This is a genomic window from Mycolicibacterium xanthum (assembly GCF_019710635.1).
GTDB lineage: Bacteria > Actinomycetota > Actinomycetes > Mycobacteriales > Mycobacteriaceae > Mycobacterium > Mycobacterium xanthum.
Window position 1 is genome coordinate 1 of sequence record NZ_JAIFZS010000027.1, and the last position, 57,671, is coordinate 57,671.

53 protein-coding genes and 1 pseudogene (1 of these 54 running past the window's edge) are annotated in these 57,671 nt (G+C 69.9%); 15 read left to right on the forward strand and 39 right to left on the reverse strand.

Going from position 1 to position 57,671, the window contains the following annotated elements:
* The 6 genes from lgt to JDV09_RS12160 form a co-directional block, all read right to left on the reverse strand.
* A partial coding sequence (gene lgt / locus JDV09_RS12135) for a prolipoprotein diacylglyceryl transferase (RefSeq protein ID WP_221369386.1) occupies window positions 1-2,140 on the reverse strand: 2,140 nt, incomplete at its 3' end.
* On the reverse strand, window positions 2,137-2,925 hold the full coding sequence (gene trpA, locus JDV09_RS12140; RefSeq protein ID WP_221369387.1) for a tryptophan synthase subunit alpha: 789 nt from the start codon (window positions 2,923-2,925) through the stop codon (window positions 2,137-2,139). The genes trpA and lgt, both read right to left, overlap by 4 nt.
* A complete protein-coding gene (gene trpB / locus JDV09_RS12145; protein WP_221369388.1) occupies window positions 2,922-4,184 on the reverse strand; it encodes a tryptophan synthase subunit beta in 1,263 nt (420 codons plus the stop codon). The genes trpA and trpB overlap by 4 nt, the downstream gene beginning before the upstream one ends.
* Window positions 4,185-5,003, reverse strand: coding sequence for an indole-3-glycerol phosphate synthase TrpC (gene trpC / locus JDV09_RS12150; protein WP_221369389.1), 819 nt, complete (start codon window positions 5,001-5,003; stop codon window positions 4,185-4,187).
* A gap of 72 nt (window positions 5,004-5,075) precedes the next feature.
* Window positions 5,076-5,669 carry a TIGR02234 family membrane protein gene (locus JDV09_RS12155; protein ID WP_221369390.1) on the reverse strand — a complete coding sequence of 198 codons (594 nt, stop codon included), beginning with the start codon at window positions 5,667-5,669 and terminating at the stop codon, window positions 5,076-5,078.
* On the reverse strand, window positions 5,666-7,189 hold the full coding sequence (locus tag JDV09_RS12160; protein ID WP_221369391.1) for an anthranilate synthase component I: 1,524 nt from the start codon (window positions 7,187-7,189) through the stop codon (window positions 5,666-5,668). Before JDV09_RS12160 ends, JDV09_RS12155 begins: the two co-directional genes overlap by 4 nt.
* A gap of 32 nt (window positions 7,190-7,221) precedes the next feature.
* Between JDV09_RS12160 and JDV09_RS12165 the strand changes: the two genes are divergently transcribed.
* On the forward strand, window positions 7,222-7,695 hold the full coding sequence (locus tag JDV09_RS12165) for a peroxiredoxin (protein WP_255605241.1): 474 nt from the start codon (window positions 7,222-7,224) through the stop codon (window positions 7,693-7,695).
* Between the two features lie 35 nt (window positions 7,696-7,730).
* On the opposite strand, the gene JDV09_RS12170 is transcribed toward JDV09_RS12165, so the two are convergent.
* The 9 genes from JDV09_RS12170 to hisD form a co-directional block, all read right to left on the reverse strand.
* Window positions 7,731-8,666, reverse strand: coding sequence for an alpha/beta hydrolase (locus tag JDV09_RS12170; RefSeq protein WP_221369485.1), 936 nt, complete (start codon window positions 8,664-8,666; stop codon window positions 7,731-7,733).
* Between the two features lie 69 nt (window positions 8,667-8,735).
* Window positions 8,736-9,083: a phosphoribosyl-AMP cyclohydrolase gene (hisI, locus tag JDV09_RS12175; protein WP_221369392.1), complete on the reverse strand. Its 348-nt coding sequence runs from the start codon at window positions 9,081-9,083 to the stop codon at window positions 8,736-8,738.
* Window positions 9,080-9,865, reverse strand: coding sequence for an imidazole glycerol phosphate synthase subunit HisF (hisF, locus tag JDV09_RS12180; RefSeq protein ID WP_221369393.1), 786 nt, complete (start codon window positions 9,863-9,865; stop codon window positions 9,080-9,082). Before hisF ends, hisI begins: the two co-directional genes overlap by 4 nt.
* On the reverse strand, window positions 9,862-10,680 hold the full coding sequence (locus JDV09_RS12185) for an inositol monophosphatase family protein (protein ID WP_221369394.1): 819 nt from the start codon (window positions 10,678-10,680) through the stop codon (window positions 9,862-9,864). Before JDV09_RS12185 ends, hisF begins: the two co-directional genes overlap by 4 nt.
* Window positions 10,677-11,426, reverse strand: a complete 750-nt coding sequence (gene priA, locus JDV09_RS12190; RefSeq protein WP_372452904.1) for a bifunctional 1-(5-phosphoribosyl)-5-((5-phosphoribosylamino)methylideneamino)imidazole-4-carboxamide isomerase/phosphoribosylanthranilate isomerase PriA — start codon at window positions 11,424-11,426, stop codon at window positions 10,677-10,679. Before priA ends, JDV09_RS12185 begins: the two co-directional genes overlap by 4 nt.
* A 5-nt stretch (window positions 11,427-11,431) precedes the next feature.
* Entirely contained in the window at window positions 11,432-12,052 is a 621-nt protein-coding gene (hisH, locus tag JDV09_RS12195) for an imidazole glycerol phosphate synthase subunit HisH (RefSeq protein WP_221369395.1), read from the reverse strand.
* A complete protein-coding gene (hisB, locus tag JDV09_RS12200; RefSeq protein WP_221369487.1) occupies window positions 12,049-12,675 on the reverse strand; it encodes an imidazoleglycerol-phosphate dehydratase HisB in 627 nt (208 codons plus the stop codon). The genes hisH and hisB overlap by 4 nt, the downstream gene beginning before the upstream one ends.
* An 8-nt stretch (window positions 12,676-12,683) precedes the next feature.
* Complete coding sequence (locus JDV09_RS12205) at window positions 12,684-13,811, reverse strand: histidinol-phosphate transaminase (RefSeq protein WP_308124100.1); 1,128 nt, start codon at window positions 13,809-13,811, stop codon at window positions 12,684-12,686.
* Window positions 13,808-15,151, reverse strand: a complete 1,344-nt coding sequence (hisD, locus tag JDV09_RS12210) for a histidinol dehydrogenase (RefSeq protein ID WP_221369396.1) — start codon at window positions 15,149-15,151, stop codon at window positions 13,808-13,810. Before hisD ends, JDV09_RS12205 begins: the two co-directional genes overlap by 4 nt.
* 90 nt (window positions 15,152-15,241) lie before the next feature.
* On the opposite strand from hisD, the gene JDV09_RS12215 reads away from it, so the two are divergent.
* Window positions 15,242-15,613 (forward strand): nitroreductase family deazaflavin-dependent oxidoreductase, encoded by a 372-nt coding sequence (locus JDV09_RS12215; RefSeq protein ID WP_221369489.1) that lies wholly within the window; start codon window positions 15,242-15,244, stop codon window positions 15,611-15,613.
* A 3-nt stretch (window positions 15,614-15,616) separates the two neighbouring features.
* Here the strand turns inward: JDV09_RS12215 and JDV09_RS12220 are convergent, their stop codons facing one another.
* Genes JDV09_RS12220 through nadA form a run of 4 tightly spaced genes read right to left on the reverse strand, consistent with a single transcriptional unit; the run spans window position 15,617 to window position 19,562 of the window.
* Window positions 15,617-16,090, reverse strand: coding sequence for a hypothetical protein (locus JDV09_RS12220; protein ID WP_308124101.1), 474 nt, complete (start codon window positions 16,088-16,090; stop codon window positions 15,617-15,619).
* 3 nt (window positions 16,091-16,093) lie between these two features.
* Window positions 16,094-16,951, reverse strand: coding sequence for a carboxylating nicotinate-nucleotide diphosphorylase (nadC, locus tag JDV09_RS12225; RefSeq protein WP_221369397.1), 858 nt, complete (start codon window positions 16,949-16,951; stop codon window positions 16,094-16,096).
* A complete protein-coding gene (locus JDV09_RS12230) occupies window positions 16,951-18,522 on the reverse strand; it encodes an L-aspartate oxidase (RefSeq protein WP_221369398.1) in 1,572 nt (523 codons plus the stop codon). The genes nadC and JDV09_RS12230 overlap by 1 nt, the downstream gene beginning before the upstream one ends.
* Window positions 18,519-19,562: a quinolinate synthase NadA gene (gene nadA / locus JDV09_RS12235; protein WP_221369399.1), complete on the reverse strand. Its 1,044-nt coding sequence runs from the start codon at window positions 19,560-19,562 to the stop codon at window positions 18,519-18,521. Before nadA ends, JDV09_RS12230 begins: the two co-directional genes overlap by 4 nt.
* Window positions 19,563-19,635: 73 nt before the next feature.
* Between nadA and JDV09_RS12240 the strand changes: the two genes are divergently transcribed.
* Window positions 19,636-20,313, forward strand: a complete 678-nt coding sequence (locus JDV09_RS12240) for an NUDIX hydrolase (RefSeq protein WP_308124111.1) — start codon at window positions 19,636-19,638, stop codon at window positions 20,311-20,313.
* 42 nt (window positions 20,314-20,355) lie between these two features.
* Window positions 20,356-21,708 (forward strand): lipase family protein, encoded by a 1,353-nt coding sequence (locus JDV09_RS12245; protein ID WP_221369401.1) that lies wholly within the window; start codon window positions 20,356-20,358, stop codon window positions 21,706-21,708.
* Here the strand turns inward: JDV09_RS12245 and JDV09_RS12250 are convergent.
* The 3 genes from JDV09_RS12250 to bioB form a co-directional block, all read right to left on the reverse strand.
* Complete coding sequence (locus tag JDV09_RS12250; RefSeq protein WP_255605257.1) at window positions 21,644-22,312, reverse strand: DUF2567 domain-containing protein; 669 nt, start codon at window positions 22,310-22,312, stop codon at window positions 21,644-21,646. The two genes, JDV09_RS12245 and JDV09_RS12250, sit on opposite strands and share 65 nt — an antisense overlap.
* Window positions 22,313-22,392: 80 nt before the next feature.
* The gene (bsaP, locus tag JDV09_RS12255) at window positions 22,393-22,620 is read right to left on the reverse strand and encodes a biotin synthase auxiliary protein BsaP (RefSeq protein WP_221369403.1); all 228 of its coding nucleotides are present in this window, start codon (window positions 22,618-22,620) and stop codon (window positions 22,393-22,395) included.
* Window positions 22,620-23,615, reverse strand: a complete 996-nt coding sequence (gene bioB / locus JDV09_RS12260; RefSeq protein WP_221369404.1) for a biotin synthase BioB — start codon at window positions 23,613-23,615, stop codon at window positions 22,620-22,622. The genes bsaP and bioB overlap by 1 nt, the downstream gene beginning before the upstream one ends.
* Window positions 23,616-23,742: 127 nt before the next feature.
* On the opposite strand from bioB, the gene JDV09_RS12265 reads away from it, so the two are divergent.
* On the forward strand, window positions 23,743-24,315 hold the full coding sequence (locus JDV09_RS12265) for a TetR family transcriptional regulator (protein WP_221369405.1): 573 nt from the start codon (window positions 23,743-23,745) through the stop codon (window positions 24,313-24,315).
* Between the two features lie 17 nt (window positions 24,316-24,332).
* Here the strand turns inward: JDV09_RS12265 and JDV09_RS12270 are convergent, their stop codons facing one another.
* Genes JDV09_RS12270 through JDV09_RS12285 form a run of 4 tightly spaced genes read right to left on the reverse strand, consistent with a single transcriptional unit; the run spans window position 24,333 to window position 28,028 of the window.
* On the reverse strand, window positions 24,333-24,854 hold the full coding sequence (locus JDV09_RS12270) for a 2'-5' RNA ligase family protein (RefSeq protein WP_221369406.1): 522 nt from the start codon (window positions 24,852-24,854) through the stop codon (window positions 24,333-24,335).
* Window positions 24,854-25,534 (reverse strand): dethiobiotin synthase, encoded by a 681-nt coding sequence (gene bioD, locus JDV09_RS12275; protein WP_221369407.1) that lies wholly within the window; start codon window positions 25,532-25,534, stop codon window positions 24,854-24,856. Before bioD ends, JDV09_RS12270 begins: the two co-directional genes overlap by 1 nt.
* Complete coding sequence (locus JDV09_RS12280) at window positions 25,531-26,685, reverse strand: 8-amino-7-oxononanoate synthase (RefSeq protein ID WP_221369408.1); 1,155 nt, start codon at window positions 26,683-26,685, stop codon at window positions 25,531-25,533. Before JDV09_RS12280 ends, bioD begins: the two co-directional genes overlap by 4 nt.
* Window positions 26,686-26,726: 41 nt before the next feature.
* The gene (locus JDV09_RS12285; RefSeq protein ID WP_221369409.1) at window positions 26,727-28,028 is read right to left on the reverse strand and encodes an adenosylmethionine--8-amino-7-oxononanoate transaminase; all 1,302 of its coding nucleotides are present in this window, start codon (window positions 28,026-28,028) and stop codon (window positions 26,727-26,729) included.
* A gap of 23 nt (window positions 28,029-28,051) precedes the next feature.
* On the opposite strand from JDV09_RS12285, the gene sucT reads away from it, so the two are divergent.
* Genes sucT through JDV09_RS12310 form a run of 5 tightly spaced genes read left to right on the forward strand, consistent with a single transcriptional unit; the run spans window position 28,052 to window position 36,800 of the window.
* A complete protein-coding gene (gene sucT / locus JDV09_RS12290) occupies window positions 28,052-30,250 on the forward strand; it encodes an acetyltransferase SucT (RefSeq protein ID WP_221369410.1) in 2,199 nt (732 codons plus the stop codon).
* Entirely contained in the window at window positions 30,250-32,394 is a 2,145-nt protein-coding gene (gene glgX, locus JDV09_RS12295; protein ID WP_221369411.1) for a glycogen debranching protein GlgX, read from the forward strand. The genes sucT and glgX overlap by 1 nt, the downstream gene beginning before the upstream one ends.
* Window positions 32,395-32,397: 3 nt before the next feature.
* A complete protein-coding gene (treY, locus tag JDV09_RS12300) occupies window positions 32,398-34,698 on the forward strand; it encodes a malto-oligosyltrehalose synthase (protein WP_221369412.1) in 2,301 nt (766 codons plus the stop codon).
* Complete coding sequence (gene treZ / locus JDV09_RS12305; RefSeq protein WP_221369413.1) at window positions 34,691-36,475, forward strand: malto-oligosyltrehalose trehalohydrolase; 1,785 nt, start codon at window positions 34,691-34,693, stop codon at window positions 36,473-36,475. The genes treY and treZ overlap by 8 nt, the downstream gene beginning before the upstream one ends.
* A gap of 49 nt (window positions 36,476-36,524) precedes the next feature.
* A complete protein-coding gene (locus JDV09_RS12310) occupies window positions 36,525-36,800 on the forward strand; it encodes a hypothetical protein (RefSeq protein WP_221369414.1) in 276 nt (91 codons plus the stop codon).
* Here JDV09_RS12310 and ilvA read toward each other — a convergent pair.
* Both ilvA and JDV09_RS12320 read right to left on the reverse strand, forming a co-directional pair.
* A complete protein-coding gene (gene ilvA, locus JDV09_RS12315) occupies window positions 36,788-38,077 on the reverse strand; it encodes a threonine ammonia-lyase IlvA (RefSeq protein ID WP_221369415.1) in 1,290 nt (429 codons plus the stop codon). The two genes, JDV09_RS12310 and ilvA, sit on opposite strands and share 13 nt — an antisense overlap.
* A 42-nt stretch (window positions 38,078-38,119) precedes the next feature.
* Entirely contained in the window at window positions 38,120-38,557 is a 438-nt protein-coding gene (locus JDV09_RS12320; protein ID WP_221369416.1) for a nitroreductase family deazaflavin-dependent oxidoreductase, read from the reverse strand.
* An 80-nt stretch (window positions 38,558-38,637) separates the two neighbouring features.
* On the opposite strand from JDV09_RS12320, the gene JDV09_RS12325 reads away from it, so the two are divergent.
* The gene (locus JDV09_RS12325; protein WP_221369417.1) at window positions 38,638-38,862 is read left to right on the forward strand and encodes a hypothetical protein; all 225 of its coding nucleotides are present in this window, start codon (window positions 38,638-38,640) and stop codon (window positions 38,860-38,862) included.
* Between the two features lie 14 nt (window positions 38,863-38,876).
* Window positions 38,877-39,176, forward strand: a complete 300-nt coding sequence (locus JDV09_RS12330) for a hypothetical protein (RefSeq protein ID WP_221369418.1) — start codon at window positions 38,877-38,879, stop codon at window positions 39,174-39,176.
* Between the two features lie 64 nt (window positions 39,177-39,240).
* Here JDV09_RS12330 and JDV09_RS12335 read toward each other — a convergent pair whose 3' ends face one another.
* The 5 genes from JDV09_RS12335 to lspA all read right to left on the reverse strand — a co-directional run bounded on the left by JDV09_RS12335 (window position 39,241) and on the right by lspA (window position 46,855).
* Window positions 39,241-40,443, reverse strand: coding sequence for an MFS transporter (locus tag JDV09_RS12335; RefSeq protein WP_221369419.1), 1,203 nt, complete (start codon window positions 40,441-40,443; stop codon window positions 39,241-39,243).
* A complete protein-coding gene (gene dnaE, locus JDV09_RS12340; protein WP_221369420.1) occupies window positions 40,436-43,990 on the reverse strand; it encodes a DNA polymerase III subunit alpha in 3,555 nt (1,184 codons plus the stop codon). Before dnaE ends, JDV09_RS12335 begins: the two co-directional genes overlap by 8 nt.
* A gap of 323 nt (window positions 43,991-44,313) precedes the next feature.
* Window positions 44,314-45,204, reverse strand: coding sequence for an EamA family transporter RarD (rarD, locus tag JDV09_RS12345; RefSeq protein WP_221369421.1), 891 nt, complete (start codon window positions 45,202-45,204; stop codon window positions 44,314-44,316).
* Complete coding sequence (locus JDV09_RS12350) at window positions 45,201-46,130, reverse strand: RluA family pseudouridine synthase (protein ID WP_221369422.1); 930 nt, start codon at window positions 46,128-46,130, stop codon at window positions 45,201-45,203. Before JDV09_RS12350 ends, rarD begins: the two co-directional genes overlap by 4 nt.
* Entirely contained in the window at window positions 46,127-46,855 is a 729-nt protein-coding gene (lspA, locus tag JDV09_RS12355) for a signal peptidase II (RefSeq protein ID WP_308124102.1), read from the reverse strand. Before lspA ends, JDV09_RS12350 begins: the two co-directional genes overlap by 4 nt.
* A gap of 42 nt (window positions 46,856-46,897) precedes the next feature.
* On the opposite strand from lspA, the gene JDV09_RS12360 reads away from it, so the two are divergent.
* Entirely contained in the window at window positions 46,898-47,830 is a 933-nt protein-coding gene (locus tag JDV09_RS12360; RefSeq protein ID WP_221369423.1) for an asparaginase, read from the forward strand.
* Window positions 47,831-47,841: 11 nt separating this feature from the next.
* On the opposite strand, the gene JDV09_RS12365 is transcribed toward JDV09_RS12360, so the two are convergent.
* Window positions 47,842-49,182 carry a DNA polymerase IV gene (locus JDV09_RS12365; protein ID WP_372452906.1) on the reverse strand — a complete coding sequence of 447 codons (1,341 nt, stop codon included), beginning with the start codon at window positions 49,180-49,182 and terminating at the stop codon, window positions 47,842-47,844.
* A gap of 59 nt (window positions 49,183-49,241) precedes the next feature.
* On the opposite strand from JDV09_RS12365, the gene JDV09_RS12370 reads away from it, so the two are divergent.
* A complete protein-coding gene (locus JDV09_RS12370) occupies window positions 49,242-49,448 on the forward strand; it encodes an RNA-binding S4 domain-containing protein (protein WP_221369425.1) in 207 nt (68 codons plus the stop codon).
* A gap of 82 nt (window positions 49,449-49,530) precedes the next feature.
* Here JDV09_RS12370 and ileS read toward each other — a convergent pair whose 3' ends face one another.
* Together ileS and JDV09_RS12380 are read right to left on the reverse strand one after the other, a co-directional pair.
* The gene (gene ileS, locus JDV09_RS12375) at window positions 49,531-52,665 is read right to left on the reverse strand and encodes an isoleucine--tRNA ligase (RefSeq protein ID WP_221369426.1); all 3,135 of its coding nucleotides are present in this window, start codon (window positions 52,663-52,665) and stop codon (window positions 49,531-49,533) included.
* 261 nt (window positions 52,666-52,926) lie between these two features.
* Entirely contained in the window at window positions 52,927-53,538 is a 612-nt protein-coding gene (locus JDV09_RS12380) for a hypothetical protein (RefSeq protein ID WP_221369427.1), read from the reverse strand.
* A gap of 134 nt (window positions 53,539-53,672) precedes the next feature.
* On the opposite strand from JDV09_RS12380, the pseudogene JDV09_RS26785 reads away from it, so the two are divergent.
* Window positions 53,673-53,934, forward strand: a pseudogene (locus tag JDV09_RS26785) (helix-turn-helix domain-containing protein); the annotation flags it as partial.
* Between the two features lie 207 nt (window positions 53,935-54,141).
* On the opposite strand, the gene lipL reads toward JDV09_RS26785, so the two are convergent.
* The 3 genes in view from lipL to scpA are tightly spaced (at most 54 nt apart) and all read right to left on the reverse strand, a layout consistent with a single transcriptional unit that may run on beyond the window.
* Window positions 54,142-55,437, reverse strand: a complete 1,296-nt coding sequence (lipL, locus tag JDV09_RS12390) for an esterase/beta-lactamase LipL (RefSeq protein ID WP_221369429.1) — start codon at window positions 55,435-55,437, stop codon at window positions 54,142-54,144.
* Window positions 55,438-55,491: 54 nt separating this feature from the next.
* Window positions 55,492-56,505, reverse strand: coding sequence for a methylmalonyl Co-A mutase-associated GTPase MeaB (gene meaB, locus JDV09_RS12395; RefSeq protein ID WP_221369430.1), 1,014 nt, complete (start codon window positions 56,503-56,505; stop codon window positions 55,492-55,494).
* On the reverse strand, window positions 56,506-57,671 hold the final stretch of the coding sequence (scpA, locus tag JDV09_RS12400) for a methylmalonyl-CoA mutase (RefSeq protein WP_255605242.1). The gene runs 1,183 nt beyond the window's last position; only the last 1,166 of its 2,349 coding nucleotides appear in the window; its start codon lies beyond the right edge, outside the window; it ends in the stop codon at window positions 56,506-56,508.

Here is a 57,671-nt window from a genome sequence, read left to right on the forward strand (position 1 = left end):
GCTCGACCTCACTCGACTCTTCGGCCTCACCCCCGGATTCGGCGGGCTCAACGTCGACGTCCTCGCCGACGGCCTCGGTCTCGGCCACCGACTCCTCACCGACGACCTCGGTCTCGGCCACCAACTCCTCACCGGCAGCCTCAACACCGGACTCAGCAGACTCGCCGTGGACGTCGCGCGCCCCGGCCTCATCCACCTCGGCCTCGACGCCCTCAACCAGCGCCTCAGCCTCAGCTTCGCCCTCGACAGCCACCTCATGCACCACCGGGGCATCCGCGACAGCCTCAGCCACCTCGTCACCCTCAACCGAACCCACACCAGCCTCAGGCTCAGCAGACTCGATCACCTCAGCCCCGGATTCAGCGGGCCCAACCTCGACGCCCTCGCCGACGACCTCGGTCTCGGCTGCCGACTCCTCACCGGCAGCCTCAACACCGGACTCAGCAGACTCGCCGTGGACGTCGCCCGCCCCGGCCTCATCCACCTCAGACTCGGCCTCGACGCCCTCAACCAGCGCCTCAGCCTCAGCTTCGCCCGCGACCGCCCCCGCATGCACCACCGGGGCCTCCGCGACAGCCGCAGCCACCTCGTCACCCTCCACCGAACCCACACCAGCCGCAGGCTCAGCAGACTCGCCGAGGACGTCGCCCGCCCCGGCCTCATCCGCCTCAGACTCGGCCTCGACGCCCTCAACCAGCGCCTCGGCCTCAGCTTCGCCCGCGACCGCCCCCGCATGCACCACCGGGGCCTCCGCGACAGCCGCAGCCACCTCGTCACCCTCCACCGAACCCACACCAGCCTCAGGCTCAGCAGACTCGATCACCTCAGCCTCGGGTTCAGCGGGCTCAACCTCGACGCCCTCGCCGACGACCTCGGTCTCGGCTACCGACTCCTCACCGGCAGCCTCAACACCGGACTCATCAGGCGCGGCGAGGATGTCGCCCGTGTCAGCCTCTTCTGGCTTGGACTCCCCGCCCTCATCGCCGTCGGCCCCGGACTCAGCCTCGACATCGTCAACCAACCCCTCGGCCTCAGGCTCAGCCACCTCGGCACCGGCTACCTCAGACTCGGGCTCAGCCTCGGCTTCACCTGCCGCGTCGACCTCGTCCTCGGGGCCGATGTCGGCGGTCAATGCCTCGGCCTGACCAGGCGGCGGCGCGTTCGGTTGGTCATCCGCCGCGGTAGCCTTGGCTGCGGCGACGACGCCGACGCCCGATCCGACCGCGACCTCTTTGACGAAGTCCTCGACCTCGGTCTCTTCGTGTGCCTGGGTGGCCTGCTTGCCTTGCAGACTGGCTGGATCTTCCCGCCCCTTGGGCGCCACCATGATGTAGACGATCGCGCCGATGAAGACGAACGTCGAGGTGAAGGTGTTGATGCGGATTCCCGCGATCATCTGCGCTTCATCGCTGCGCATCAGCTCGATCCAGAACCTACCCAGGCAATAGCCGGCGACATACATCGCGAAGAGCCGACCATGCCCGATCCGGAACCGGCGATCGATGACGATCAGCGCCACGAAAACCAGCAGGTTCCACAGCAACTCGTACAGGAACGTCGGATGGACCACCCGCTCCAGCTGGCCCGTTGACACGCCGTTGAGTGCATCGATCTGGCCGCTGGCGTTCCGACGTTCGTAGATTTCCAGCCCCCACGGCAGCGTGGTGGCCCGACCGTAGAGCTCCTGGTTGAAGTAGTTGCCGATCCTGCCGATCGCCTGGGCCAGAATGATTCCCGGTGCGATCGCGTCGCCGAACGCCGGCAGCGGTATGCCGAGGCGCCGGCACCCGATCCACGCTCCGACACCGCCCAGCGCGACCGCACCCCAGATTCCGAGACCGCCGTCCCAGATTCTCAAGGCGCCCATGAAACCCGCGCCGCCCTCGCCGAAGTACTTCTTCCAGTCCGTCATCACGTGGTAAAGGCGCCCACCCAGCAGGCCGAAAAGCACGGCCCACAGGGCGACGTCGTAGATGACCCCGGGCTGCCCGCCCCGCGCTATCCAGCGACGGTCACCGATCAGCAGCGCGGCGATGATCCCGGTGATGATGAACAGCGCGTAGGCACGAATCGGCAGGAAGCCAAGGTGCCAAACGCCCTGCGACGGACTCGGGATATACGCGAGAACCGTGGTCGTCACGCAGTGATCCTCTGCCGCACGCCGTCGGCGAGTTCTTCGGTCAGCGACCGCAACGCCGGGATTCCGTCCTTCAGAGCCGAGACCAACGCGGAACCGACGATGACGCCGTCGGCGTAAGTGCCGATCTCGGCCGCCTGATCACGCGACCGCACACCCAGACCCACACCCACCGGGATGTCGGAGACCTCTTTGACCCTGCGGACCAGTTCGGGCGCCGCATTGGACACCGCATCGCGCGCGCCGGTCACCCCCATCGTCGACGCGGCGTAGACGAACCCGCGCGAGGCGCGCACGGTCATCGCCAGCCGCTCCGGCGTCGACGACGGCGCGACCAGGAAGATCCGGTCCAGGTCATGCGCCTCGGACGCGGCGAACCAGTCATCGGCCTCATCCGGGATCAGGTCCGGGGTGATCATCCCGAGCCCGCCCGCGGAGGCCAGGTCCCGGGCGAAGGTGTCGACACCCTTGCGCAACACCGGGTTCCAATACGTCATCACGACGGCGCGGCCGCCGGCGTTGCTGATCGCCTCGACAGCGGTCAACGCGTCGCGCACCCGCACCCCGCCACGCAGCGCCACCTCGGTGGCGGCGGCGATCGTGGGCCCGTCCATTCCCGGGTCGGAGTAGGCGATGCCGACCTCGATGACATCGCAGCCACCCTCGACGAGCGCCGTCATCGCCGAGATCGAGGTCTGGACATCGGGAAAGCCGGTGGGAAGATACCCGATCAGCGCCGAGCGTCCCTCGTCGCGGCACGATTCGAAGAGACCTGCCAGCCTGCTCATTTCGCGTCACCATCCAGCAGGCCGAACCACTTCGCGGCCGTCTCCACGTCCTTGTCGCCGCGTCCCGACACATTCACCACGATGATCGATCCGGGGCCGAGTTCGGGCCCCAGCTGCACCGCGCCGGCCACTGCGTGCGCCGACTCGATCGCCGGAATGATCCCCTCCGTGCGGCTGAGCAACGAGAACGCATCCATGGCCTCGGTGTCGGTGATCGGTTCGTAGCGCGCCCGCCCGATGTCCTTGAGCAATGCATGCTCCGGACCGACGCCGGGATAGTCCAAACCGGCTGAGATGGAATGCGATTCGATGGTCTGTCCGTCGTCGTCCTGCAGCAGGTATGAGAAGGACCCCTGGAACGCGCCGGGTGATCCACCGGTGAAGGTCGCGGCATGCCTGCCGGTCTCGACTCCGTCGCCGGCGGCCTCGTAGCCCACCAGGCGCACACCCGGGTCGTCGATGAAGGCATGGAAGATACCGATGGCGTTGGAGCCCCCGCCGACGCACGCGACGACCGCGTCGGGAAGCCGGCCGGCCTGATCGAGGATCTGCGCGCGGGCCTCCAACCCGATCACCCGCTGGAAGTCGCGCACCATCATCGGGAACGGGTGCGGGCCCGCCGCGGTGCCGAAGCAGTAGTAGGTGTCGTCGGCATTGGTGACCCAGTCCCGGAACGTCTCGTTGATGGCGTCCTTCAGCGTCTTGGAGCCGGACTCGACCGGGACGACGGTCGCTCCGAGCAGCCGCATCCGGGCCACGTTGAGCGCCTGGCGCGCGGTGTCCACCGCGCCCATGTAGATCACACACTCCAGCCCGAGCAGCGCGCACGCGGTCGCCGTCGCCACGCCGTGCTGGCCCGCGCCGGTCTCCGCGATGACCCTGGTCTTGCCCATCTGACGCGCCAGCAGGGCCTGGCCGAGCACGTTGTTGATCTTGTGAGATCCGGTGTGGTTGAGGTCTTCTCGCTTCAGGAAGATCCGCGCACCACCGGCGTGCTCGCTGAGCCGCTCCGCCTCGTACAGCGGCGACGGCCGCCCGGTGTAGTGCCGCTGCAGCCGGTCCAGTTCGTCGAGGTAGGCCTGGTCTCCGCGGGCCTTCTCATAGGCGGCGGTGACCTCCTCGATGACGGCCATCAGCGCCTCGGGCACCAGCCTGCCGCCGTACGCGCCGAAGTGGCCGCGGACGTCCGGGTCGTGCGTGGTGGGCTCGGCGACCGCAGCGCTGGCGCGCGGCAGATCGGGCCCGGCGATTCCAGCCACTTAACGAGCGGGTTTCGGGCACGACGGATGCGTGCCGGCGGTGACGAGGTCGGCGACGGCGCTGCGCGGGTCACCGCTGGTGACCAGACCTTCACCGACGAGCACCGCGTCGGCACCCGCACCGGCGTACGCCAGCAGGTCGGCGGTGCCCCGCACCCCGGACTCGGCGACCCGGATGACATTGCTGGGCAGACCCGGCGCGATTCGCCCGAAGCAGTCCCGATCGACCTCGAGCGTCTTGAGGTCGCGCGCGTTGACGCCGATGACCGAGGCGCCGGCCTGCAGGGCACGGTCCGCCTCCTCCTCGGTGTGCACCTCGACCAGTGCGGTCATGCCCAGTGACTCGGTGCGCTCCAGCAGCGACACCAGGACCGGCTGTTCGAGCGCGGCGACGATCAGCAGCAGCATGTCCGCGCCGTGCGCGCGAGCCTCGTGGATCTGGTAGGGGCGGACGATGAAATCCTTGCGCAGCACGGGAATCGAGACCGCGGCGCGGACGGCATCCAGGTCGTCCAGGGAACCGTTGAACCGCCGCTGCTCGGTCAGCACGCTGATGACCCGCGCGCCACCGTCCTGATAGGCCTGCGACAGCTCGGCGGGGTCGGCGATCTGCGCAAGCTCACCGCGCGACGGTGAGGCCCGTTTCACCTCGGCGATGACGCCGATCCCCGGTGCCCGCAGCGCGGCCATCACGTCCAGGGGCGCAGGTGCGCGCTGGGCCCGCTCCTTCACCTCGGCCAGACTGACGACGGCCTCACGTGCGGCAACGTCGGCACGGACTCCCTCGAGAATGGAGTCGAGCACGGTCGCCGAACCCATAGGTGTCGTTTCCCTTTCGCTGAAGGCCGTTTGGTACTTAACGAAGGGTAGTCGCCACCGCGCCACGATCGCTCACCGCCCCTGGTTGTCCGGATCGGCTGGGTCCCGGGTGGGATCGGCCCCCTCGTCGAGCGCGTCCCAGATCATCCGCTCCGACATCGTCGCCGCAGGCTGGTCGGGGCTTGGGGCCGGACGACGGCGGTAGCGCGCGGTCTCGTGGTGCGGGCGCGCGGCCGATCGCATGAGCAGCACGGACCCGGCCAGCGACAGCACGCCGGCGACCAGGGTCAGGATCGCCCCGCCGTAGTGCCGTTCGGTACCCAGCAGATCCGCCACGGGAACGTCGGCCAGCCGGGCGGCGCGCACCGCCACGTCGACGACCACCCACAGGCTGATCGCCAGATAGCCCATCGCCGCGCTCGCCGCCGCGACCAGCACCGCCAGGACGCGCAGCGCCCAGCCGCGTACCGCCAGGGCGGCCGCCGCGGCCGCCAGCACCACCAGGGCCAGCGGGATCAGCGCCGTCGACCAGGCCGAACCGCTCAGCTCCGAGGTCTTCGGGTGCCCGAGCCCGTCGAACGAGCCGACCTGCACCCAGGTCATCCGCGACGCCGCCCACAGCGCCGCCGCCGCGAGTACCAACAGCAGCTGCGCGACCCTGGTCACGGTTCGCTCAGCGTCTCGGCTGCCGCGATGGCGCCCAGCACGGCGCGGGCCTTGTTGGTGGCCTCGTTGTACTCGTACGGGCCGTTGGAATCGGCGACGACACCCCCACCGGCCTGCACATAGGCGGTGCCGTTGCGCATCAACGCGGTGCGGATGGCGATGGCGAAGTCGGCGTTGCCGGCGAAGTCCAGGTAGCCGAGCACCCCGCCGTAGAGGCCGCGGCGGGTCTTCTCCACCTCCTCGATCAGCTCCATCGCCCGCACCTTCGGCGCCCCCGACAACGTCCCGGCCGGGAAGCACGCCGTCACCGCGTCCAGCGCGGTCTTGCCGTCGGCGAGCATGCCGGTCACCGTCGACACCAGGTGCATGACGTGGCTGTAGCGCTCGATGTGGCTGTAGTCCTCGACCCGGACGGTGCCGGGCCGGCAGACCCGGCCCAGATCGTTGCGGCCGAGGTCGACGAGCATCAGGTGCTCGGCGCGTTCCTTCTCGTCGGAGAGCAGCTCCTTCTCCAGGAGCAGGTCCTCCTCCTCGGTGTCGCCCCGCCAGCGGGTCCCGGCGATCGGGTGGGTGGTGGCGCGGCCGTCGGAGACGGTGACCAGCGCCTCCGGGCTGGACCCGACGATGGAGAAGTCCAGCCCGCCGTTCTCGTCGGGCACGTTGAGCAGGTACATGTACGGGCTCGGGTTGGACACCCGCAGCATCCGGTAGACGTCAAGCGGGTCTGCCGGGGTCGTCATCTCGAACCGCTGCGACGGCACGACCTGGAAGGCCTCCCCCGCCTCGATGTCGCCGACCAGCTTGTCGACGATCGCGGTGTACTCCTCCACGCTGCGTTGCGCACGGTAGGTCGGCGCGGGCCTGCCGAACGTCGCGACCGTGGATTTCAGCGGCTCGGCCAGCGCGGTGGTCATCACGTCGAGACGGGCGACCGCGTCGTCATAGGCCCAGTCGACCCGCTCCTCGGTGCCGTTCCAGTTCACCGCGTTGGCGATCAGCGTGATGGTGCCCTCGTGGTGGTCGACCGCGGCGATGTCGGTGGCCAGCAGCATCATCATCTCGGGCAGGCCGAGATCGTCGACGGCCGACTCGGGCAGCCGCTCCAGCCGGCGCACCATGTCGTAGGCGAAATAGCCCACCAGCCCGGAGGACAACGGCGGCAGCCCCGGCAGCGGCGCGGTCTCCAACAGCGCCAGGGTGGCGCGCAGCGCCTGCAACGGGTCACCGCCGGCGGGCGCGTCCTGCGGAATGGCACCGAGCCACACCGCATGGCCGTCGCGGACGGTCAGCGCGGACGGCGCGCCGGCGCCGATGAACGACCAGCGTGACCACGACCGACCGTTCTCAGCGGATTCCAGCAGAAACGTTCCCGGCCGGTTCGCGGCGAGCTTGCGGTACGCCGACAGCGGCGTCTCGCTGTCCGCGAGCACCTTGCGGGTCACCGGCACCACCCGGTGCTCGGCGGCCAGCGCCCGGAAGTCCTCACGCGACGTCGTCGCGAGGTTGGCGGTGGATTGCACCCCGTCATCCTCCCAGACGTACCGTGGTGCTCATGAACAGCATCAAGCAGGGCGACCGGGTGGCCGAGTTCGAGCTCCCGGACCATACCGGGGCGCCCCGGACGCTGACCGGGCTGCTCGCCGACGGGCCGATCGTGCTGTTCTTCTATCCGGCGGCGATGACCCCCGGCTGCACCAAGGAGGCCTGCCACTTCCGGGACCTGGCGGCCGAGTTCGCGGCCGTCGGCGCGAGCCGAGTGGGCATCAGCGCCGACCCGGTCGACAAGCAGACGCAGTTCGCTGACCAGCAGAGGTTCGACTACCCGCTGCTGTCGGACGCGGACGGTGTGGTGGCCGCCCGGTTCGGGGTCAAGCGGGGCCTGCTGGGCAAGTTCATGCCGGTGAAGCGCGTGACGTTCGTCATCGACACCGACCGCACCGTGCTCGCGGTCATCGCCAGCGAGCTCAACATGGACACCCACGCCGACAAGGCGCTCGAGGTGCTGCGCCGGCGCCGGTCGGCGTAGGCCTCCAGGAGGTCAGCCGGAGTCACCGACCGGTTCTACGACGCCTGCAAGTAGGTCCGCAGGTGATCAAGCATGCTCGCTCGGAACCTTTGCATCGACGGGGCTTTCGGGGCGAGGCCGTCTGCTGCGTGGTACATGCCCGGCACCGTCACCAGTTCGCACGGCACCCCTGCCGCCCGCAGCCGCCCGGCATAGGCCACATCTTCGTCGTACAGCAGATCCAGATCACCCACTCCGATCCAGGCGGGTGCGAGACCCTCGAGTTGTTCTCGCCGCGCGGGCACGGCGTATTCCGGCGCGTCGGACATCCGCGGCTCCCGACCGAGATAGGACGTCCAGCCAAACCGGCTCGATGCCGGGGTCCACATGAACCGGCCGCGGCCGGCGTGGTCGGCGCGCAACACGGTGCGATCGTCGAGCATCGGATACACGAGGACCTGCGCCCGCAGGCTGATCCCTTCGTCGTGACTTCGTTGCGCCACCGCGGCCGACAGTCCGCCACCCGCACTTGCGCCACCGACCGCGACACGGCCCGGGTCTATACCGAGTTCGTCAGCGTGATCTCGCATCCACCGCAGCGTCGCCATGCAGTCGTCCAAGGCCGCCGGATACGGGTGTTCTGGGGCCAGGCGGTAGTCCGGGGAGACCACCACGGCACCGATCTCGCATGCGATGGGACCGGTCAGGAACCCTTCGAACTGGGGGGAGCCGAGGACATATCCACCGCCGTGGATCCAGAGCACCGCGGGGCGCGGGGATCCGCCATCGTGCGTGGTCGTCACGACCACCCGAAGCCCCCCATCGCCGACGAAGCGTTCGGCCGTCTCGACCTCGCAGCCCGAGGGGGTCGTCAGCCTGGCGACGAACCGATTCACACGCAGAATGCGCGCGTTGCCCGGAGGGGTTACGAACGGCAGGACGGCGCGGCGCAACTCGGGGCTCACGGCCGCGAGGTCTTCGCGCGCGGACATGTAGCGACGGATCGCAATTCCTGCCGTCGCCAGACCCGCGAGGGCCGCCAGTCTCCTCACTCGGGCAGCTTAAGCCTCATCGCCCAGCAGCAGGTCGGCATCGAAGCAGGTGTGATCGCCGGTGTGGCAGGCGCCGCCGACCTGATCGACCTCGAGCAGCACGGTGTCGCCGTCGCAGTCCAGCCGCACCGAGTGCACATGCTGGGTGTGCCCCGACGTCGCACCCTTGACCCACTGCTCACCGCGGGAGCGCGAGAAGTACGTCGCCTCACGGGTTTCCAACGTGCGCGCCAACGCGTCGTCGTCCATCCACGCGACCATCAGCACCTGACCGGTGCCGCGCTCCTGCACCACCGCGGCGAACAGGCCGTCGGCGTTGCGCTTCAGACGTGCCCCGATCGCCGGATCCAGCGTCATCGCACCGTGATCCCCTCGGCCTTCATCGCCGCCTTCACCTGCCCGATGGTCAGCTCCCGGAAGTGGAACACGCTGGCCGCGAGCACCGCATCCGCCCCGGCCGCCACCGCAGGCGCGAAATGCTCCACCGCGCCCGCGCCGCCGCTGGCGATCACCGGCACCGACACCGCACCCCGCACCGCACGCAGCATCGGCAGGTCGAAACCGGCCTTGGTGCCATCGGCGTCCATCGAGTTCAGCAGGATCTCCCCGACCCCGAGCTCGGCGCCCTGCACCGCCCAGTCGACGGCGTCGATGCCGGTGCCCCGGCGACCGCCATGGGTGGTGACCTCCCAGCCCGACGGGGTCGGCGCGGAACCCGCCGGAACGGTGCGGGCGTCGACGGACAACACGATGCACTGCGACCCGAACTGACGCGAAAGCTCCGAGAGCAGGTCGGGCCGCGCGATCGCCGCGGTGTTGACCGACACCTTGTCCGCGCCGGCGCGCAACAGCGCGTCCACGTCGCCCACCGAACGCACACCGCCGCCGACGGTCAACGGGATGAACACCTGCTCGGCGGTGCGCCGGACCACGTCGAGCATGGTGGCGCGGCCCGACGAGGACGCCGTCACGTCCAGGAACGTCAGCTCGTCGGCGCCCTCGGCGTCGTAGGCGGCCGCCAGTTCGACGGGATCGCCCGCGTCGCGGAGGTTCTCGAAGTTGACGCCCTTGACCACCCGGCCGGCGTCGACGTCCAGGCACGGGATGACGCGGGTCGCCACGTCGCTGGCGGATTTCACAGGTAGTCCTCCGGTTCGCCGGCCGCCGATACCAGCTCCAGCATCTGCTCGTGCGCCCCGGGGGCCGCGGCCAGTGCCGAGGGCGAGCTGACGGTCCACGGCTCGCCCGCGAGGTCGGTGACGATGCCGCCGGCGGCCCGCACCAGCGCCACCCCGGCCGCGTGGTCCCAGATGTGGTGGCCGAAACTGACTGCCGCACCGAGGATTCCGGACGAGACGAAGGCCAGGTCGATGCCCGTCGAGCCGTGCATCCGCACCCGGGAACAGCGCCTGCTGAGGTTGGCCAGCACCTGTGCGCGGTACCGGCCGGGATAGTGTCCGCGCGAGTCGATGTTGAAGGTCCCGATCCCGACCACCGATTCGGCCAGCACGGTCGGCCCCAGCGCAGCCAGCGCGTCGCCGTTGCACCGCACCGGCCCCCCGGCCATCGCGGTGTAGCGCTGCCCGATGAACGGCAGCCAGGTCAGCCCCAGCACCGGCTCACCCCGCCACAGCAGCGCCAGCAGCATCGCGGCCATCGGCGAACCCGCGGCATAGTTGAACGTGCCGTCGATCGGGTCGAGCACCCACACCAGTTCGGCGTCCAGCGATTCGCCGCCGAATTCCTCCCCGTGCACCCCGATCCCGGTCAGCCGGGTCAGCTCGGCCACCACGCGGCGCTCGATCGCCAGATCCACCTCGGTGGCGAAGTCGTTGCCCTTCTTGGCGACCGCCGACTCGGCCCGATGCCCGGCGATGAACTGGCTCGACGCGGCATCGAGCACCCCGGCCGCGGTGTCGAGCAGCGCGGCCAGCTGATCCGGGTCGACGGTCACGAGCTGACGGCGGCGAGTGCCTGGGGCAGCGTGAATCGCCCTGCGTAGAGCGCTTTTCCGACGATGGCGCCCTCGACGCCGCGGTCGGTGAGGGTGGCGATCGCCCGCAGGTCGTCCAGGCTGGACACCCCACCGGAGGCGATCACCGGCGCATCGGTTCGCCCGCACACACCGTCGAGCAGCTCGAGATTGGGGCCGTTGAGGGTGCCGTCCTTGGTCACGTCGGTGACGACGAAACGCGAACAACCCTCGCGGTCAAGACGTTCCAGCACCGTCCAGAGATCGCCGCCGTCGGTCTCCCAGCCACGCCCCCGCAGCCGGTGCAACCCGTCCACGATCTTGACGTCCAACCCGACCGCGACCTTCTCGCCATGCTCGGCCACCACCCTGGCGCACCACTGCGGGTTCTCCAGCGCCGCAGTACCCAGGTTCACCCGGGCGCATCCGGTGGCCAGCGCCGCGGCCAGCGAGTCGTCGTCGCGGATCCCGCCGGAGAGCTCCACCGCGACGTCGAGCTTGCCGACCACCTCGGCCAGCAGCTCCCGGTTGGAGCCACGACCGAACGCCGCGTCGAGATCCACCAGGTGGATCCACTCGGCGCCGTCGCGCTGCCAGGTCATCGCCGCGTCCAGCGCCGACCCGTACTCGGTCTCGCTGCCGGCCTGCCCCTGGACCAGGCGCACCGCACGGCCCTCGATGACGTCGACGGCGGGCAGCAGGATCAATTTCGCAGCGGTCGCATCCACGGCGCTCAACTTAGCGCCCCGATCCAGTTGGACAGCAATTCGGCACCGGCGTCACCGCTCTTCTCGGGGTGGAACTGGGTGGCCGACAGCGCACCGTCCTCGACGGCCGCCAGGAACGGAACATGGTGACTCGCCCAGGTCAGCAGCGCGTCGGGGTTGCCCTCCCACTGCTGGGCGGCATACGAGTGCACGAAATAGAAGCGGGTGTCGGGGCCCAGCCCGCGGAACAGCACGCTGTCGGCCGGCGCATCCACCACGTTCCACCCCATGTGCGGGATGACGGGCGCGTCCAGCCGCACCACCGAGCCCGGCCACTGACCGCAGCCGGTGCTCTCGACGCCGAACTCGACGCCGCGGGCGAACAGGATCTGCATGCCCACGCACACCCCCAGCACCGGACGGCCGGCATCGATCCGGTCGGCGATGATCTTCTCCCCGCCGATCTTGCGCAGACCCGTCATGCACGCCTCGAACGCGCCGACGCCGGGCACCACCAGCCCGTCGGCGGCCATCGCCGCCGCCGGGTCGGCGGTCACCTCGACCTCGGCGCCGACCCGCTCCAGCGCGCGCTGCGCCGAGCGAAGGTTGCCCGAACCGTAGTCCAGGACCACGAGCTTGCGTGTCACAGCGTGCCTTTGGTGGACGGCACGCCACTGACGCGGGGGTCGTACTCCACCGCCTGACGCAACGCCCGGGCGACCGCCTTGTACTGCGCCTCGGTGATGTGGTGCGGATCGCGGCCGTAGAGCGTGCGCACGTGCAGCGCGATGCGGGCGTTGAACGCCAGCGACTCGAAGACGTGCCGGTTGACCACCGTGTGGTACGGCGCCCCGGACCCGGCGATGGTGAACTCCACCAGGTAGTCGGGCTCCCCGGTGTGCACGAAGTAGGGACGGCCCGACACGTCGACGGCGGCGTGCGCCAGCGTCTCGTCCATCGGGATGAACGCGTCGCCGAAGCGCCGGATGCCCTTCTTGTCGCCCAGCGCCTGCCCGAGCGCCTGGCCCAGCACGATCGACGTGTCCTCGATGGTGTGGTGGCCCTCGATCTCGATGTCGCCGGTCGCCTTGACGGTGAGGTCGAAGCTGGCGTGGCTGCCCAGCGAGGTCAGCATGTGGTCGAAGAACGGGACGCCGGTGTCGACGCTGACCTGGCCGGTGCCGTCGAGGTCGAGTTCGACGACGATGTCCGATTCCCTGGTGGTGCGCGCGACGGTGGCGCGGCGCGGGGAACGCACGGAGGTGTCGATCAGATCGGTCACGATGCTCCTATCCGGGCGCTGGCGGCAAGCAGCGCGTCGTTCTCGTCGGCCAGTCCGATGGTGGCCCGCAGAAATCCGGGGATCCCGACGTCGCGGATCAGCACGCCGTCGTCGAGGTAGCGCTGCCACGTGGCGGGGGCGTCGGCGAACTCGCCGAACAGCACGAAGTTGGCGTCACTGGGGATCACCCGGAACCCCATGCCGGTCAAGGCCTCCGACACCCGTTCCCGCTCGGCGATCAGCGTGGCGACGCTGCCCAGGGTGTCGTCGGCGTGCCGCAGCGCGGCCCGGGCGGCGGCCTGGGTCACCGAGGACAGGTGGTAGGGCAGTCGCACCAGCAGCATCGCGTCGATCATCGCGGGGGCCGCGATCAGGTAGCCGAGCCGGCCGCCGGCGAAGGCGAACGCCTTGCTCATGGTCCTGGTGACGACCAGCTTGGCCGGGTACTCGTCGAGCAGCCCGATCGCGCTGGGCTGTGACGAGAACTCGCCGTAGGCCTCGTCGACGATCATCAGGCCACCCGTCATGGCGTCCAGCAGCTGCCGCAGGTCGTCGAGCGAAACGCTCTGGCCCGACGGGTTGTTCGGGCTGGCGACGAACACGATGTCGGGGGTGTGCTCCCTGATCGCGCGGGCGGCGACGGCTGCGTCGAGGCTGAAGTCGTCGGCGCGGTTGGCGACCAGCCAGGCGGTCTGGGTGCCGTCGGAGATGATCGGATGCATCGAGTAGGACGGCACGAAGCCGATCGCGGTGCGGCCCGGACCGCCGAACGCCTGCAGCAGCTGCTGCAGGATCTCGTTGGAACCGTTGGCCGCCCAGACGTTCTCGACGCCGACCGGGATCCCGGTCTGGGCGCTCAGATAGGCGGCGAGGTCGGTGCGCAGGTCCACCGCGTCCCGGTCGGGGTAGCGGTGCAGCTCTCCGGCGATCGCCCGCACCGAGCCGGCGACGTCGTCGATCAGCGCCTGGGTCGGCGGATGCGGATTCTCGTTGGTGTTCAACCGCACCGGCACCGCCAGTTGCGGTGCGCCGTAAGGGGATTTGCCCCGCAGGTCGTCGCGCAGCGGCAGGTCGTCCAGCGTCACCGCGGAGCCGGGGATGACGCCGGAAACGGGTGTGGTCACCTCTCGAACCTCCGGCGCACCGCTTCCCCGTGGCTGGGCAGGTTCTCGGCCTGCGCCAGCGTGATCACGTAGCCCGAGACGTCCTTCAGGGCGGCCTCGGTGTAGTCCACGACATGGATGCCGCGCAGGAACGTCTGCACCGACAACCCACTGGAGTGCCGCGCGCAACCCGCGGTGGGCAGCACGTGGTTGGAGCCCGCGCAGTAGTCGCCGAGGCTGACCGGCGCCCACGGGCCCACGAAGATCGCACCTGCGGCGCGGATCCGGCCGGCCACCCCGGCGGCGTCGGCGGTCTGGATCTCCAGGTGCTCCGCGGCGTAGGCGTTGACCGTCCGCACACCGGCATCGAGGTCGTCGACCAGCACGATCGCCGACTGCGGCCCGCTCAGCGCGGCCGTCACCCGGTTCCGGTGCACGGTCGTCTCCAGCTGCCGGGCCAGCTCGCGGTCGGTCGCGTCGGCGAGCTCCGCGCTGTCGGTGACCAGCACGCTGGCCGCCATCTCGTCGTGCTCGGCCTGGCTGATCAAATCGGCCACGACGTGCACCGGGTCGGCGGTGTGGTCGGCCAGGATCGCGATCTCGGTCGGTCCGGCCTCGGCGTCGATGCCGACCTGGGACCGGCAGATCCGCTTGGCGGCGGTGACGTAGATGTTGCCGGGCCCGGTGATCATGTCCACCGGGGACAGCTCCGCGCCGTCGGTGTCCAGGCCGCCGTGGGCCAGCAGCGCCACGGCCTGCGCCCCACCGACCGCCCACACCTCTGTGACGCCCAGCAGTGCGGCGGCGGCCAGGATCGTCGGATGCGGCAGCCCGTCGTGGTCGGCCTGCGGCGGGCTGGCGATCACCAACGAATCGACGCCCGCGGTCTGGGCGGGCACCACGTTCATCACGACGCTGGACGGGTAGACGGCGTTGCCGCCGGGGACGTAGAGCCCGACCCGATCCACCGGGACCCAGCGTTCGGTGACCGTGGCCCCGGGCGCCAGGGTGGTCGTGGTGTCGCTGCGGTGCTGGTCGGCGTGCACCGCGCGGGCCCGTTCGATCGCCACCTCGAGCGCGGTCCGCACGTCGGCGTCCAGGGCGTCCAGAGCCGCACCGATCTGCTCCGAGGGGACCCTGACCCGGTCAGGGCGGATGCCGTCGAACGAGGCGCCGTACTCGAGGGCGGCCTCGGCGCCACGCTGCGCGACGGCCTCGACGATGGGACGCACCTTCGGTACGACGGTGTCGACGTCGACGCCACCGCGTGGCAGCGCGGCCCGCAGAGCCGCCGCCGACAGCGTTGCGCCGCGCAGGTCGATGCGCCGCAGGAGCCCTGGCGATACATTCACGATGACCATTGTCCCAGAGCAGCACAAATCGGTATCGGAGGCGTCGTGGCCGGTCGACCCAGCAGAAGCAACCACCCCAACAACGCGCCCGGCGTGCCGATGATCTTCCCCGCCTGGTTCGAGCGACTGCAGATCAAGTACATCAATCCGCTGGTGCGCCCGCTGTCGAAGCGGATGCCGGGGCTCGGCGTGATCACCCACCGCGGACGCACCTCGGGCAAGGACTACGAGACCATCGTCACGCCGTACCGCAAGGGGTCGGTGCTGGCGATCGGATTGGCCCACGGCAAGACCAACTGGGTGAAGAACGTGCTGGCCGCGGGCGAGGCCGACATCCGCATCGGCGGTTCCACCTTCCACCTGGTGCAGCCGCGGGTGCTGCCGGCGGGCACCGTGGACCCGTCGCTGCCGAAGACGGCCCGGATCATCGCCAAGCGGTCGGGGGTCTTCGTGGCCGACATCGCCGGGTGACGCTCAGCCGCACATCCCGCTGATCTGCGCACTCAGGTCTTCGGCGTTTCGCAGCCGGGCCGATTGCGCCGGATCGGTGTTGGGCGCCCCGGCGGTGGCCGCCGCGCCGATGTCCATCAGCTGGTCGGCGAACCGGCGGATCTGGCCGGCCAGGTCCTCGGGCGTGGCCGCGCCCAGCCGGGCCAGCAGGTACTGCCCCCCGTCGTAGAGCGCCACCCGGGCGTTGGCGGCAGCGGCCAGCGAACCGGTGATGTCGTCGGCCCCGCCGGGGGGCTCGAGGTTGGTGTTGGTCGCCACCCCGGTGCGCACCGTGAAGAAGGCAGCGCAGATGGCGGACTTGGCGTCCACCCGCTCGGTCTCGGTGTATTCGGGGCTGTCGTCGGGCCGATGCAGCACCGCGAACAGCGCCACCGCCAGGGCTGCCAGGGCCACCGCGAGGGCGAGGCAGGACACCGCACGCCCGGACGACTTCGCCACGGTCTACAGATCCAAGCCCAGGTCGAGGACCCGCACCGAGTGCGTCAGCGCGCCGACCGCGAGGTAGTCCACCCCGGTTCCCGCATAGTCGGCGGCGGTGGGCAGCGACAGCCCGCCCGAGGACTCCAGCTTGGTGCCGGGCGAACGGGAATCGCGGCGCTGAACCGCGATCTGGGTCTGCCAGACCGGAAAGTTGTCCAGCAGGACCAGCTCCACGTCCTCGGCGAGCACCTCGTCGAGCTGCTCCAGCGAGTCGACCTCCACCTCGCACGGTAGCTCCGGGGCGGCGGCGCGCACTTCCCGCAGCGCGGCCAGCACCGAGCCGGCCGCCGCGACGTGGTTGTCCTTGATCAGCGCGGCGTCGCCCAGGCCCATCCGGTGGTTCACCCCGCCGCCGACCCGCACCGCGTACTTCTGCAGGGCCCGCAGGCCGGGCAGCGTCTTGCGGGTGTCGCGGATCTGCGCCGACGTACCCGACACCGCCTCGACCCAGGCCGCGGTGGCGGTCGCGATCCCGGACAGGTGGCAGACCAGGTTCAGCATGGTGCGCTCGGCGGTGAGCAGCCCGCGGGTGGGACCCTCGACGGTCAGCGCGACGCCACCGGCGTCCAGCCGGGTGCCGTCCGGCACCCGGGACTCGACGCGGTAGCCGCCCGGGCCGAGCACCTCGTCGAGGACCATCAGCGCCAGGTCGGAGCCCGCGATCACCCCGGCCTCCCGGGTGACCATCGCCGCGGAGGTGGTCGCGTCGGCGGGAACGGTGGCCAGCGTGGTGACGTCGGGGCCGTAACGCAGATCCTCGTCGAGCGCGCGGCTGATCACCGCGCGAGCCTCGGCCAGCTCGGTGTCGGTCAGTGCCATCAGCTGCCCGCCACCTCGGGGACCAGCGTGCGGCTGAAGGCCTGCGCCGGGTCGGTGGCGGGGAAGTCGGCGCGGTGATGACAACCGCGGGATTCGGTGCGCGCCTGGGCGGCCGCGGCGACGGCCTTCGCCACGGCGGTCAGCGCGGCATCCTCGAAGTCTCGATGCGACTTGATCGTCCGGGCGGGCGCCGCATCCAGCACGTCGACGAGTTCGGCGAGGCCGGTGCCGGTGCGCACGACCGAGGCATGCCGGGTCATCGCGCGCTGCAGCTCGGCACGCGACGCAACGGGACGCTGTGGGGCGGAAGGGGTCACGACACGGCCCGGCCGGCTGGTCTGGGCATGCTCGGCGGCGGCCGCACCGGCCCGCCCGCCGACGACCAGCCCCTCCAGCAGGCTGTTGGAGGCCAGCCGGTTGGCACCGTGCATTCCGGTGCGGGCGACCTCGCCCGCGGCGAACAGGCCGTCGATCGCGGTACGACCGTGCACGTCGGTGACCACACCGCCGCAGCTGTAGTGGGCGCCGGGCACCACCGGGATGGGCTGGCGGGTGGGGTCGATGCCGGCGTCATGGCAGGCCGCGGTGACGGTCGGGAAACGGGCGGGCAGATCGGCGATCCCGCGGGCGTCGAGAAACACGCAGGGGTCACCGGTCTCGGCGAGTCGGGCCTCGATCGCGGCGGCGACGACGTCGCGCGGCGCCAGGTCTCCCATCGGATGCACCCCGGCGGTCACCGGGTTTCCCCGTGCGTCGACGAGTTTCGCGCCTTCGCCGCGCAGTGCCTCGGTGATCAGCGGCCGCCGCCCGGTGCTGCCCTGGTCGAACAGCATCGTCGGGTGGAACTGGATGAACTCCAGGTCGCTGACCGGCAGCCCGGCCCACATCGCCAGCGCCACCCCGTCGCCCGTCGACCCGTCGGGGTTGGTGGTGGCCTGGTAGAGGTGGCCGAGCCCGCCGGTGGCGAGGATGACCGAGGATGCATGGAGGACCCCGAGTCCGTCCCCGCTGAGCACCAGCACGCCGCTGACCGCACCGGCGTCGTCGAGCACCAGTTCCAGGGCGACGTGGTCGCGCCGGATGTCCAGGGTGGCCGCGGCGTGGTTGAGCGTCCGCTGCACCTCGGCGCCGGTGGCGTCCCCACCCGAGTGGATGATCCGGCGCCGGGAGTGCCCACCCTCGCGGGTCAGCGACCAGTGACCGGGTGTGCTCTCGTCGAAATGCGCTCCTTCGCCGACCAATTCGGTGACGGCACGGTAGCCGTCGGCCACGATCGAGCGCACCGCCACCGGATCGCACAGCCCGGCACCGGCCGCGACGGTGTCGGCGACGTGCGCGTCGACCGAGTCACCGTCGTCGTGGAACGCATCGGGCAGCACCACGGCGATACCACCTTGCGCGTAGAACGTGGCGGTCGATCCTTCGCCCTGCGGGGCCTTGCTGAGCAGCACGACGCTGCGCCCGCGCCGGTGCGCCGCCAGCGCCGCTGCCAGACCGGCTACCCCGGTTCCCACGACGACGACGTCGGCGCGCTGGCGCCAGATGCCGGCACCCCCGCAGGACGGGTTCATTCGCCGCCGCCGGGCTGTCCGATCTCGATCATGCGCTGCACGCTGGCCCGCGCCCGCTTCGCGATCTCCGGGTCGACGTCGACCTCGTCGGCGCCTTCGACCAGGCAGCGCAGCAGGGCCGCCGGGGTGATCATCTTCATGAAGCGGCACGACGCGCGGTCGTTCACCGCCTGGAAGTCGACCCCGGGTGCCGCGCGGCGCAACTGGTGCAGCATGCCGACCTCGGTGGCGACGAGCACCTGGCGGGCGCCGGTCTCGCGCGCCGCGTCGAGCATTCCGCCGGTGGACAGGATCTTGACCTGGTCCTCCGGGAACGCGCCCTCGCCGGCCAGATAGAGCGCCGAGGTCGCGCAGCCGCACTCGGGGTGCACGAACAGCTCCGCGTCGGGATGGGTGCGTGCCTGGTCGGCGAGCTCGTCACCGTTGATTCCGGCGTGCACGTGGCATTCGCCGGCCCACACGTGCAGGTTCTTGCGGCCCGTGATCCGCCGCACGTGGGCGCCGAGGAACTGATCGGGGCAGAACAACACCTCGCGGTCCTCGGGAATCGACGCCACCACCTCGACCGCGTTGGCCGACGTACAGCAGATGTCGGTCTCGGCCTTCACCGCGGCGGTGGTGTTGACGTAGGACACCACGACCGCCCCGGGATGCTCGGCCTTCCAGGCCCGCAGTTCGTCGGCGGTGATGGAGTCGGCCAGCGAGCAGCCGGCCCGCTGATCGGGAATCAGCACGGTCTTGGCCGGTGACAGGATCTTGGCCGTCTCGGCCATGAAGTGCACCCCGCAGAAGACGATCGTCTCCTCGGGAGCTTCGGCGGCGATCCGCGACAGCGCCAGCGAGTCGCCGACGTGATCGGCGACGTCCTGGATCGCGGGCAGCTGATAGTTGTGCGCCAGCAGCGTCGCGCCACGCAGGTCGGCGAGGCGGCGCACCTCCGCGGCCCACTCCTCGTCCCCGTCGACGCCGGAGTAGCCGCCGGGACCGTCGACGATCCGTGCGGTCAGATCGTTAGCGGGCATCCGGTCGAGAACCGTCATTTCCGCCTCCTTCACTCCTCGAGGTTTTCGACTTATAATCGAAAACATGGCCCATATTAGCACTGACCACGAGGTGCTGGCCGCGGTGTTCCAGGTTCGCGACCGACAGCCCGCGGACACCAGCGGGAAACCCGCACTTCACGTGCTGTTGTGGCAGCGTGCACTCGATCCCGAGCGAGGTCGGTGGTCACTTCCCGGCGGAGGCCTCGGCGCCGACGAGGATCTGACGAGCTCGGTGCGCCGCCAACTCGCCGAGAAGGTGGATCTACGTGAGCTTGCCCACCTCGAGCAGCTTGCTGTGTTCTCCGACCCTTTGCGGGTTCCGGGCCCGCGCACCATCGCCTCGACGTTCCTCGGCCTGGTGCCCTCCCCCGCCACGCCGGAGTTGCCGGCGGACACCCGCTGGCATCCGGTCAGCGATCTGCCCCCGATGGCCTTCGACCACGGCCCGATGGTCGAACACGCCAGGAACCGCCTGGTCGCCAAGCTCTCCTACACCAACATCGGGTTCGCCTTGGCCCCAAGTGAATTCGCACTCTCGGCGCTTCGCGACATCTACAGCGCCGCGCTCGGCCACCAGGTGGACGCCACCAACCTGCAACGGGTGCTCGAGCGCAGGCACGTCATCACCCGCACCGGTACCACCGCCCGCTCGGGGCGCAGCGGCGGCCGCCCCGCCGCGCTGTACCGGTTCACCGACTCCCGTTACCGGGTCACCGACGAGTTCGCCGCATTGCGCCCACCCGGGTGAGTCGACTGGATTCTTAATGCACTCTTAAGTAACAATGCCGGCATGGACATGGGCAACGCCGCACGGTCATCCGCCGCAGCGTGGATCGGCCAGCCCCACCATGAGCCGCTGCGGCGCAAGGTCCGCCCGGCGGTACCCGCCAAGGACCCGTTCTACGTTCCCCCGGCCGGCTTCGAGCACGCCAGACCCGGCACCGTGCTGCGGTCCCGAGACGTCGAGCTGGCCTTCCTCGGCCTGATCCCGCAGACGTTCACCGCGACCCAGCTGCTCTACCGCACCACCGACCTCAACGGCGAGCCGCAGACCACGGTGACGACCGTGGTGGTGCCGATCGAGCGGACCACCGACGGGCCGACCCCGATCGTGTCGTATCAGTGCGCCATCGATGCGGTGGCCGGCCGGTGCTTCCCGTCCTATGCGCTGCGTCGCGGCGCCCGCGCACTGGGTGCGCTGGCACAATTCGAGTTCCTGCTGATCGCCGCGGCGCTGGCCGAGGGCTGGGCGGTCTCGGTGCCCGACCACGAGGGCACGGCGGGCATCTGGGGCGCGCCCTACGAACCGGGCTACCACGTGCTCGACGGCATCCGGGCCGCGACCAACCACCGCCCGTTGGACCTGCCCGCGGGATCCCCGGTCGGGTTGTGGGGCTACTCCGGCGGCGGGCTGGCCTCTGCGTGGGCCGCCGAGGTGCAGGGCGACTACGCCCCGGAGCTCAACATGGTCGGCGCGGTGCTCGGCTCCCCGGTCGGTGACCTCGGCCACACCTTCCGCCGCCTCAACGGCAGCATCTATGCGGGCCTGCCCGCGCTGGTCGTCGCGGCCCTGACCCACATCTATCCCGACCTGGACCGCGTGATCAACGACCACGCCACCGAAGAGGGCAAGGCCATGTTGGCGCGGATCGAGAAGATGACCACCGCGCATGCCCTGCTGTCTCTGGTGGGCAGGGACATGGCCACGCTGATCGACCGGCCACTCGAAGAGATCCTGCTGACCGACGAGGTCCAGAACGTCTTCGACAGCATCAAGCTAGGCACCAATGCGCCCAAGACGCCGGTGCTCATCGTGCAGGCCGTGCACGACCGGATCATCTCGGTCGAGGACATCGACGATCTGACCGAGACCTACACCAACGGCGGCGCCAGCGTCACCTACCACCGCGACATGTTCAGCGAGCACATGCTGCTGCACCCGATGTCGGCCCCGATGACGCTGCGCTGGCTGCGCGACCGGTTCGCCGGGCGGCCGCTGCGCGCCCACATCGCGCGCACCAAATGGCCGACGCTGCTGAACCCGTCGACCTACCGCGGCATGCTGACGCTGGGTCTGATCACGGCACGGGTGGTGACGGGGCGGCGGGTGGACCGTCATCCGCTGTCGCGATTCGACCAGTAGCGGCCACGACGGGGTACCGCATCGGCGGCCAGGCGCCGAGGTCCTCCCGTGGCGAGGACAGGGCCAGCAGCAGGTAAACCATCGCCGCGGCCGCGGCCGGGCCCAGGATGGTCAGCGCGATCTGCAACGGTGTGGGTCCGAAGAACACCGACGGCGCCTCCACCACGTAGTGCACCCGATGGTCCCCGGACACCGGTGCGGCGGCGATGTCGATCACGCCGTAGCGCACCCGGGCCACCAGTGCCCCGACACCGACTGCGGCACCCGAAGCGGCCAGCGAGCCCACCGCGAGGGCGGCAGCCATCACCGGCCCGCGATGGGCCTGCCACTGCCACACCAGAACGGCGGCGATCACCGCCATCGCCGTGACCATGCCGACCATCAGAGCGGCCGCGGTGAACCAGTGCTCCGACTCGTCGCCCAGGTAGGCCTTGATCCGATCGCCGGCCTTGGTGAGCGCGACGACCCCGTGGATCGGCGGGGCCAACCAGGCCCACAGCGCCCCGAGCAGCGCACCGGCCAGCGCGAGCCCGATGACGACGGTCAGCGCGGCACGTGACCACGACACCCGGGAGGCGGCCGGGTATTGGCCCGGGACTTTCATCGGGCCCGACGGCTCCTCGCCCGAGGGCTCGTCGCTGCCCGACGGCTCCTTGCCCGAGGGCTCGTCGCTGCCCGAGAGGCTCATCGGAACAGCTCCAGCTCCTTGGAATCCACCAGCCCGTGCCTCGAGCACTTCGCCCACCATCCGTCCGGGCGTACCTGCACGATCATCCGGCGACCGCACTCGGCGCAGAATCTGGGCGGTTCGAGGCCGAGCTGAGCCGCGGTCGGCACGGCGCTACCCGCCGGGTCGCCGGTGTAGACGTTGTAGACCCCTGCGCCGACGGGAGCGGGGAGGTCGCGCACCATCACAGGGTCGCGTTGAGGGCCTTGATCGGCATCTGCAGATCCTCCAGCAGCTCCAGGTCGGCTTCGGCCGGTCGTCCCAACGTGGTCAGGTAGTTGCCGACGATGACGGCGTTGATGCCGCCCAGGATGCCCTTCTTGGCGCCGAGGTCACCGAGGGTGATCTCCCGGCCGCCCGCGAACCGCAGCATCGTGCGCGGCAGCGCCAGCCGGAACGCCGCCACCGCCTTGAGCGCCTCGGCCGCCGGCAGTACCTCCAGATCGCCGAACGGCGTGCCCGGACGCGGATTGAGGAAGTTCAGCGGCACTTCGTGCGGATCCAGCGCGGCGAGGTTGGCGGCGAACTCGGCGCGCTGCTCGAGCGTCTCACCCATGCCGAGGATGCCGCCGCAGCACACCTCCATGCCGGCCTCGCGGACCATCTGCAGGGTGTCCCAGCGTTCTTCCCAGGTGTGGGTGGTGACGACGTTGGTGAAGAACGACCGCGCCGTCTCGAGGTTGTGGTTGTAGCGGTGCACACCCATCGCCGAGAGCCGCTCGACCTGTTCGGCGGTCAGCATGCCCAGCGAGCAGGCGATGTGGATGTCGACCTCGTTGCGGATCGCCTCGATACCCGCGGCCACCTGTGCCAGCAGCCGCTCGTCGGGTCCACGCACCGCGGCCACGATGCAGAACTCGGTTGCGCCGGTCTTGGCGGTCTGCTTGGCGGCCTCCACCAGGCTCGGTACATCGAGCCATGCGCTGCGCACCGGGGAGGCGAAAAGCCCCGACTGGGAGCAGAAATGGCAGTCCTCCGGGCAGCCGCCGGTCTTGAGGCTGATGATGCCCTCGACCTCGACGTCGGGGCCGCACCAGGCCATCCGCACCTCGTGCGCCAGCGCCAGCAGTTCGTCGAGCCGATCATCCGGCAACTGCAGCACCTGCAGGGTCTGGTCCTGGTCGAGGCCCTGGCCCCGCTCCAGCACCTGTTCGCGTGCCACCGCCAGAATGTCGCTCACCCGTGCTCCCCTACAACCGTCACTTGAACGCGACGGTCGAACCGTCACTCGAACGCGACGGCCGAACCGTCACTTGAACACGACGGTCGAACCGTCCCTTGAACACCGTTCAGGTTAGGGTACCGGCGTGCAGCTCCACAAACGCGACGTGGTCGAGGCCGCGACCACACTGCTGGACAGCTACGGCATCGCCGACCTGTCGATGCGCCGGCTGGCCCGTGAGCTCGACGTCTCCGCCGGCGCGTTGTACTGGCACTTCGCCAACAAGCAGCAGCTGCTCGGCGCGGTGGCCGACCGCATCCTCGAACCGGTCCACACCCGCCCCGGCGACTGGCGTGACCGGATCATGGGCCTGTGCGGGCAGCTGCGCGAGGCCCTGCTGTCGCACACCGACGGCGCCGAGCTGGTGTCGGCCAGCCTGGCCGCCGGCCAGTCGGCCGTGATGGTCGACCTGCTCGCCGCGCTGGGCGAGGCCGCGACCGACGCCGGGGTGGCGCCCGACAACGCCGAGGTGACCGCGCGCACCGTGGTCTACTACGTGCTCGGCTTCACCGCCGACGAGCAGTCGCGGCTGCAGTGGGACGCCGCGGGCGCCGATGTCGTGCAGCCGGTGTGGACCGAGAACCCGACCGCCCGGTTCGGCTTCGGGCTGGGGTTGCTCGTCGACGGCATCGCCGCGCACAGCCGCGCCGGGGCCTGACCCGCCGGCCCGGCGCCTCAGCGTGGTGCGGCCCCGATCCGAAACTCGGTTTTCGACCCACCGTCCCAGCGGCGCAACCCGACCACGCTGCCGTCGATGTCCGTCGGCCTCCCGGCGATCCGCACGGCGCGGCCCAACACAGCCGGCTCGATTCGGCGCGCCACCGTGACGTGGCCGGTCCACTGCCCCGGCAGGGCGTTGGCCATCGGTCCGGGATGCAGGTAGGGAAGGCAGATCCGGTGTACCTCGGCGTGAATGTCGAGCAGCTCGGGAGTCGGCACCAGCAGCCGCGCGAGCACCATTTTGCCCCGGCCGAACACCACCGGCGCGCCGATCCGGCACGGCACGGGCAATCTGGTCGCCAACGGTGCAAGCAGCGCCTCTACGTCGGGATCGATGAGTTCGGCCACCGTCAGTGTCGTGTGGGGCCGACTCCGCGGTGCCTGACTGGGGATTCCGGCCTCGCGCAGGTCATCCCAGATCCGCCGGATCGATTCCTCCGTGCCGGGATCGAAAACCAGCTCCACCGAGTGGGCCATCAGCCGACGAGGCTTTCGACCCACGACCGATCGAAGGCCAGGGCGCTGATCCGCTCGAAATCGGTGGCGCCCAGTGACCCGATACCCGCGGGCAACGCGGCGCGCACCGGGGCCAGCCGGGCCAGGGCCTCGCGGTTGTCCGTCTCGGCGACACCGGGCCGGGCCGGCCACGCGCCGATCACCAGCCCGGCGCTGGGCACGGCCCGGGCCGCCAGCGCCTCCAGCGTCAGGGCGGTGTGGTTGAGCGTGCCCAGGCCGGGCGCCACCACCGTCAGAACGGCCGCGCCCAGGTCGGCGGCGACGTCCCGCAGGGTCACCCCGCCCGCGCCGATCTCGACCAGCAGACCGCCGGCACCCTCGACCAGGGTCAGCCGTCCGGGCCGGTCCACCCGCGCGACCAGCTCGGCGAACGCCGCACGGCCGGGCAACTCCGCACCGGCCCGCTCGGCGGCGGCGCGCGGCGCCAACGGCTCGGGAAAGCCTGCCAGCCGGTGCAGGTCGGACACCCCGGACAGCCGGGCCACCTCGGCCAGATCGTCGTCGCCGTCGGCCGTCCCGGTCTGCACCGGTTTGCACACCGCGACGTCGATGCCCGCGAGCCGGGCATGGCACGCCAGCGCGGCGGTGGCGACCGTCTTGCCGACGCCGGTATCGGTTCCGGTGACGACGAGGACGCTCACGCCGGTGACAGCACCGCGGTCAGCACCTCGCGGGCCAGCGACATCTCGTCGTCGGACAGCGAGGCGCGGGCGGTCAGCCGCAGCCGGGAGGTGCCGGCGGGGACGGTGGGCGGGCGGAAGCAGCCGACCCGCACCCCACGATCCAGGCACGCCGCGGCCGCGGCCAGCGCGACCTCGGGCTCCCCGAGGATCACCGACACCACCGCCGAGGCCGGAACCTCGGCGACATCACACATCTCGGCCAGCGCGCCGGCCCGGTCGAGCACCCGCTGCGCCCGCCCGGGTTCGTCGATCAGCACCTGCAGCGCGGCGCGTGCGGCGCCGACGGCCGCGGGCGCCAGGCCGGTGTCGAAGATGAACGGGCGGGCCGCGTCGATCAGGTGGGCCCGCACCGCCGCCGGTCCCAGCACCACGCCGCCCTGGCTGCCCAGCGCCTTGGACATCGTCGTCGTCATCACCACGTCGGGCGCACCGGCCAGGCCGACCTCGTGAAGCAGACCCCGGCCGCCGGTGCCGCGCACGCCGAGCCCGTGGGCTTCGTCCACGATCAGCAGCGCGCCATGCCTACCGCACACCTCGTGCAGCTCGCGCAGCGGCGCGAGGTCACCGTCGGCGGAGAACACCGAGTCGGTCACCACCGCGGCGCGTTGCTCGTCGCGGCGCGCCAGCGCCGCCTCCACCGCCGAGACATCGGCGTGCGGGGTGACCACGACGCGGGCCCGTGCCAGCCGGCATGCGTCGACCAGCGACGCGTGGGTCAGCGCATCCGAGACCAGCAGGGAGCCGGGCCCGGACAGCGACACGACCGCGCCCAGGTTCGCCGTGTAGCCCGACGAGAACACCAGCGCCGACTCCGCTCCGACGAACGCGGCGAGCTCGTCCTCGAACGCCTGGTGCAGCTCGGTGTTGCCGGTGACCAGCCTCGAGCCGGTCGAGCCGGCACCCCAGGTGCGCAGGGCCTGCACGCCGCCGTCGATGACGCGGGGGTGCTGGGACAGGCCCAGGTAGTCGTTCGAGGCCAGGTCCAACTCCGCGCCCACCGGCGGGCGGGTGCGCAGCGACCGGCGCAAACCGGCGGCACGCCGTTGCGCTTCGACCTCGTCGAGCCAGGCCAACGGGGCCAGGCGGGACGGCGTACCGACGTGCGTCACGGTGCTCCTCGGCGGTGGTGCGGAACGTTCTTGAACACCGTTCAGGTTAGAGCACGCGCCACCGCGATCATCGCCGAGGTGATCTCGGCCGTCTCCGACCCGGTGCAGATGTAGGGCGGCATGACGTAGATCAGGTTGCGGAACGGCCGCAGCCACACCCCGTGCTCGATAGCCACCGGTGTCGCGATGCCCAGGTCGACCGGGCGGTCCACCTCGAGCACCCCGATCGCGCCGAGCACCCGGACGTCGACGACGTTGGGCAGCGCCGCCGCAGGTGCCAGGCCCGCGGTCAGACCGGCCTCGATGGCACCCACCCGGGCCGACCAGTCGCCGCCGAGCAGCAGCTCCACCGACGCGACGCTGACTGCGCAGGCCAGCGCGTTGGCCATGAACGTCGGGCCGTGCATCAACGCGCCCGGCGGGTTGTCACTGATCGCCGCGGCCACGCGCCGGGTGCACAGGGTCGCGGCCAGCGTCAGGTAGCCCCCGGTCAGCGCCTTGCCGACGCACATGATGTCGGGGCCGACGCCGGCGTGGTCGGCGGCGAACAGGGCTCCGGTGCGGCCGAACCCGGTCGCGATCTCGTCGAAGATCAACAGCACGCCGTGCTCGTTGCACATCCGGCGCAGGTCGACCAGGTAGCGCGGGTCGTGGAACCGCATGCCGCCCGCGCCCTGCACGACCGGTTCGACGATGACCGCGGCGAGCTCGTCGGCGTGCTCGACGAGCCGCTCCTCGAATGCCTCGGCGTAGCCGGGGTCGTAGGCCGACGGCACCGGCGGCGCGAAGACCTGATCGGCCAGCAGGGAGTTCTTCCCGGTCCACAGCTCGTGCATGCCGCCGTCGGGATCGCACACGCTCATCGGGGTGAACGTGTCGCCGTGGTAGCCGCCGCGCCACGTCATCAGCCGGTGCTTGCCCGGTCGGCCGGTGCACCGCCAGTACTGCAGGGCCATCTTGACCGCGACCTCGACCGACACCGATCCCGAATCGCTGAAGAACACGGTCTCCAGCCCGTCCGGGGTCACCTCCACCAGCAGCTGGGCCAGCCGCGCGGCGGGTTCGTGGGTCAACCCGCCGAACATGACGTGGTTCATAGTGGCGAGCTGACGGGTGATCGCCGCGTCCAGCACCGGGTGGCCGTGCCCGTGCACGGCGGTCCACCAGGAGGCCATCGCATCCAGCACCTCGACGTTGCGCCCCTGGTGAACAAGGGTCAGCCGGGCCCCGCGCGCACCCACCGCCACCACCGGCGCGAGCGCCCCGGGGCCGATCGGACTGTACGGATGCCAGATGTGCGCGGCGTCGATGGCGCTGATCTCGGCGGGCGTCAACGCAGACACCTTCGGTAGATTAACCGTCGATCATGTTGACCCTCGCCCCTGCCCGGCCGGCGGCCTCGACCGACCCGGGCCGATCCTCGTCTGCCGCGACGCCTGTCGCCGGCACGCGCATGGGAACCCGCACATCGGGCTTCTACCGGCACGACCTCGACGGCCTCCGGGGCGTCGCGATCGCGCTGGTGGCGGTGTTCCACGTCTGGTTCGGGCGGGTGTCCGGCGGCGTCGACGTCTTCCTGGTGCTGTCCGGGTTCTTCTTCGGCGGGCGGCTGTTGCGCGGCGCGCTCACCCCCGGGGCATCGCTGAAGCCGGTGCCGGAGATCACCCGGCTGATCCGGCGGCTGCTGCCCGCACTGGTCGTGGTGCTGGCCGCCGCGGCGGTACTGACCATCCTGATCCAGCCGGAGACCCGCTGGGAGACCTTCGCCGACCAGAGCCTGGCCAGCCTCGGCTACTACCAGAACTGGGAGTTGGCCAACTCCGCGTCGGACTATCTGCGCGCCGGCGAGGCCGTCAGTCCGCTGCAGCACATCTGGTCGATGTCGGTGCAGGGGCAGTTCTACATCGCCTTCCTGGCGCTGGTCCTGCTGTCGGCGTTCCTGTTCCGGTCGTTCGGCAGGCACATGCGGACGGCGTTCCTGGTGTTGCTCAGCGCGCTGACCATCGCCTCGTTCGTGTACGCGATCATCGCCCACAACGCCGATCAGGCCACCGCCTACTACAACAGCTTCGCGCGGGCATGGGAGCTGTTGGTCGGCGTGCTGGTCGGCGCACTGGTCCCGTATTTCCGCTGCCCGATGTGGCTGCGCACCACCCTCGCGGTGGTGGCGCTGGCCGCCATCCTGTCCTGCGGTGCGCTCATCGACGGGGTCAAGGAGTTCCCCGGTCCCTGGGCGCTGGTACCGGTCGGCGCGGCCCTGCTGTTCATCCTGTCGGCGGCCAACCGGTATGCCGACCCGCATACGCAGGGCCGCATCCCGGCGCCGAACCGCCTGCTGGGCACCAAGGCGTTCATGTCGCTGGGCGCCATGGCGTACTCGCTGTACCTGTGGCACTGGCCGCTGTTGATCTTCTACCTCGTCTACACCGGCAATACCCGCGTCGACTTCCTCGAGGGTTCGGCGATCCTGTTGGTGTCCGGCGCGCTGGCCTGGCTGACCACCCGCTACGTCGAGGACCCGCTGCGTACCCGCAGCGCGGCGACGGCCACCGCGCCGGTCACCTCGGCGCCGCTGCGGGCCCGGCTGCGCAGGCCGACGATCGTGCTCGGCTCCACCGTCGCACTGCTCGGGGTCGCGCTGACCGCGACGTCGTTCACCTGGCGCGAGCACGTGACCGTGCTGCGTGCCAACGGCAAGGAACTGGCCGGGTTGTCCTACAGCGACTACCCGGGCGCGCGGGCGCTGCTCGACCACGCCAGGGTGCCCAAGCTGCCGATGCGCCCGACGGTCTTGGAGGCCGAGGACGACCTGCCGATCTCCACCACCGAGGGTTGCATCAGCGACTTCGACAACGTCAGCGTCATCAACTGCACCTACGGCGACAAGGACGCCGACCGCACCATCGCGCTGGCCGGCGGATCGCACGCCGAGCACTGGATCACCGCGCTGGACCTGCTCGGTCGGATGCACCACTTCAAGGTGGTGACCTACCTGAAGATGGGCTGTCCGCTGACCACCGAGAAGGCACCGTTGATCATGGGATCCACCCGACGTGACCCGGACTGCCATGTCTGGAACCTGAAGGTGATGTCCAAGCTGATCGCCGAGCGGCCCGACTATGTGTTCACCACGTCGACGAGGCCGTGGAACATCAAGGACGGCGATGTGATGCCGGCCACCTACATCGGCATCTGGCAGCAGTTCTACGACAATGACATCCAGGTGCTCGCGATGCGCGACACCCCGTGGATCCTCGACGAGGACCGCGACCCGTTCCGGCCGCGGGACTGCCTCGCCGACGGTGGTGACGCGGTCTCCTGCGGCATGCACCGGTCGGAGGCGCTGTCGGACCGCAACCCCACCCTGGCCTTCGTCAGCCGATTTCCCAACCTCAAGCCCCTGGACATGACCGATGCGATATGCCGTGCGGACGAATGCCGTGCAGTGGAGGGAAATGTGCTGATCTACCACGACTCTCATCACATCTCGGCCACGTACATGCGCACCATGGCCAACGAGCTGGGCCGCCAGATCGCCGCCATCACCGGCTGGTGGACCACCTGATGGCCTCACTCGAACCGCCGTCCATACCCACCGTATGGCCGGGGGCCGCCTACCCCCTCGGCGCGACCTATGACGGTGCGGGGACGAACTTCTCGCTGTTCTCCGAGGTCGCCGAACGCGTCGAGCTGTGCCTGATCGGCAAGGACGGCCGCGAGCACCGCATCGAGCTCGACGAGGTCGACGGCTACGTCTGGCACTGCTACCTGCCCACCGTCACGCCCGGGCAGCGGTACGGCTACCGGGTGCACGGACCGTGGAACCCGTCGGCCGGGCACCGTTGCGACCCGAGCAAGCTGCTGCTCGATCCCTACGGCAAGTCCTTTCACGGCGATTTCGCGTTCACCCAGGCGCTGTTCTCCTACGACCTGCAGGCCGACGACCTGGTCACCGGCGGGGTGCCGCCGCAGATCGACTCGCTCGGCCACACCATGACCAGCGTCGTGATCAACCCGTTCTTCCAGTGGGGCTCCGACCGGGCCCCCAGCACGCCGTATCACGAGACGGTGATCTACGAGGCGCATGTCAAGGGCATGACGCAGTCGCATCCCGGCGTCCCCGAGGAGCTGCGGGGCACCTATGCCGGGCTGGCGCATCCGGTGATCATCGACCACCTCAAGGCGCTCGGCGTCACCGCCATCGAGCTGATGCCGGTGCACCAGTTCCTGCACGACCACCGGCTGCTGGACCTCGGCCTGCGAAATTACTGGGGGTACAACACCTTCGGATTCTTCGCGCCGCAGGCACAGTACGCCGCATCCAAGCATGCCGGCGGCGCGGTCGCCGAGTTCAAGTCGATGGTGCGGGCGTTCCACGAGGCGGGCATCGAGGTCATCCTCGACGTGGTCTACAACCACACCGCCGAGGGCAACCACCTGGGCCCGACGATCAACTTCCGCGGTATCGACAACGCCGCCTACTACCGGCTGCTCGACGGCGACCCACGCTACTACAAGGACTTCACCGGCACCGGCAACAGCCTCAACGCCCGCCACCCGCACACCCTGCAGCTGATCATGGACTCACTGCGCTACTGGGTGATCGAGATGCGCGTCGACGGGTTCCGGTTCGACCTGGCCGCCACGCTGGCCCGCGAGTTCTACGACGTCGACCGGCTGTCCGCGTTCTTCGACCTGGTGCAGCAGGACCCGGTGGTCAGCCAGGTCAAGCTCATCGCCGAACCATGGGACATCGGCGAGGGCGGCTACCAGGTCGGGAACTTCCCAGGTTTGTGGACCGAGTGGAACGGGAAATACCGCGACACTGTGCGTGATTACTGGCGGGGCGAGCCCGCAACCCTGGGTGAGTTCGCGTCCCGGCTGACCGGGTCGTCGGATCTGTACGAGGCGACCGGCCGTCGGCCCAGCGCCAGCATCAACTTCGTCACCTGCCATGACGGCTTCACCCTCAATGACCTGGTGTCCTACAACGAGAAGCACAACGCGGCCAACGGCGAGGACAACCGCGACGGCGAGAGCCACAACCGGTCGTGGAACTGCGGCGTCGAGGGACCCACCGATGTACCGGAGATCCTGGAGTTGCGCGGCAGGCAGATGCGCAACATCCTGGCCACGTTGATGCTCTCGCAGGGCACCCCGATGATCGCGCACGGTGACGAGATCGGACGAACCCAGCGCGGCAACAACAACGTCTACTGCCAGGACTCCGAGTTGTCCTGGATGGACTGGTCGCTGTGCGAGACCAACGCCGACCTGCTCGAATTCACCCGCAAGGTGGTCAAATTCCGCAAGGAACACCCGGTGTTCCGGCGGCGGCGGTTCTTCGAGGGCAAACCGTTGCGCACCAGCGGGCATGTCGGCGACATCGCCTGGCTGAAGGCATCGGGCACCGAGATGACCTCCGAGGACTGGGGCTCGGGATTCAAGTCCGTCGGCGTCTTCCTCAACGGAGAGGCCATCCCGAATTCCAGCGCACGGGGCGAGCGGGTCGTCGACGATTCGTTCCTGCTCTGCTTCAACGCCCACGGCAGGCCGGTGGACTTCGTCATGCCCGAGGGCTACGCCCAGGAGTGGGTCGCCGACCTCGACACCGCCGACCCCACCGGCGCCAACGGGCAGACGATGGCCGCCGGAGACAAGATCTCCGTCGCGCCCCGGTCGCTGCTCGTGCTGCGCAAGACCGCCTGACCGATGGCGGTCCTGTCGACCTACCGGCTCCAGATGCGGGGTCCGGCCAGTGGCGGGGCGTTCACCTTCGCCGATGCCGCCGGGCTCGTCGACTACCTCGCCGACCTCGGGGTATCACACCTGTACCTGTCCCCCATCCTGACCGCCACCGAGGGCTCCAGCCACGGCTACGACGTGACCGACCCCACGACCGTGTCGGCCGAACTCGGCGGTGCCGAGGGTTTCGGGCAGCTCGTCTCCGCCGCGAAGTCGGCGGGGCTCGGCGTGATCGTCGACATCGTGCCCAACCACGTAGGGGTCGACCCGCCGGCGCAGAACCGCTGGTGGTGGGATCTGCTGACGCACGGACGGCAATCGGCGTACGCCTCCTACTTCGACATCGACTGGACACTGGATCCGGACGGCCGAATCGTGTTGCCGGCACTGGGTTCCGACGGTGACGCGGCCGACCTCGTCGTCGACGGCGACTCGTTGCGGCTCGGCGACCTGCGCTTCCCGATCTGTCCCGGCACCGCCGACGACGGCGCTGCGGGCCCGGAGGTCCACGACCGTCAGCATTACCGACTGGTCGGTTGGCGCAACAATGTCTGCGGCTACCGCCGGTTCTTCTCCATCACGTCGCTGGCCGGCCTGCGTCAGGAGGACCGGGCGGTGTTCGACGCCACCCACGCCGAGGTGGGCCGCTGGTTCGCCGAGGACCTGGTGGACGGGATCCGCATCGACCACCCGGACGGATTGTCCGACCCCGCAGGCTATCTGGTTTGGCTGCGGGAACTCGCGGGCCCGGAGGCGTGGATCGTCATCGAGAAGATCCTGGCCGTCGACGAACCGTTGGACCCCAGCCTGCCGGTGGCGGGCACCACCGGCTACGACGCGCTGCGCGAGGCCGGCGGCGTCTTCGTCGACCCGACCGGGGCGGAGGCGCTGACCGCGTTGGTGAAGGCGGCCGGAGTCGACCACTCCGACACCGCGGTCGAGGCCCGTTTACTCAAGGTGGCAGCCGTCACCGGAACCCTCGCCAGCGAATTGGCACGCCTGCGCCGGGCGATCGTGATGGCGGTCGGCGCCGATCACGAGCAGCTCCCAACAGCGGTGTCGGCGCTGCTCAGTCGCATCGGCGTGTACCGCTGCGACTACCTGTCTTTGTCACAGGTGCTGTCGGTCGCGATCGCAGACACCATCGCCGCGGAACCCGAATCGGCGGCCCCGTTGGAGTTGCTGTCCTCGGCGTTGACCCGGTCTGGCGAAGTCGATGCGCGACTGCAGCAGCTGTGTGGCGCGGCCACCGCCAAGGCGATGGAGGACTGCCTGTTCTACCGGGATGCGCGACTGGTGTCGCTCAACGAGGTCGGCGGCGAGCCGGAGCGTTTCGGGGTCAGCGCAGCGGAATTCCATCGTCGAGCCGCGGTGCGGGCCGCGCTGTGGCCTGCCACCATGACGGCCCTGAGCACCCATGACACCAAGCGGGGCGAAGATGTCCGGGCCCGCATCGGGGTGCTGTCCCAGGTGCCGTCGCTGTGGTCGGAGCTGGTGCACGGTTGGCAGCGCAGCACACCGTGTCCGGATGCGACCACCGCGATGTTCCTGCTGCAGAACATCTTCGGCGTGTGGCCCACCGACGGCCCCGTCGACGCCGAACTGCGCGAGCGGCTACATGCCTACGCCGAGAAAGCGACGCGCGAGGCCGGGCTGCACACCGGCTGGAACGACCCGGACACCGAATTCGAGGCCGCGGTGCACACGTGGCTCGACGCGATCCTCGACGGTCCCGTCGCGACGGAGTTGACCGCGCTGCTGGACCGGTTGTCACCCCATGCGCACTCCGATGCCCTGGGACAGAAGCTGATCTCGCTGACCGCACCTGGAATACCGGATGTCTACCAGGGCACCGAACTGTGGGAGGACAGCCTCGTCGACCCGGACAACCGGCGGGCGGTGGACTACAACGAGCGCCGTGCCGCGCTGGCCGACATGACGCACCCGAAGATGCGCGTCGTGTGTGCAGCATTGCGGCTGCGCCGCGACCGACCCGAAACGTTCCTCTCGGGCGGCCACTACCCGGTCTATTCCGCAGGTTCGGCCGCCGAGCACGTCGTGGCGTTCCGGCGTGGCGAGGACGTACTGGTGGCTGTCAGCCGGTGGACCGTGCGGCTGGGCGAAAACGGCTGGGACAACACGGTCGTAGCGATTCCGGACGGTTCGTGGACCGATCTGTTGTCCGGCGTGACCCGGTCCGGCCCCGTCCTCGCGAGCGACCTGTTCGCCGAACTGCCCGTCGCGCTGCTGGTGCGTGCCGATGGCTGATCCCCGACTGCCGGCTCAGCCGGGTGAACACGAATTCGTCGTCTGGGCGCCACGGCCCGAACGCGTCCGACTCGACCTCGATGGCGACCTGTACCCGATGGCCCGTGATGACGACGGGTGGTGGCGCGCCGTGGTCGCCGCCGGCCCGCAGGCCCGCTACGGCTTTGTGCTGGACGACAATCCCAAGGTATTGCCCGACCCGCGTTCTGCCCGCCAACCCGACGGGGTGCACGGGCGGTCCCAGCTGTGGCACCCGCGCGACGGTGCATGGACCGACGACGACTGGCCGGGCCGCTCCATCGAGGGCGCGGTGATCTACGAGCTGCACATCGGGACGTTCACCGCGGACGGCACCTTCGACTCGGCGATCGAAAAACTCGACTATCTGGTCGATCTCGGCGTCGACTTCGTCGAGGTCATGCCGGTCAACGCGTTCGGCGGCACGCACGGCTGGGGCTACGACGGCGTGCTGTGGTACGCGGTGCACGAACCCTACGGCGGGCCGGACGGCCTGGTCCGGCTCGTCGACGCGTGCCACGGCCGGGGACTGGGCGTGCTCGTCGACGCGGTGTTCAACCATCTCGGGCCGTCCGGCAACTACCTGCCGGAGTTCGGCCCGTACCTGTCCGGCGGCTCCAACCCGTGGGGCGAGTCGATCAACATCTCCGGCGCGGGCGCCGACCCGGTGCGGCGCTACATCGTCGACTGCGCACTGCGCTGGATGCGCGAGTTCCACGTCGACGGGTTGCGGTTGGATGCGGTGCACGCACTGGTCGACACCACCGCCCACCATCTGCTCGAGGAGCTCTCGGCAGAGACCGACGACCTAGCCGCCGACGTCGGCCGGCCGCTGTCGCTGATCGCCGAGAGCGACCTCAACGACCCGCGGCTGATCACCCCCCGCGCCGCGGGCGGCCTCGGTCTGACCGCGCAGTGGGACGACGACATCCACCACGCCATCCACTCGGCCGTCTCCGGCGAAAGACAGGGCTATTACCACGATTTCGGCACCCTGCAGACCCTGGCGCAGACCCTGCGGAACGGGTACTTCCACGCCGGCACCTACTCGTCGTTCCGGCAGCGTCGACACGGCCGCCCGCTGGACACCGCCACCATTCCGGCCACCCGGCTGCTGGCCTACACGCTGACCCACGACCAGGTGGGCAACCGCGCCGTCGGCGACCGCCCGTCGCAGAACCTGTCCACCGGCCAGCTCGCCATCAAGGCCGCCCTGGCACTCGGATCGCCCTATACGGCGATGCTGTTCATGGGCGAGGAATGGGCCTCGTCCTCGCCGTTCCAGTTCTTCAGCTCCCACCCCGAGCCCGAGCTCGGCCGGGCCACCGCCGAGGGGCGCAAGCGGGAGTTCGCCGAACACGGCTGGGACGCCGATGAGATCCCCGACCCGCAGGATCCCGAGACCTTCCTGCGCTCCAAGCTGAACTGGGCCGAGGTGACCGAGGGCGACCATGCCCGGCTGCTGGAGTTCTACCGCGCCCTGATCGCACTGCGCCGCAGCGAACCCGACATGGCCGATCCGTGGCTGGACCACCTTCGCATCGACTACGACGAGGACCGGCAGTGGATGGTCATGCACCGTGGCGCGGTGGCCGTGGTGTGCAACCTCGGTGCCGGGCCCGCCGACATCCCGGTGGCCGGTTCGGTGCTGTTGGCCTGGGGCGAGCCGATCCTCGGCGACCGATCCACCCGACTGCCCGGCCACGGCGTCGCCGTGCTCCGCACGCGCGAGAACGGAATCGCGACCGAAGCGCCGTAACATCGCCGGTGCCGGAGGTTCACCGATCACCGGCGCGGTGGTGATCGCGATGGTCGTCACCGCCCGCCTCGTCTACGCCGACACCGGGTGGCAGACGCGCCCAGATGCGGCCATGGCCGCACCGGCGAACCCCGCGACGGCGGCCGACGCCGCGATCGTGACCGGGATCATCTCGAGCGCACTGGTGCTCACCGCGGTCGCCGCCGCCGTGCTGACCGCCGGACAGGGCACGCTGACACTGACCGACTTCGCGGCGCCGGCGGCGATCGCCGTCACCGCGGTGCTGCTGGTGGCGGCGCGGGCGCACCGTGCTCAGGTCAGGTAGCGGTACGTCGGCGACCCCGGCTCGAGCAGCTCGACGTGGCATTCGGAGGCACGCATCCGGGCCAGCAGGCCCTCCAGGTCCGAGGCCGCACCCATCTCGATGCCGACCAGCGCTTCGCCGGTCTCCCGGTTGTTGCGCTTGACGTACTCGAACAGCGTGATGTCGTCGTTGGGCCCGAGCACCTCGTCGAGGAAACGCCGCAGCGCGCCCGGCTCCTGCGGGAAGTCGACCAGAAAATAGTGCTTGAGACCCAGGTGCACCAGCGAGCGCTCCAGCACCTCGCCGTACCGGGAGACGTCGTTGTTGCCACCCGAGATCAGGCACACCACGGTGGAGCCGGGCTCGATGTCGGCGTCGGGTAGCGCGGTGACCGACAGCGCGCCGGCCGGCTCGGCGATGATGCCCTCGTTCTGGTAGAGGTCGAGCATCGCGGTGCACACCGCACCCTCGTCGACCGTCGTAATCGACACCATGTCCCCGGCCGCCGACAGCGCGGCGAACGGCATCGTGCCGACGCGCGCGACCGCCGCGCCGTCGACGAACTGGTCGACGTGCTCGAGGTTGACCGGCTCCCCGCTGGCCAGCGCGGCCACCAGTGCCGCCGCCCCGGCGGGCTCCACGCCGAGGACCGACGTGGTCGCGGTGCGCTCGGCGAGGTAGGTGGTGACGCCGCTGATGCATCCGCCGCCACCGACCGGGACGACCACCAGGTCGGGTTCGGCGCCGAGCTGGTCGAGGATCTCCACCGCGATGGTGCCCTGCCCGGCCATGGTGCGGACGTCGTCGTAGGGGGGCACCAGCGTGGCGCCGGTGCGGGCCACGTCGTCGGCCGCGGCCGCGGCCGCCATGTCGTAGGTCTTGCCCCCGACGATCAGCTCGATGAAGTCACCGCCGTGATAGCGGATCCGGTCGCGCTTCTGCTTCGGCGTCTTGGCGGGCACGTATACCCGGCCGTGCACGGCCATCGACCGGCACGCCAGCGCGAAACCCTGCGCGTGGTTGCCCGCCGACGAGCACACCACCCCGGCGGCCTTCTCTTCGGGGCTGAGCTGCATCAGCAGGTTGTAGGCACCCCGCAGCTTGTAGGAGCGCACCGCCTGCAGATCCTCGCGCTTGAGGTAGACCTGCGCGCCGGTGATCTCCGAGAGCCGATCGCTGAACTGCAGCGGGGTCTGGGAGACCACACCGGAAATTCGCCGAGCGGCCTCGTCGATGTCCGCGGCGCGTAGCGGCGCGGCGGGATCGATGCGGGGGCCATGGCTCAGCTCAGCGGACACCGAACAATGGTGCCACCGCAGGCCCCGGCGGCAAAAACCGGCTCAGCCGACCGGCGTCAGCACGAACACCGGGATCTGGCGGTCGGTCTTGGTCTGGTAGTCGGCGTAGTCGGGCCAGGTGGCCACCGCGCGCTCCCACCAGAGCGCCCTCTCGCCGTCGAACACCTCGCGCGCTTCGTAGTCGCCGGTCGTCGTCCCGTCCTGCAGCTCGACGCGGGGGTGGGCTTTGACGTTGTGGTACCAGACCGGGTTCTTCGGCGCGCCGCCCAGCGAGGCCACCACGGCGTACTCGCCGCCGTGTTCGACCCGCATCAACGGCGTCTTGCGGATCTTGCCGGTCTTGGCGCCGATCGTGGTGAGCAGGATGACCGGTCTGCCCTTGAGCTCGGTGCCCCTGGTGCCGCCGGATTCCATGTACTCTTCGGCGTTTTCGCGGGCCCAATCCAGCGTGCTGGGTTCATAATCTCCGGTGAGAGGCATCTAGCCAGACTAGCGAAATCGCGCACCCAAATTCGGTGTTTCGGCTAGCCGAAATCTTTGCCACGAGCTATCGTCGCTTCATGACCACCGCCGGACGATTCCACGTCACTTCGGTTCCATCCGCGACGGTGTCCATCGCCGGGGTGGCCTGGCCCACCTACAAGGTCATCGCACTGCTGGTCGGCCTGCTGGTCTTCGGCGTGGTCGCCGTCGCCACCATGTCCGCGGGCCCGGCGGTGCTCGCCGGCACCGGGGTCGCAACGCTGGCCTGGATCGCGCTTCGCGTCCTGCCGCACCGGGGCTGATCTCGACATCTTTGATGAAGACCGTCATCAACATCGTCCGCGCGGACACCGACTCGCTGATCGGCGCGACCACGGTGACCCGCCGCATGCATGAGGTCGCCGCCGGACGTGGCGTCTCGCTGGAGGTCTTCGTGTTCGCCGGCGCACAACGGGCGCTGACCGACGAGCGCCGCCCGGACTTCAACGAGGCCGTCGATGCGCTGATCACCGCGGGCATCCCGGTCAGCGCCTGCCTGAACTTCGCCCTCTCCCCCGGCGCCACCGAGGCCCTGGCCAAGCGCGGAATCCAACTCGAGGCCGCCCGGGAGGCCTAGCTGCGCTTCACCGCCGAGCGCGCGACGGTCATCAGCATCTGACCCGGAACCCCGGGGCCGGCACTCAGCGCCCGGTCTGACGCAACACCCACGGCAGCACCGCCAGCGCCGCCGCCTGAATCGCCACGACCACGACGATCACCAGCGCCACCGACCTCGAGTACAGCAGGCCGGTGAGGGCCCCACCGGCGGCAGCGGCGACGCCTATCACCGCCGCGTAGACGCCGTAGGCGGTGGCGCGCCGCGCCGGCTCGACGAGGTCGGCGACGACCGCACGCAGCGTGGATTCCTGGATGCCGACCGCCGCCCCCCAAACCAGCGCACCGGCCAGCACCGGGCCGAGATGGTTGCCGAACGCGAGCACCGGCACCAGCCCCGCCAGCACCGGCAACGCACCCAGCACCCGGGCCCCGACCCGGTCGTACGCCCACCCGGTGATCAGCGCAGCAACCGCGTCGGCGGCCATCGCCGCGGCATAGATGACCGGCACCAACGCCACGGCTACGATCCCGCGCTCCACCTGATGGAAGGACAGCACACCGAATGTGGTGAACCCCGTCATCGTCGCCGCCGAGAAAACCGAGTACACCCAGAACGTCCGCGGCAGCGAGCGGAGCATGGGCTGCGCGACAACCGTCTTGGTGGGCTCGGCGGCGGTGACCTCGTAGCGGGCCGGCTCGGGGACCCGCGCCCGCAGCCAACCGAGCAGGACCAGCACGCCGACCCCCGGCAGCACCAGCATCGCCAACGTGGGGCCGTAGTCGTCGTGGAAGACGACCAGCATCCCCGCCACCGCCAGCGGCCCGGCGATCGCACCGACCTGGTCCATCGCCTCGTGCACGGCGAAACCGCGGCCGCGTCCGGTCACCGCGGTCGCATGGGACAGCAGCGTGTCCTTGGCGGGGCTGCGCACCGCCTTGCCGACGCGCTCGGCGATCACCAGCGTCGCGGCGGCCCACAGCACGCCGACGATCCCGAGGAACGGCACGGTGAACACGGTCAGCGCGTAGCCGGTGATGGTCCAGGCCCAGAACCGGCCGGTGCGATCGGCCAGCGGACCCGAGACCACCCGCAACAGCAGCGCGGCGGCCTCACCGACGCCGGTCACCGCGCCGACCACCACCGCCGATGCGCCCAGCGACGCGAGCAGGGGCCCGGTGATCGACCGGGCGCCTTCGTAGACGACGTCGGCGAGAAGGCTGATGACGCCGAACGTCGTGACGAACCGCCAGGCGCTCAGGCCGACGGGCGGCCGGCGGTCAGCCACCGAGGCAGCCGGGTCCCAGCAGTTCCTTCAGGTCACCCATCAACGCCGACGACGGGGTCACCCGTAGGGACTGATCGAGTTCCAGCGTGGTGATGCGCTCACCGCTGATCAACCGCAAGTGCACCTGGGCGGTGCCGGGATGGCGGGCCAGCACCTGTTTGAGCGCACTGACCTTGTCGACGGTGCACTGCCGGGTCGGCAGGCTCACCGCCACCGGACGGTTGACCTGCGCGCTGGAGAAGTCCGGGACCACCAGTTCGTTGGCGATCAGCGAGATGCGGTCGTCGCGGATCGCCACCTTGGCGCCCACCAGGACGACGGCGTCGTCGGCGATCTCGGCGCCGAACATCGAATACGTCTGCGGGAAGAACAGCACCTCGATGCCGCCGGTGAGGTCTTCGATCTGCGCCGACGCCCACGGCAGCCCGTTCTTGTTGACCCGGCGGTTGACCGAGGCCAGGATGCCTCCTACCCGCACCTGGGTGTCGTTGGCGATGTCCCCGTCCAGGATCGCCGGGATCTGGGTGTCGACCTGCGCGGTCAGCAGATGGGCCACGCCGTTGAGCGGATGACCGGAGACGTAGAGGCCGAGCATCTCACGCTCCAGCGCCAGCTTGTGCTTGTCCTCCCACTCCTCGCCGGGCACCTTGATGGTGAACACGGAGTCCCCGGTGTCGGTCCCCGACCCGTCCGCCCCGCCGAAGAGGTCGAACTGCCCCATCGCCTCGGCCTTCTTGGTGCCGAGCACGGAGTCGACGGCATCGGTGTGCACCAGAAACAGGCCCTTGCGCGGATGCCCGAGCGAGTCGAACGCTCCGGCCTTCACCAACGACTCCGTCACCTTCTTGTTGCACGCGGCGATGTCGATCTTGTTCAGGTAGTCGGAGAAGTCGGTAAACTTGCCCTTCTCGGTGCGGGTGTTGACCAGGGAGGCAACCACATTGGTGCCGACGTTGCGGACCGCGCCGAGTCCGAACCGGATGTCGTCGCCCACCGACGCGAAGTTCTGCACCGACTCGTTCACGTCGGGCGGCAGCACGGTGATCCCCAGCCTGCGGCAGTCCGCCAGGTACACCGCGGCCTTGTCCTTGTCGTCGCCGACCGAGGTGAGCAGCCCGGCCATGTATTCGGCCGGATAGTTCGCCTTCAGGTAGGCGGTCCAGTACGACACCAGCCCGTAGCCGGCGGCGTGGGACTTGTTGAACGCATAGCCCGCAAAGGGAAGGATGGTGTCCCACAACGCCTTGACCGCACCCTCGGAGAACCCGTTGGCGGTCATCCCCTCGTAGAAGCCCTTGTACTCCGCCTCCAGCACCTCGAGCTTCTTCTTGCCCATGGCCTTTCGCAGCGCATCGGCTTTGCCCATCGTGTAGGACGCCACCTTCTGCGCGATGAACATGATCTGCTCTTGGTAGACGATCAGGCCGTAGGTCTCGGACAGGATCTCCCGGAGCGGTTCCTCCAGCTCGGGGTGGATCGGCTTGATCGGCTGGCGGGCGTTCTTGCGGTCGGCGTAGTCGTTGTGGGCGTTCATGCCCATCGGCCCGGGCCGGTACAGCGCCAGCACCGCGACGATGTCGTTGAACTCGGTGGGCTGCATGCGCCGCAACAGATCCCGCATCGGGCCGCCGTCGAGCTGGAACACGCCGAGAGTGTCGCCGCGGCCGAGAAGTTCGTAGGCCTTCGGATCGTCCAGGGTCAACGACTCGAGGTCCAGGTCGATGCCGCGGTTGGCCTTGATGTTCTCGATACAGTCGCCGATGATCGTCAGGTTGCGCAGGCCGAGGAAGTCCATCTTGAGTAGACCGATGGCCTCGCAGGACGGATAGTCCCACCCGGTGATCACCGCACCGTCCTGCGGGCGCCGCCACAGCGGGATCGACTCGATCAGCGGCTCCGAGCTCATGATGACCGCGCATGCGTGCACGCCGGCGTTGCGCACCAGCCCTTCCAGGCCGCGTGCGGTCTCGTAGATGGTCCGCACGTCGGGGTCGGTGTCGATCAGGCCGCGGACCTCCGCGGCCTCCTTGAACCGCTCGTGGTTCGGATCGGTGATACCCGACAGCGGGATGTCCTTGGCCATGATGGGCGGGGGCAGCGCCTTGGTGATCCGGTCGGCGATCGCGAAGCCGGGCTGGCCGTAGTGCACCCGCGCCGAATCCTTCAGCGCGGCCTTCGTCTTGATGGTGCCGAACGTGATGACCTGGGCCACCCGGTCACTGCCCCACTTGTTCGCGGCGTAGCGCAGCATCTCGCCGCGGCGGCGGTCGTCGAAGTCGATGTCGATGTCGGGGGCCGACGGCCGTTCGGGGTTGAGGAAGCGCTCGAACAGCAGCCCATGCGGGATCGGATCGATGTTGGTGATGCCCAGCGCGTAGGCGACCAGCGATCCGGCCGCCGACCCGCGGCCCGGTCCCACCCGGATGTCCACCGAACGGGCGTAGTTGATCAGGTCGGCCACGATCAGGAAGTACGACGGGAAGCCCTTGTCGCAGATGACCTTGATCTCGTAGTCGGCCCGCTCGATGTAGTTCCGGCCGACACCGGACGGGAAGCGCCGACGCAGCCCCGCCATGACCTCGTGCTGCAGCCACGACGCCTGGTCGTGCCCGTCGGGTACCGGGAAGATCGGCATCCGGTCGCGGGGATCCCACACCTCTGCGTAGGACTGCACCCGCTCGGCGATCAGCAGCGTCGAGTCGCATGCGCCGGGCACCTGGTCGTCCCACAGCGCCCGCATCTCGGTCGCCGGCTTCAGGTAGTAGCCGTCGCCGTCGAACTTGAAGCGGTTCGGATCCGAGAGCGTCTTGCCGGTCTGCACGCACAGCAGCGCCTCGTGGTTCTGCGCGGCGTCGCGGGTGACGTAGTGGCAGTCGTTGGTGGCCAGCGGCGGAATCCCGAGCTTGCGGCCGACCTCGATCAGGCCGTCGCGCACCCGGCGCTCGATGGACAGCCCGTGGTCCATCAGCTCGAGGAAGAAGTTGTCGGGCCCGAAGATCTCCCGCCACTTCGCCGCGGCCTCGAGCGCCTCCCGGTCGTGCCCGAGCCGGAGCCGGGTCTGCACCTCGCCCGAGGGGCAGCCTGTGGTGGCGATGATGCCGTCCGCGTGCTCGGCGATCAGCTCGGCATCCATCCGCGACCACTTGCCCAACTGGCCCTCGAACGATGCCAGCGAGGACAGCTTGAACAGGTTCCGCAGCCCGGTGGCGTTCTCGGCCACCATCGTCATGTGGGTGTACGAGCCGCTGCCGGACACGTCGTCGGACTTCTGGCTCGGGTCGCCCCAGAGCACGCGCTTGGTGTCGAACCGCGACGCCGGGGCGATGTAGGCCTCGACGCCGATGATCGGCTTGATCCCGGCGTCGGTGGCGGCGTTGTAGAACTCGCTCGCACCGAACATGTTCCCGTGGTCGGTCATCCCGATCGCGGGCATGTCCAGCCGCTGGGCCTCGGCCAGCATCGGTTTGACCTTGGCGGCACCGTCCAGCATCGAGTACTCGGTGTGGTTGTGCAGGTGCACGAACGAGGGCGGATTCGGACCACTCATAGGGACGCCAGTCTATGGCCGCCCACCGACAGCGCACGGCGTGTCGCGGTGCGTGTCTCCGGTTCTTCGGGTCCCGCGCCGAGCGACGACGCGACGCGCTGTTTCAGCAATCCCGTCTTGCCACTGTGTGTCAATTGCCCGGCAACCCCAGTGAAATCGGTTCCGGCACGGACGAAACCGGCATGTGAGCCATGCGGCGGTGATCCGCCGCGGGTGGCCGCGGGGTCGGCCGCCCCCGGACAACGCGCACCGGCCCACTCCCCCGGTCCATGAGCAAACATGATGGCATTGCCCCCTTCGGGAGCTCGGCGAAGTCGCAAACTTCACCGCGGCAAGGATCCGGACGGGGCGCGGTCGGCCCGCGCGCGTCGCACCGCGTCGACGGTGAACAACGCCAGCGCGGTCCAGATCAATGCGAAGCCCAGCCACCGAGCGGGCGGCATCGGCTCGTGCCCGACCAGCACTCCCCAACTCATCTGCATCGCCGGTGTCATGTAGAACAGCAACCCCAGCGTCACCAGCGCCAACCGCTGCGCAGCGGCGGCGAACAGCAGCAGCGGCATCGCCGTGAGCACTCCGGCCAGGACCATCAGCACCACGTGCCCGCCACCGTGACCGGTGAACGTGCCCTGCCCGTCGAGCTGAACGACGATGACGTAGGCGATGGCGAACGGGGCCGCCAGCCCCGCTTCGACGCCCACACTGACCCGCGGATCGGTCGGTACCGTCTTCTTCACCGCACCGTAGAGCCCGAACGACAACGCCAGGCCGAGACCGATCACCGGAGGCGACCCGACGTTCACCGTCAGGACCACGACCGCGACGACGGCGACGACCAGCGCGCACACCTGCCACCGGTTGAGCCGCTCCCGAAAGACCAGCAGCCCGAGCGCGATCGACACCAGCGGGTTGATGAAATAGCCCAGTGCGGCATCCACGACGTGACCGTTGTTGACCGCGTAGACGTAGATCACCCAGTTGACCGAGATGAGTGCGGCGGCCGCGGTCAGCAGCAACCAGGTTCGCCGGTCGATCGCGCGAAGGTCGCCGAGCCGGCGCACCGCGGCCACCACGACCACCATCAGGACGAAGCTCCAGATGACCCGGTGGGCGAGCACCTCGACCGCACTCGCCGGCTTCAGCAGCGGGAAGAACGCCGGGAACAGCCCCCACATGCCATAGGCGCCGACCCCGAAGAGCAGCCCCTGCCTCACAGCCGGTGGCTGCGCAGGACGTCGAGGGCGTGTTGCAGGTCGGCCGGGTACTCGCTGGCGATCTCCATGCGCCTACCGTCGGCCGGATGGGCGAACACCAGCGAGCTGGCGTGCAGCCACTGCCGCTCCAGCCCCAGCTTCTTGGCCAGCGTCGGGTCGGCGCCATAGGTGAGGTCGCCGCAGCAGGGGTGGTGCAACGCGGCGAAATGCACCCTGATCTGGTGGGTTCGCCCGGTCTCGAGCTCGATCTCGAGCAGGCTGGCCGCCTGGTGGGCTTCCAGCGTGTCGTAATGCGTGACGCTGTGCCTGCCGCCCTCGACCACCGCGAACTTCCAGTCGTGACCCCGGTGCCGCCCGATCGGCGCGTCGATGGTGCCGCTGGATGGATCGGGGTGGCCCTGTACCAGCGCGTGGTAGCGCTTCTCGACGGTGCGCTGCTTGAAGGCGCGCTTGAGGGCGGTGTACGCGCGCTCGGACAGCGCCACCACCATCACCCCGGAGGTGCCCACATCGAGTCGGTGCACGATGCCCTGACGTTCGTGGATCCCCGACGTGCTGATCCGGAACCCCGCCGCTGCCAGACCCCCCAACACCGTGGGACCGTGCCAGCCCACGGTCGCGTGGGCGGCCACGCCGGGTGGCTTGTCGACGGCGACGATGTCCTCGTCGGAGTACAGGATCGTCATGCCTTCGATGTCCACCGGCGTGTTCTCCACCGGGGCCGGCGCATCGGGCAGGCGTACCTCCAGCCAGGCCCCCGCGGTCAGCTTGTCGGACTTGGCCACCCGCACGCCGTCGAGTTCGACCTCGCCGTCCTCGGCCAGTGCGGCCACCACGGTGCGGGACAAGCCGAGCAGCCGCGCCAGCCCGGCGTCCACCCGCATTCCCGCCAGCCCCTCGGGGACCGGCATCGACCGGGTCGTCATTCCTCGCCGGACCGTCGGTCCGGGTCCGAACTGCCGACCGCCTCGCCATTCGCGGGCCCGCCGCCCGGCCCGGTCTCGCCGTCCTCCGGCCGACCCATCCCGGCCGCCCGACCATCGTCCTCGCCGCCGCCCGGCTCGCCTGTCCCGGCCGCCCGACCACCGTCCTCGCCGTCGTCCGGCGTCCGCCTCCCGACGGTGTCGAAGTCGAAGCCGAACAGCGACAACACCACCAGCAGGATCGCCCCGCCGACCACCGAGGGGTCGGCCACGTTGAAGACCGGCCACCACCCGATCGACAGGAAGTCCACGACGTGGCCGCGCAGCGGTCCCGGAGACCGGAAGAACCGGTCGATCAGGTTGCCCATCGCGCCACCGAGGATCATCCCGAGCCCGATCGCCCACCACGGCGACACCAACCGGCGACCCATCCAGATGATGCCGATCACCACACCGGTCGCGATCAGCGTCAGCACCCACGTGTAGCCGGTCGCCATCGAGAACGCCGCCCCCGAGTTGCGCACCAGCGTCCACGTCACGGTGTCCCCGATGATCGACACCGGCTGGCCCGGCGTGAGCAGCGCTACGGCGGCCACCTTGGTGACGATGTCCAGGAGGAGCACCACCCCCGCAACGGCCAGCAGCAGGCGCAACCGGCGGGGCGGCGGCTCCTGCGCGGGCACGTCGCCGGTCGCAGGCTCAACCGGGCTCGACGATTCATCGGTCACGCCACCATCATCGCAGGGCGCCGGTGCGGAAGAATTGCGCCCATGGGTCGCCTCCTCGTCATCGCCACCGGTGGGACGATCTCGACCAGCGCGGACGCGGACGGAGTGAAGCGCCCCACCCGGTCCGGCGCCGACCTCACGGCGGGGCTGGACGTCGAGGTCATCGACGCGATGGCGGTCGACAGCTCCCAGCTGACAGCACGGGACTGGGACCGTATCGCCGACACCGTTCGCAGCGCGTGCGCCGACCCGCCCGACGGGATCGTCATCACCCACGGCACAGACACCATGGAAGAGACCGCGCTGTGGCTGGAGCTGACCCACGACGGCCCGGTGCCGGTGGTACTCACCGGCGCCCAGCTCAGCTCCGATGCACCCGACGCCGACGGACCCGCCAATCTTCGCGACGCGCTCACGGTGGCAGCCGACCCGAGCGCCCGCGGCCTGGGGGTGGTGGTCAGCTTTGCGGGCACCGTGTTCGAGGCGGCCGGCCTGTACAAGACCGCCACCGCGGGGCCGCAGGGCTTCGCCGGGCGCCCGATCGGCACGGTCACGCAGAACCGGTTCGCCCACCAGCGCCGCCTCAAGCCCCGCCCGTACCTCGGCCCGCTGGTTGCCGGCGGGGCACCGCGCGTCGACATCGTCGCGGCCTACCCCGGCGCCGACGGCGTCGCGATGGATGCCTGCGTGGCCGTCGGTGCCCGCGGCATAGTGCTGGAGGCCCTCGGCTCCGGCAACGCCGGGTATGCCGTGATCGAGGCGGTGCGCCGGCACTGCTCCGACGGGATCACCGTCGTGGTGTCGACGCGCGTTCCCGAGGGCCGGGTCAATCCCGGGTACGGACCGGGCCGTGATCTCGTCGACGCGGGCGCCGTGGTGGCGCCCCGGCTGCGGCCGCCCCAGGCGCGGGTCCTGCTGATGGCCGCGCTGGCCGCCGGGACGGCACCGGGGGATGTGTTCGAGCGCTGGGGCTGAGGCCGCGCCGACTACGCGGTGCCCTGGTAGCGCGCCGTCTCCTCGACGAACTCCGGCCAGTCCAGGCTGTCGACCGGGTTGGCCGAGGTCACGGCGGCATCGTCGGCGGCGAAGGTGCGTGCGAAACCCGGGCCGCTGCCGCGGGTCTCGAACCGCACGGTCATCACCCCGTGCCCGGCGCCCTGAATCCAGCCGTGCCCGTGCTCGGTGTGGCGGACGTCGTCGCCGACCCGCCACACCGGGGCGTCGGTCACCCCCTCGGACGCGGTCGGGCGGGTTGTCCCGACATGGGCCGGTTCCTCGGTGGCCGCCAGCTCCAGATCGGGGAACAGCGACTCCTGCTGCACCTCCGACAGGCCCGAGAAGCCCACCCCGACAAGGCGAATCGGTCCGATGTCGACGGGGTCGAGCAGCAGCCGGCGCGCCATCGCGATCAGCGTCGCCGCGTCGGTGGTCGCGTACGGCAAGGTGGCCGACCTGGTCAGGATGCTCATATCGGACTTGCGCAGCTTGACCGTCACGGTGCGGGCCCCGCGGCCGTCCTTGAGCAGCCGGCGATGGGCATGTTCCCCGATCGGCCCGGCCGCCTCGCGAAGCCGGTCCAGCGTGGTCAAGTCCTCCGGAAACGTCGATTCCGCGCTGATCTGTTTGGCCGGCGCGTTCTCGGCGACCGGCCGATCGTCGATGCCGCGCGCCAACCGGTGCAGCGCGGGCCCCACCGTGGCACCGAGGATGTTGGCGACCTCGGTGTCCGACAGCGCGGCGAAGCCACCGATCGTCTCGATGCCCAGACGGTGCAGCTTCTCCTCGGCCACCGGGCCGATCCCCCACAGCTTGCGCACCGGAAGACCGTGCAGCAGCGCAGCCTCCTGGTCACGGGCCACCACCGTGACACCGTCGGGCTTGGCCAGCCCCGAGGCGATCTTGGCGATCTGCTTCCCCGAACCGGCCCCGACCGACGCGACCAGCCCGGTCACGTCGGCCACCTCGGCCCGCAACTGCTCGCAGAACTCGCCGACCTGGGCCGCCGACGCCCCGACCAGCTCGGTGGGCTCACCGAATGCCTCGTCGAACGACAGTTGCTCGAGCACCGGCACCCGGGCTCGCACCGTCTCGAACACCCGCCGGCTGGCCAGCCCGTAGACCACACCGCGCGGGGGCAGCACCACCGCGGGCGCGCCGACCAGGCGCCGGGCCTGATGCATCGGCATCGCCGAGCGGGCGCCGAACACCCGTGCCTCGTAGCTGGCGCCGGCCACCACCCCGCGCCCCCCGAGGCCGCCGACCAAAACCGGACGCCCGCGAAGCGTGGGCCGGGTCAACTGCTCCACGGACGCGAAGAACGCGTCCATGTCCAGATGCAGGACCCAGCGACCCACATGGCGAATCGTAGGCGGCTAGCGTGGCGGGCATGAACGACGTGCCGATCCGCGACGAGTCGATCCGGCTCGGCCAGTTCCTGAAATTGTCCGGTCTGCTCGACACCGGGTCGGACGCCAAGTTGGTGATCGCCGACGGACAGGTCACCGTCAACGGCGACGTCGAGCTGCGCCGCGGCCGTCAGCTGCGGTCCGGGGACATCGTGACGTTCGCCGGGCACGCCGCCCGGGTGGCCTAGCCGCCGATCACCCGATATTGCGCCCGGGGTCGTTGCCGCCGGCACCAGCAAGACCGCAGGAGCAATCTCGACGACCCGCCGATCAGGCCTTGGCGATCGCCACCCGTACGCCGTCGCCGATCATCTCCGCGTCGGAGGGCTCACCGAACTCGAAGCTGGTCGCCAGGATCTCGCCGGCGATCAGATCCCGATGGGTGCGGGCCCACAACTCGTGCGGCGCCGGCACCGACATGACAACCGAAATCCGGTCCGACACATCCAGACCCGTCGACTTACGGAGTTCCTGAAGCTCCCGGATGCGGTCCTTGGCCCAGCCCTCGGCCTCCAGCTCGGGTGTGACCGTTCCGTCCAGCACGACCAGTCCTGCGCCGTCGGGCAGCGCCGCGGTGAACTCCGGATCGGCCGCCACCAACTTGGAGGTGAACTCCTCGGGGAGAAGGACCGCGGGCCCAGCCTCCAGAGTGCCGTCGCTTCTGAGCACGCCCTGGCCCGCCTTGACCGCCTTGATCGCGGCCTGCACATCCTTGCCGATACGCGGTCCGGCGGCTCGCGCGTTGACGGCCAGCTCGAAGCGGCCGTGCGCGGCGATGTCGTCGGTGAGCTCCACCGCCTTGACGTTGAGCTCGTCGGCGATCAGCTCGCGATACGGCGCAAGACGCTGCGGATCATCAACAGCCACAGTGAGTTTCGGCAGCGGTAGCCGCACACGCAGCTTCTTGGCCTTCCGCAGCGAGGACGCCGCCGAGGCCACGTCGCGCACCAGGTCCATGTCGGCGACCAACTGCGGGTCGGCCGGCAGTGACCCGGCTTCCGGCCAGTCGGTCAGGTGCACCGACCGCTGTCCGGTCAGCCCACGCCAGATCACCTCGGTGATCAACGGCAACAGCGGGGCGGCCAGCCTGCTGGTCACCTCGAGCACCGTGTGCAGCGTGTCGATCGCGTCGGGGTCCTCTTCCCAGAACCGCGAACGTGACCGCCGCACATACCAGTTCGTCAGCGCCTCGGTGAACTGGCGCAGCTGGTCACAGGCGCGCGAGATGTCGCATTCGTCCATTGCGGTGGTCAGGTCGTCGCGCAGCGCGGCCAGCTTGGCCAGGATGTAGCGGTCCAGCACATTGGACGAATCGGTGCGCCACCCCCCCTTCTGCGGGGCGTAGAGCGCGAGAAAGCTGTAGGCGTTCCACAGCGGCAGCAGCACCTGGCGGGCGCCCTCGCGGATCCCCTGTTCGGTGACGATGAGGTTGCCGCCGCGCAGGATCGGGGATGCCATCAGGAACCAGCGCATCGCGTCGGAGCCGTCTCGGTCGAACACCTCGGTGACGTCGGGGTAGTTGCGCAGTGACTTGCTCATCTTCTGGCCGTCGTTACCCAGCACGATGCCGTGCGATACGCAGGTTCGAAACGCCGGGCGGTCGAACAGCGCCGTCGCGAGGATGTGCAGCGTGTAGAACCACCCACGGGTCTGCCCGATGTATTCGACGATGAAGTCGCCCGGGAAATGTGCTTCGACCCCCGGTGCCCCTGCGAACCATTCGGCGTTCTCGAACGGGTAGTGCACCTGCCCGTAGGGCATCGACCCGGAGTCGAACCACACGTCGAGCACGTCCTCGATGCGCCGCATGGTGGCCTTGCCGGTCGGGTCGTCGGGATTGGGCCGGGTCAACTCGTCGATGTAGGGCCGGTGCAGGTTGTCCGGCCGGACACCGAAATCCCGCTCCAGCTCGTCGAGGCTGCCGTACACATCGATCCGCGGGAAGGCCGGGTCGTCGGACTTCCACACCGGAATCGGCGTGCCCCAGTAGCGGTTTCGTGAGATCGACCAGTCCCGGGCGCCGGCCAGCCACTTGCCGAACTGGCCGTCCTTGACGTGCTCGGGGTACCAGGTGATCTGCTGGTTGAGCTCGACCATCCGGTCGCGGAACTCGGTGACCTTGATGAACCACGACGACACCGCCCGGTAGATCAGCGGGTTGCGGCAGCGCCAGCAGTGCGGATAGGTGTGCTCGTAGCTGTCGTGGCGCAGCAGCAGTGCACCGTTGGCCGCCGCGACGCCCGCCCCGTTCTTGAGGTCCCGGATGATCTGCGGGTTGGCGTCGAACACGTGCTGGCCCTGATAGTCGGCCACGGTGGCGTCGAAGCGGCCCTTGGAGTCGACCGGGGTGACCGCGGCGATGCCGGCGGCCTGCGCGGTGAGCATGTCGTCCTCGCCGTAGGCCGGCGCCATGTGCACCAGGCCGGTGCCGTCCTCGGTGCTGACGAACTCGCCGGGCAGCACCTGAAACGCGTTGGCCGAGTCCATGAAATACGGGAACGGTGGAACGTAGTGCACGCCGAGCAGGTCGGCACCCGAGTAGGTGCCCAGCACTGTCGGCTCCTCGCCGAGCTCGCGCGCGTAGGCGCCGAGCCGTGCTTCGGCCAGCACGAGACGGCGACCGTCGGCCTCGACCGTCACATAGGTGACCTCGGGGCTCACCGCGACCGCCTGGTTGGACGGCAGTGTCCACGGGGTGGTCGTCCAGATCAGCAGGTAGGCGCCGACGAGCTCTGGGCGCGGCCCACCATCGACCCGGAAGCCGACTGTGAGCGCCGGGTCCTGCCGGTTCTGGTAGACGTCGTCGTCCATCCGCAGTTCGTGGCTCGACAGCGGGGTCTCGTCGTTCCAGCAGTACGGCAACACCCGGTTGCCCTCGTAGGCCAGACCCTTGTCCCACAGCTGCTTGAACGCCCAGATCACCGACTCCATGAAGCCGATGTCGAGGGTCTTGTAGTCGTTGTCGAAGTCCACCCAGCGGGCCTGGCGGGTGACGTAAGTGCGCCACTCGTCGGTGTACTTGAGCACCGACGCGCGGCAGGCGTCGTTGAACTTCTCGATGCCCATCTCTTCGATCTGGGCCTTGTCGGTGATGCCGAGCTGACGCTGCACCTCGAGCTCGGCGGGCAGTCCGTGGGTGTCCCAGCCGAACCGCCGCTCCACCTTGTACCCACGCATCGTGCGGTAGCGGGGCACGATGTCCTTGACGTAGCCGGTCAGCAGGTGCCCGTAGTGCGGTAGCCCGTTCGCGAACGGCGGTCCGTCGTAGAACACGTATTCCGGTGCGCCGTCGCGCTGCGCGACGCTCGCGCGAAAGGTGTCGTCGCGCTCCCAGTAGTCCAGCACATCGATTTCCAGCGCCGGGAAATCGGGTGCGCCGGCGGCCGGCTTCGGATATGCGGTCACGAGTGTCTCCCGGTGCCTCAGGTCGTTCAGGCACGGGGACGAACGCCGCGCAGGTGCGCGAGCGCCGCGGTACCACCCCGCTTGCGCACCCGGTACCGGTGCGCCGCTCTCAGGGCGATGACGGGCCCACCCGTCCGGCTCTACTGGGCCGCGGTGCCGGGCAACGCCCGCCCCGCGACTGTTCTTCCGAAGGCTCCCCGGTGATGGCCGGATCCGTGCCGATGCCCGATAGTCTAGCGGGCCGGTGACCTCATCCGAGAATCACAGCGGGGTGGCGGCGTCCGACGTGATCCCGATCAGCGCCGGGCCGAACTGCTCGGCCATCTCCTCCACCGAGTAGCGGTCCAGCCGGGCCGTGTCGTAGATCCAGTCGCTGTGCAGCGATCCGCCGATCCGCCTCACCCGCACCTGCAGTGCGTGCCCGGTGGCGGGTGCCGCGGCGGCGTCGGCGGCGTCGATGCTGAGCAGGATCTCCGATTTCGCCGACGGCTGGCCGGCGGCCGACCCCAGCGCATTGTGTGCACCCTGCAGCATCTCGGTGGGCCCCATCGGCAGGCCGGCCGCGCAGATCAGCGAGACCGGGTGACACTGCCACCGATGGCCACCGGTGACGTCGACGGCCACCACACCGTCTCCACGGGCGCGGCCGAACGTCCGGCCCAACGCGGCCAGCACAATCTCCTCGGGCGTCACGCCGAGCCATTCCGCGGCGCCGTCGATCTCGTCATTCAATTCGCTCGACAACGGGCTGCTGAAATTCCCGAAGAGAACGCCTTCGCCCTCCGAGGGGCCGTGATCGAACACGTCCAGCGATACCGGTGCAGCGACGACAAACCAGTTTCTGGCCTCGTCAGCCGTGTATGGAGCGACCATGCAGCTAACCGTAGCGCGGTTGTCCCAAGACTGGGAGAACAGTCCCAAGACTGTGACGGCAGTGTCAATTACGACTATGTTAGCTGTTTGCCCGGAGGGCTCGCCGCGTACCGGAACGTGGCTATGGTGTTGATGTGCCACCGACGGATGAAAACGGCAGACAGCTCAAGACGCTGCTCGACTACCTACTCGACGGTGAGATCGACGCCAAGGACCTGTTCGACGCCCTCGGCATTTCCAGCAGCACCTATTACCGGCGCATCGAGGAGCACGACTACCCGAACGCCGAGGCGCTTCGCCGCGTCGCCGACCGGTTCGGGCTGAGCTACCCCGACCTGCAGATCCGGTTCGGGTTGATGAGCCGCCAGGAGGTCTGGCACTACGTCCAGGCAGCCGGGGAGTCCGCCGGATCCGCCCGGGCTTCGACCGTCGGCGACACGACCGTGGCCACGCCGATCGCCCGAGGGCAGCACGCTGGTGTGGTTCTTCGCCTGCGCCTGCGGCGCCGGCTTCGCGCTGACCTCTGCGTACTCCCGGCGCAGCAAGACGACATGGTTCACCCGCGCGAACAGCTGAGCGGGCACCCGTCCGCAGTGCGGACGATCAGACCGCCGCGCGGGTACGGTCGCCGAACTGTGCGCCGTGCTCGCGCACCGGGCGGTAGCCGTTGCGGCGGGCCAGCGCCGCGCCACGGCGGATCAGTGCCGCGGTCGCGACGAACCCGGCCTGGTCGGCGACCACCAGCGGCGTGAGCAAGCGGTTGTGCACATAGCCGAAGGCCAGGCCGGTCTCGGGGTCGGCCCACCCCAGTGACCCGCCGAGGCCGACGTGGCCGAAACCGGGCAGCACGCCGGGGATCGGCAGGCCGTGGTAGCCCAGGTGGAACGACAGCGGCATGACCACGCCGTGGTCCGGCCTCAGGCTCGGGCGCCCGACCAACGCGGCCGCGGTTTCGGCAGACAGGAACTGGGTTCCGTCGATGCGGCCGCCGTTGGCGATCGCGCCGTACATCCGGGCCAGGCCACGGGCCGTCGCGACCCCGTTGGCGGCCGGGATCTCCCCGTCCAGCAGCGGGATGTCGCCCTGGACCATGGCCTTGACCCCGGGAAAGTACATCGCGCCGAACGCCGCCGAGAACGGCAAGCCGGCGAGGTGCGGCGCCATCAGGTTGAACACCGGATTCTGCAGTCGGGTCTGCGGTCCGATGATCTGCGCGCTGTGGGTGGGTGCATGCACCGGGGGGCGGCCCAGGTGCAGCCCGTCGGTGTTCAGCGGCTCGGCGATCTCGGTGCGCATCAACTCGCGCATCCCCACGCCGGTAACCGACCGGGCCAGACCGGACAACAACCAGCCGAAGGTGAACGCGTGATAGGCCGGCCGGCCGTGCAGCCAGCTGATCGGTGCGGCGGCGAGCCTCTCCTCCATGCCCAGGTGATCCATCAGATCGGCCTTGGACACCCCGTTGAGCTGCGAGAGGCCGGCGCGGTGGCGCAGCGCGTCGCGCACGGTGATCGATGCCTTGCCGTTGGCGCCGAACTCGCGCCAGTACTCGGCGACGGGTGCGTCGTAGTCGATCAGCCCCCGGTCGGCGAGCCGGTGGATGACGGTCGCGGCCACCCCTTTGGTGGCGGAGAACACCATGGCGCCGGTGTCGGCGGTCCAGCGTCGTTTGCCCTTGCGGTCCGACCAACCGGTCCAGATGTCGACGACCGGCTCACCGTTGAGGTAGACCGACAATGCGCCGCCGCCGAGGCGTCGCCACGGGAACATCTGGGAGAACGCGCGGACCGCGCAGGAGAAGTTCTCGTCGGCCGCACCGTGAACCCCGCGGGGCAGCGCCCCGCCACCGGTGCCGGATGGGAGCGCTGCGCTGCGCTCCGGGTTGTTGACGCCCGTCACAATGCATTGAATTTACTCCGCGGGGCAGCAAAGAAAGCAGGTGTTACCGATTTGTTAACCGTTCGGCACCGTGGACCAGTCGACGGCCGCGAGGATCTGTTGAGCAGCAAGCGCCGGCGTCAGTTCGCCGTCGCGCACCTGCTGCTCGACACCGGCCCGGATCTCGCGGACGCCGGGACTGGACATCACCCGGTCGAGCACGGCGTCGCGGACCATCGCCCAGGTCCATTCCACTTGCTGGGCGCGTCGGCGAGCGTCGAACTCCCCCGCCTCGGTCAGCACATCGCGATGCTGAAGCACGGTGTCCCACAGTTCCGACAGGCCGGTGCCCTGCAACGCGCTCATCGTCAGAACCGGTGGCCGCCAAAGTGTTTCGCGCGGATAGATGAGCCGGATGGCACCGGCCAGCTCGCGGGCGGCCGCCTTGGCCTCCACCGCGTGCTCACCGTCGGCCTTGTTCACCACGACGATGTCGGCCAGCTCCAGCACGCCCTTCTTGATCCCCTGCAGCTGATCGCCGGTGCGCGCCAGCGTCAGGAACACGAAGGTGTCGACCATGTTGGCGACCGTGACCTCGGACTGCCCGACGCCGACGGTCTCGACGAGGATGACGTCGTATCCGGCGGCCTCCAGCAACACGATGGTCTCGCGGGTGGCCTTCGCGACCCCGCCCAGCGTGCCCGAGGTCGGCGAGGGCCGGACGTAGGCGTCGGGGTGCACGGCAAGCCTGGCCATCCGGGTCTTGTCGCCGAGTATCGAGCCACCGGTACGGGTCGACGACGGGTCCACCGCCAGCACCGCCACCCGGTGGCCGTGCTCGATCAGGTACATGCCGAGCGCCTCGATGGTGGTCGACTTCCCGACGCCGGGAACACCGGTGATCCCGACCCGCGCCGCCGCCTCCGGCTGGGGGTACCGCCCGCTTGCGGGAGAGAGCTCGAGCAGCAGCTCCTGCGCCTTCTGCCGGTGATCAGCCCGGGTCGACTCGACCAGCGTGATCGCCCGGGCCAGCGCCGAACGGTCACCGGCGCGGACCGCGGCCGCCAGCTCACCGACCGTCTGCGACATCTAGCTCAGCTGGTAGCCGAGGCGTTCGGCCAACTTCTCGAGCAGACCGATCGCGGCGTCGGCGATCACGGTGCCGGGCGGGAAGATCGCCGTCGCCCCGGCGGCGTAGAGCTCGTCGAAGTCCCCGGGCGGGATCACCCCACCGACGACGATCATGATGTCGGGCCGGCCCACCTCGGCGAGGGCGTCGCGCAACGCAGGCACCAGCGTCAGGTGCCCGGCCGCCAGCGAGGACACGCCGATCACGTGCACGTCGTTGTCCGCGGCCTGGCGGGCCACCTCCTCGGGCGTGGAGAACAGCGAGCCGACGTCGACGTCGAAGCCGATGTCGGCGAACGCGGTCGCGATCACCTTCTGGCCGCGGTCGTGCCCGTCCTGGCCCATCTTGGCCACCAGGATGCGCGGACGCCTGCCGTCGGCCTCGGCGAACTTCTCGACCAGTTCGGTCGCGGTACTCACATTTCCGGCCTTCCCGACCTCATCGCGGTACACCCCGGCGATGGTGCGGATCTCGGCCTGATGGCGGCCGTACACCTTCTCCAGCGCATCGGAGATCTCGCCGACGGTGGCCTTCGCGCGCGCAGCGTTGATCGCCAGCGCCATCAGGTTGTTGCCCAGACCGTCTCCCCCGCGAGCGGGAGGTGCCCCCACCCCCGCCGCCTCGTGAACGCCTGCGGCCCTGGTCAATTCGGCAAGTGCCGCTTGGGTCGCGTCCTCGTCGCGCTCGGCACGCAGGCTGGCCAGCTTCGCGATCTGTTCGGCGCGTACCCGGCTGTTCTCGACCTTGAGGACCTCGATCTCGTGATCGCTGCCGTTGGCGGCAACCTGGTACTTGTTGATGCCGATCACGGTCTGCGCACCCGAGTCGATCCGGGCCTGGGTGCGCGCGGCCGCCTCCTCGATGCGCAGCTTCGGGATGCCCTCGCTGATCGCCTGGGCCATCCCGCCGTGCTCGGCGATCTCGCGGATGTGGGCGCGGGCCTTCCCGGCCAGCTCGTGGGTCAGCCGCTCGACGTAGTAGGAGCCACCCCATGGGTCGATGGGCCGGGTGGTGCCGGACTCCTGTTGCAGCAGCAGCTGGGTGTTGCGGGCGATGCGGGCGGAGAAGTCGGTGGGCAGCGCCAGCGCCTCGTCGAGTGCATTGGTGTGCAGCGACTGGGTGTGCC

What these genes read in the sequence shown, in the direction of transcription:
- JDV09_RS12230 (WP_221369398.1), bottom strand. Translation starts at nt 18,522, where the DNA reads ATGAACCCGTCCTGCGGGGGTGCCGGCATCTGGCGCCAGCGCGCCGAC.
- JDV09_RS12360 (WP_221369423.1), top strand. Translation starts at nt 46,898, where the DNA reads ATGGGTCGCCTCCTCGTCATCGCCACCGGTGGGACGATCTCGACCAGC.
- JDV09_RS12270 (WP_221369406.1), bottom strand. Translation starts at nt 24,854, where the DNA reads ATGGCCCACTCGGTGGAGCTGGTTTTCGATCCCGGCACGGAGGAATCG.
- treZ (WP_221369413.1), top strand. Translation starts at nt 34,691, where the DNA reads ATGGCTGATCCCCGACTGCCGGCTCAGCCGGGTGAACACGAATTCGTC.
- JDV09_RS12165 (WP_255605241.1), top strand. Translation starts at nt 7,222, where the DNA reads ATGAACAGCATCAAGCAGGGCGACCGGGTGGCCGAGTTCGAGCTCCCG.
- JDV09_RS12310 (WP_221369414.1), top strand. Translation starts at nt 36,525, where the DNA reads ATGGTCGTCACCGCCCGCCTCGTCTACGCCGACACCGGGTGGCAGACG.
- nadA (WP_221369399.1), bottom strand. Translation starts at nt 19,562, where the DNA reads ATGACGGTTCTCGACCGGATGCCCGCTAACGATCTGACCGCACGGATC.
- JDV09_RS12215 (WP_221369489.1), top strand. Translation starts at nt 15,242, where the DNA reads ATGATCTTCCCCGCCTGGTTCGAGCGACTGCAGATCAAGTACATCAAT.
- bsaP (WP_221369403.1), bottom strand. Translation starts at nt 22,620, where the DNA reads ATGGTGCGCGACCTCCCCGCTCCCGTCGGCGCAGGGGTCTACAACGTC.
- trpC (WP_221369389.1), bottom strand. Translation starts at nt 5,003, where the DNA reads ATGGGTTCGGCGACCGTGCTCGACTCCATTCTCGAGGGAGTCCGTGCC.
- glgX (WP_221369411.1), top strand. Translation starts at nt 30,250, where the DNA reads ATGGCCTCACTCGAACCGCCGTCCATACCCACCGTATGGCCGGGGGCC.
- dnaE (WP_221369420.1), bottom strand. Translation starts at nt 43,990, where the DNA reads ATGAGTGGTCCGAATCCGCCCTCGTTCGTGCACCTGCACAACCACACC.
- nadC (WP_221369397.1), bottom strand. Translation starts at nt 16,951, where the DNA reads ATGGCACTGACCGACACCGAGCTGGCCGAGGCTCGCGCGGTGATCAGC.
- JDV09_RS12370 (WP_221369425.1), top strand. Translation starts at nt 49,242, where the DNA reads ATGAACGACGTGCCGATCCGCGACGAGTCGATCCGGCTCGGCCAGTTC.
- JDV09_RS12380 (WP_221369427.1), bottom strand. Translation starts at nt 53,538, where the DNA reads ATGGTCGCTCCATACACGGCTGACGAGGCCAGAAACTGGTTTGTCGTC.
- JDV09_RS12320 (WP_221369416.1), bottom strand. Translation starts at nt 38,557, where the DNA reads ATGCCTCTCACCGGAGATTATGAACCCAGCACGCTGGATTGGGCCCGC.
- treY (WP_221369412.1), top strand. Translation starts at nt 32,398, where the DNA reads ATGGCGGTCCTGTCGACCTACCGGCTCCAGATGCGGGGTCCGGCCAGT.
- JDV09_RS12330 (WP_221369418.1), top strand. Translation starts at nt 38,877, where the DNA reads ATGAAGACCGTCATCAACATCGTCCGCGCGGACACCGACTCGCTGATC.
- JDV09_RS12350 (WP_221369422.1), bottom strand. Translation starts at nt 46,130, where the DNA reads ATGACGACCCGGTCGATGCCGGTCCCCGAGGGGCTGGCGGGAATGCGG.
- sucT (WP_221369410.1), top strand. Translation starts at nt 28,052, where the DNA reads ATGTTGACCCTCGCCCCTGCCCGGCCGGCGGCCTCGACCGACCCGGGC.
- trpA (WP_221369387.1), bottom strand. Translation starts at nt 2,925, where the DNA reads ATGAGCAGGCTGGCAGGTCTCTTCGAATCGTGCCGCGACGAGGGACGC.
- JDV09_RS12170 (WP_221369485.1), bottom strand. Translation starts at nt 8,666, where the DNA reads ATGTCCGCGCGCGAAGACCTCGCGGCCGTGAGCCCCGAGTTGCGCCGC.
- JDV09_RS12325 (WP_221369417.1), top strand. Translation starts at nt 38,638, where the DNA reads ATGACCACCGCCGGACGATTCCACGTCACTTCGGTTCCATCCGCGACG.
- hisI (WP_221369392.1), bottom strand. Translation starts at nt 9,083, where the DNA reads ATGACGCTGGATCCGGCGATCGGGGCACGTCTGAAGCGCAACGCCGAC.
- JDV09_RS12250 (WP_255605257.1), bottom strand. Translation starts at nt 22,312, where the DNA reads ATGAAAGTCCCGGGCCAATACCCGGCCGCCTCCCGGGTGTCGTGGTCA.
- hisD (WP_221369396.1), bottom strand. Translation starts at nt 15,151, where the DNA reads ATGGTCATCGTGAATGTATCGCCAGGGCTCCTGCGGCGCATCGACCTG.
- JDV09_RS12365 (WP_372452906.1), bottom strand. Translation starts at nt 49,182, where the DNA reads ATGGACGCGTTCTTCGCGTCCGTGGAGCAGTTGACCCGGCCCACGCTT.
- JDV09_RS12245 (WP_221369401.1), top strand. Translation starts at nt 20,356, where the DNA reads ATGGACATGGGCAACGCCGCACGGTCATCCGCCGCAGCGTGGATCGGC.
- meaB (WP_221369430.1), bottom strand. Translation starts at nt 56,505, where the DNA reads ATGTCGCAGACGGTCGGTGAGCTGGCGGCCGCGGTCCGCGCCGGTGAC.